Origin of the sequence: Curtobacterium sp. AB7 (assembly GCF_044909335.1) — a bacterium.
GTDB lineage: Bacteria > Actinomycetota > Actinomycetes > Actinomycetales > Microbacteriaceae > Curtobacterium.
In genome coordinates this window covers 55,360-111,915 of the sequence record NZ_JBIYED010000005.1, presented here as the reverse complement: position 1 = coordinate 111,915, position 56,556 = coordinate 55,360, and the positions used below count along the sequence as shown (strand labels likewise).

Genomic DNA, 56,556 nt, shown 5'->3' with positions numbered 1-56,556 from the left:
CCGCCGATCACGAGCGCCCCGATCGCGGGGAACAGGACGCGGGGCTGCCCGAACGTCATCGCGACGATGTCGAGCACGAACGTCATGGTGATGTTGCGCGACCGCCGCAGGAACTTCGCACCCTCGATGAGCGAGCTGAGCCCGGGGCGGAGCGCACCGTGGTCGGCGGCCATCCGCGGCAGCGTGAACACCCCGAGGAACGCGAACGTGAACAGGACGACGTCGATCGTGTAGGTCGGCGCGAACCCGACGCTCGCGATGAGGACACCGGCGACGGCCGGTCCGACTGTGACCTGGAACCCGGAGGCGATGCCGCCCAGGGCGCTCGCCGCGGGCAGCAGGTCGGTGCCGACGAGTCGCGGGACGATCGCCGAGCGCGAGGCGTTGCTGACGGTCGCGGCGACGGCGTTCACGGTCGCCAGGACGTAGAGCAGTGCGACGCTGTGCAGCCCGAGCCACGAGTGGGTGGCGATGAGGGCGACCGCGACCCAGGCGATGATCGACGACACGAGCGCGACGGTACGGCGGTCGAAGGCGTCGGCGAGCATGCCGCCGTACAGACCGGCGACCACCATCGGCAGCAGGGCGATGACCCCCACGAGCGCCACGGCGAAGGTGGAGTGCGTGATCTCGTACACCTCGAGCCCGACCGCGACCGTGGTCATCTGCGTGCCGATCCCGGCGATGGCGGTGCCCGCCCAGAGCCGCGCGAAGGCGGGGGATCGGCGGAGCGGGGTGAGGTCGGCGAGCAGGCGGCGGCGCGGCGGTGCGGGAGTGGGTCGTGTCACGGTGGAACCATTCTGCGGCCTGTGTGGCCGTTGCGTCTGCCGTTGCCGCGCTCTGGTTGACTGGATCGCATGACTGACCTCAACAGCAAGCCCGAGTTCGACGCGCCCGAGGGCCCGGCCCCCACCGATCTCGTCATCACCGACATCGTCGAGGGTGACGGCGACGTCGCGAGCGCCGGGTCGACCGTCAAGGTGCACTACGCCGGCGTCGAGTACGAGACCGGCGAGGAGTTCGACAGCTCGTGGAACCGCGGTGAGCCCATCGACTTCCCGCTCGCGGCGCTCGTGCGCGGTTGGCAGGAGGGCATCCCCGGCATGAAGGTCGGCGGTCGCCGCAAGCTCGTCGTCCCGCCGGAGCTCGCCTACGGTCCCGCCGGTGGTGGCCACTTCCTGTCCGGCAAGACCCTGATCTTCGTGATCGACCTGCTCGGGGTGCGCTGATGCAGGTCGGTGCCCCGACCATCGAGCTGAACGACGGCCACCGGTTCCCGGAGCTCGGCCTCGGCACCTACGGCCTGAACGGTGACGAGGGTGCGGCCGCGGTCGGCACCGCGATCGCGAGCGGCTACCGGCTGCTCGACACGGCGCTGAACTACGGCAACGAGGACGCCGTCGGTCGTGCCGTCCGCGAGTCCGACGTCGCGCGTGAGGACCTCGTCGTCACGTCGAAGCTCCCCGGCCGCCACCACGGCTACGACGAGGCGCACCGCTCGATCGACGAGACCCTGGGCAACCTCGGGCTCGACCACGTCGACCTGTACCTGATCCACTGGCCGAACCCGTCGGTGGACAAGTTCGTCGACACGTGGAAGGCGTTCGTCGACCTGCGCGACAGCGGCAAGGTCCGCTCGATCGGCGTCTCGAACTTCACCCCGGAGCACCTGCGTCGCATCATCGACGCGACCGGTGTCGCCCCGGCCGTGAACCAGGTCGAGCTGCACCCGTACTTCCCACAGGCGGAACTGCGGAAGGTGCACCAGGAGCTCGGCATCGTGACCGAGAGCTGGAGCCCGCTCGCGGTCCGGTCGGAGCTCCTCACCGAGCAGCCGATCACCGACGCCGCAGCGGCCCACGACGTGACCCCCGGCCAGGTCGTCCTGCGGTGGCACGTCCAGCTCGGCGCCGTGCCGGTGCCGAAGTCGGCCGACTCCTCCCGGCAGCGCGAGAACCTCGACGTGTTCGGCTTCGAGCTGACCGACGCCGAGGTGCAGGCCATCTCCGGCCTCGAGCGCGGCCGGCTCTGGGACGCGGACCCGGACACGCACGAAGAGATGTGACCGACGACCCTTCGGGAACTGCGGGGCTCCAGCGGGCAGTACACTGGATTCCCCTCTTCCCGAAGGGTTGCGTGTGTCCGAACCGACCGAGATCGACCGCGAGCGCGGCTACGTGGACGGCCTCTTCCGCCGTCTCGACGAGCTGACCGCCGAGGCCGAGCAGCGTCTCGCCGAGACCCGTCGTCAGGCGGTCGGCGGGAACCACCAGAGCCGCAGCGAGCGCGACGCGTACGCCCGACTCTACGAAGACACCGTGGCGACGCTCGAGCGCGTGGGGGACCGTCTGGTCTTCGGCCGGCTCGAGGTCTCCGAGCCCGACAGCTCCGAGGACGCCTTCCGCTACATCGGCCGGGTGGGGCTCCGCGACGCCGACCACCGCCCGCTGCTGCTCGACTGGCGTGTGCCCGGTGCCAGCGCGTTCTACCAGGCCACCGCGGCGCACCCGATGGGCATGCGCTCGCGTCGCCACCTGTCGCTCGAGGGCCGTCGGGTCGTCGGTGTCGAGGACGAGGTGTTCGACGCCTCGCTCTACGACGACGAGCGCACCCACCTGCAGGGCGAGGGGGCGCTGCTGGCCGCGGTGACCGCCGAGCGCACCGGCCGGATGACCGACATCGTCGCCACCATCCAGGGCGAGCAGGACCGGATCATCCGCTCACCGCTCGAGGGCGTCCTCATCGTGCAGGGCGGCCCCGGCACCGGCAAGACCGCCGTGGCGCTGCACCGTGCCGCGTACCTGCTGTACTCGTACCGCGAGCGGCTGCGGGGCTCCGGCGTCCTGATGGTCGGCCCGTCGCCGGCGTTCCTGACGTACATCGAACAGGTCCTGCCGTCGCTCGGTGAGACCGGCGTGGTGATGGCCTCGCTCGGTTCGCTCTACCCGGGGGTGCACGCGACGACGCACGACTCCCGCGACGTCGCCGCCGTGAAGGGCTCCGCGCAGACGGCTGCGCTCCTGCGCCGCGCCGTGCGCTCCCGCCAGGTGGTGCCGACCGAGTCGGTCACGCTCGACGTCGAGGGTGAGCGGCTCGTGGTGCCGCCGCAGCTCGTGGCCGACGCGATGAAGCGCGCACAGGACCGCGGCAAGCCCCACAACGCCGCGCGCGTGACGTTCAACAAGCTCGCGCTCGACGCGATGACCCGGCTGCTCGCCGAACAGCTGCGCGAGCGTGGGACGACGGTGGACGAGGCCGACGAGAAGGTCCTGCGCGAGGACATCCGGAGCTCGTACGACGCCCGGGTGCTGCTCAACACCGCCTGGCTGCCGCTGCCCCCGGAGAAGTTCCTCGAGGACCTGTACGCCCGTCCGAACTGGCTCGCCTCGCTGACCCCGGACTGGACCCCGGAACGCCGTGCCCTGCTGCAGCGCGCACGAGGTGGCGCCTGGACGGTCGAGGACGTCCCCCTGCTCGACGAGGCCGCCGAACTGCTCGGCCCGTTCGACCCGACCGGCGGCGCCGCCAAGCGCGCGGCGAAGGCCAGCCGGAACCGTGACATCGAGAACGCGCGGCAGGCGATCGAGAACATGGGCGTCGAGGGCATCGTCACCGCCGAACAGGTCGCCGGCTCGTTCGCCGAGGGCGGCGACCCCCGCTCGACCGCGGAGCGCGCCGCCGACGACCGCGAGTGGACCTACGGGCACATCGTGGTCGACGAAGCGCAGGAGCTCTCGCCGATGCAGTGGCGCGTGCTCGCACGCCGCAACCCGCTGCGCTCCTTCACGATCGTCGGCGACATGGCGCAGGGCTCCTCGCCCGGGGCCGCGCGCACCTGGGACGACGTGCTCGGCGCGCTCGCCCGCCGACGCCGTGGCCGGGCACCGCTCGTGCCGCTCGACCACCGCATCGAGCAGCTCACCGTGAACTACCGCACCCCGCGGTCGATCGTCGAGGCCGCCGGCGTCTTCGCCGACGGTGCTGGCCTGACCGTCACCCGCAACGAGGCCGTGCGCGACGGCGACCCCGTCGAGCGCGTGCGCGTCGCCCGCGCCGACCTGCTCGACACCGTCGTGTCGGTCGCCGACGCCGAACGGTCGCGGATCGGTGCCGGCACCATCGGCGTGATCGTCCCCGAGTCCGAGGTCGACGCGGTCCGGCAGCGCCTCGCCCGCACCGAGGCCGACGTGCGCGGGCTCGCCTCGCCGCACGCCGGGTCGCTCACGGTGCTGACCGGCGCGGACGCCAAGGGCCTCGAGTTCGACGGCGTGCTGCTCGTCGACCCCGACCGCGTCGGAGCCGACGCTGCGCGCCCGGCGGCCGCGGTCTACGTCGCGATGACCCGTCCGACGCGGCGCCTGACGGTCATCGACGTGGCCTGAGCCGGGAGGCCCGTGGCGGCTCCGGCACGTGCCTGCTGGCTCAGGACGGGTCGCCTGCAGAGCGGACGCGCGCGACGAGGTCGGCCCACGCGCCGTCGAGGCGGCGACCGGGGATCGTCACGGTCGTGCGCTCGACGGTGATCGTCCACGTGAAGTCGTCGGGGACCGGCGGCCCGGCCGTCGCCGTCGCAGGGGTACGGGGGAGCGCGTCGACGACCTCGGACCACGCCGCGGGGTCGGCGCTCGTGTCGGTGTCGACCCGCCAGTGCCGCGTGGTACCGGCGAAGCCCCCGGAACGACGGACCTCGATGTGCATGCTCCCGACCGTACGCCGGTGCGTGGCGCTCGATCGTCTCAGTCGAGGACGCCCACCGTCCGCCAGGCATCCTGCACCGCGGTGTGCTCCGCGGACTCGGCGCCGAACCGGACCCCAGCGGCGTCGATCGTCACGGCGGCGAAGCCGGCGAAGTCGATCGAGGCGGTGACGGCGTCCGAGGTCAGGGCGTCCCACCACACGGCACCGGCGCCCTGCCAGGCGTACCCGCCGATCGCGGTCGCCGCCAGGAAGAACGCGTGGTTCGGGATGCCGGAGTTCGTGTGCACCCCACCGGCGTCGTCCGTCGTGACGACGAAGTCGGCCATCGTCGCGGGCTGGGGGTCCTTGCCGAGCACCGGGTCGTCGTAGGCGGTGCCGGGTGACCGCATCGAGCGCAGGGCGTCGCCGTGCACGGCATCCGTGAAGAGCCCCTCGCCGATGAGCCAGCTCGCCTGCTCGGCGGTCTGCCCGGCCGCGTACTGGGCGACGAGGGAGCCGAACACGTCGCTGATCGACTCGTTGAGCGCCCCGGACTGCCCCTGGTAGGTCAGGTCGGCGGTGTACTGCGTGACGCCGTGCGCCAGCTCGTGCCCGATGACGTCGAGCGCGATCGTGAAGCGCCGGAAGACCTCGTCGTCGCCGTCGCCGAACACCATCCGGCTGCCGTCCCAGTAGGCGTTGTCGTAGTCCTGCCCGAAGTGGACCGTGGCGTCGAGGGGGAGTCCGGCACCGTCGATCGACACCCGGCCGAAGACGTCGAGCCAGAAGGCGTGGGTCGCGCCGAGGCCCGCGTACGCCTCGTCGACGGCCGCGTCGCCGGTGTCGGGGTCGCCTTCGCTCCGGACGACCGTGCCGGGCAGGGTCGTCGTGCCGCGGGCGTCGGCGATCGTGCGCTGGGGCGACCGGTCGACCGTGCCGCTGACACGGTGCGGGGCGACCAGGTGCTGGTGCTTCGGGCTCTGCACGAGCTCGAGCGACGCCAGTGCGGTGCGCGCGGCAGACGCCGCACGGGGGAACTCAGCCGCCTGGGCCACTGCGTGGAGCAGGTAGGGCGGGACGACGGAGCGCCGGCTGTCGGTCGGGGTCATGCGCTCATGCAACCACCGGGCACCGACACCCCGGCCGCGGGTCAGTCGCGCGTGCGGTTCTCGACCAGACCGAGCGCGTAGGACTCCCACCACTGCCCGGCGGCCGGTCCACCGTTGCACGTGCCGTCGCTGAGCCCCGGCGTCTTGACCCAGAGCAGCGCGTCGAGCCGGCTCGATCCACCGGTGACGTGCGGTGCCTGGCCGAGACCCGCACCCTCGGGGTTGCACCACGTCCCGCGCCAGCCCTGCCCGTTCCGGGAGACGTCGATGACGAAGTGCGGATCACCACCGATCGCGTCGGCGAGTTCGTCGGCGTAGGCGCGTTCCTGGTCGACGCGGTAGAAGTTCGACACGTTCGTGAAGAAGCCCTGCACCTCGTCGACACCCGCCTGGCGCAGCCAGTCGGCCATCGTCGCGATCGGGACACGGTTCTCGTTGCCGCCGTCGAGGTACACCGTCAGTCCGTGCCCGGTCAGGGCGTCCACGGCCTCGCGGAGCAGCGGGAGCCGGGAGTCGCGGAGGCGCTCGCAGTTCTGGATCTGTGCGATCGCGTCCGGTTCGACGAGCACGACGGCCTTCGAGCCAGCCATCGCGCGGACGGCGGAGCGGACCCACGGCAGGTACGCGTCGTCGGCGGTGCCGCCCTTCGAGTAGCTGCCACAGTCGCGGTCCGGCACGGTGTACAGCACGAACACCGGGGTGGCCCGCTGCTGCTCGGCGTTCCGGACGACGGTGCGGATCGTCGCGCGCGTCTCGGACCGCGAGGTGTTCGTGAGCCAGGTCGCGATCGGCTGGTCGGCGATGCGGGCGATCTGCGCCGCGGTGTCGTCGTGCCCGGCGGCGCGGGCCTGGCGCTCGCGGATGCCCGGCTGGTTGACCGCGGACGGCTGGTGCGCCAGGCCGCCGGGGAACGCCTGCTCCACGGTCTTCCGCGTCACGACGTCCCGTCCGCTCGTCGGCGGGTCGGCATCCGGCCCGCCGCCGTGCGGTACGACGACCACGAGCGTCGTGACGACGGCCGCGACGCCGACGACCGCGGCCGTGATCCACAGCCACTGACGTCGCGCGGGCGCACGCTTCCCCTGGTGCTCCGGCATCCGGCGGTCCTCCCTGTTCGCACCCATGCTGACAGGTGCGGGGGAGTCCTGACCAGGACGCCGGGGTGTTCGTCCAGGTCAGCCGACGGGTTCTGCCAGGAGCGCTCCAGCGGGCGTGCAGGGCAGTGCCGCAGACTGGCGGGATGTTCCGTCGACTCCTCCTCCTCGCCGTGACCGCGGCGTACGCCTGGGTGATCTGGCGGATGACGCTGACCCCGCAGGTGTTCACCTCGGCACAGAACTCGTTCGTGCTGCACGCGATCGCCTGGGTGCAGCAGCTGCCGCACGGTGCCTGGTTCACGTACGAGCGCACCGAGTTCCTGGCCAACATCGCGATGTTCGTGCCGGTCGGCATGCTCGCCGCACTCTGGCTGCCTCGGCGCTGGTGGATCCTCGGAGCCCTGGTCGCGGTCGCCCTGTCGACCGGCATCGAGTTCGCGCAGGCCACCTACCTGCCCTACCGCGTCGCCGACCCCCGCGACGTGCTGTCGAACGGCCTCGGCGGTCTGCTCGGCGCGACCCTCGTCGGACTCGTCCGCAGCCTGCTGCCGGCGCCGCGTCGTCGTCGCCTGCGCCCTAGGACCGCCTAGGACTCTGGTAGTCTTGCGCGGTTGCCGTCGAACGGCCGCGGACAAAGAGCGCTCGTGCATCAGGCACGGGCACCGCGCAACGGACTGAAAGGGGATCTACGCATGGCACTTGACGCGAAGGTCAAGCAGGAGATCATCGAAGAGTACGCGACCCACCCGGGCGACACCGGTTCCCCCGAGGTCCAGGTCGCCGTTCTGACGCGTCGTATCAACGACCTGAACGAGCACCTCAAGGAGCACAAGCACGACCACCACTCGCGTCGTGGTCTGCTGCTCATGGTCGGTCAGCGTCGCCGTCTCCTCGGTTACCTCTCCGACGTCGACATCGCCCGCTACCGTGCGCTCATCGAGCGCCTCGGCCTGCGCCGATAAGGTACGAGCCGCTGGTCGACGCCTCACGGCTTGACCGAACGCCCCGGTCCTCCTCGCGAGGACCGGGGCGTTCTCCGTTCTGCGGGAATGGTTGCGCGCGGCACACGGTTCGGTACGATGTTCATGCAAACGCATCGAAAGTCGGAAACCACCATGACCACCATCGCCGTCGTCTCCGCCGGACTCTCCGAGCCCAGCTCCACCCGCCTGCTCGCCGACCGCCTGGGCGAGGCCGCCGTCGCCGCGCTCGTCGCCGAGGGAACGCCCGCGCACGTCCTGCACGTCGAGCTCCGGCCGCTCGCGCACGAGATCACCGACGCGATGCTCACCGGCTTCGCGGCGCCCGCGCTGTCCGCCGCCATCGCCGCGGTGGTCGAAGCCGACGCCGTCGTGTTCGTCACGCCGATCTTCACGGCCGGCGTCAGCGGTCTCGCGAAGTCCTTCCTCGACGTCCTCGAGAAGGACGCGCTCGCCGACCTGCCCGTCCTGCTCGGCGCAACGGGCGGGACCTCGCGGCACTCGCTCGCCATCGACCACGCCCTGCGTCCGGTCTTCGCGTACCTCCGCACAGCGGTGGTGCCGACCGGCGTGTTCGCCGCGACCGACGACTGGGGGAGCGACGGCGACGCCGCGGCCCTGGACGGACGCATCCGCCGGGCCGGAGCGGACCTGGCGTGGGCGATCCGGGCCTCCCGGCGGACCCCGCAGGAAGCCGACGCGCTCCCCGCGACCGCGGACTTCGCGAGCCTGCTCGGTGGCCTCGGCCACTGATCCCGATCGCTGACCCCGTGACGCGCTCTTAGGCGGACCACAGGGTTCGTGGGGTCGGAGTGCGGCCGGCTGGCGGCTCGCTCATCGGTGAGCTCGGGAACCTCGTCATGACGACGAGGAGGACCGATGGACACCAGAGGCAACGGCAAGCGATCCGCACGGGTGACGAGTGCGCTCGTGAGCCTGGGCGGACTCGCGGTCGCGACGGTCACGGGTGCCGGGCTGTGGTTCGGGCACGAGCAGGCCAGCACGACGACGACCGACACGTCCACGAGCACGAGCACGACGACGGACTCCGGTTCGGGTACCGGGACGTCGGGCGACGCCACCACCGACTCCGGGTCCTCGTCCTCCTCGTCGTCGAACGACACGTCGACCGACAGCGGCACGAGCAGCAGTGATACCGGCGTCTCGCAGGGCACCACCGGTGGGTCGTCCGACACGACGACGACGGGGTCGTGACCGTGCGCGCCACCGCCGAGTGGGACCTCTGGACCACCACCGCCCGGGTCGTCCTCGACCACCGCGACCGCCGCCACCTCGCCGCCGCCGAGTCCTGCGTCCGCGACGTCACGGCCGCCGTCGACGCCGCGTGCAGCCGGTTCCGCGCCGATTCCGAACTCGTGGCCCGCGCCGAGGACCTGGTGCGCGGTACCGAGGTCTCGCCCCTGCTGGCGACGCTCGTGCACCAGGCCGTCGACGCCGCACGGCTGTCCGACGGGGACGTCGACCCGACGCTCGGACGGCGCATGGTCTCCCTCGGGTACGACGCCGCGTTCGCCGACGCACCACCGGTTGCGTCACCCGACGCCGTGGCCCGATCGCTCGACGACCGCCCGGCGTGGCAGCGGATCCTGCTGTCCGGCACGTTCCTGCGGGTCCCCGAGGGCGTCACGCTCGACCTCGGCGCCACGGCGAAGGCCGCCGCCGCCGACATGGCGGCCGCGAGCATCACCGCGCGGCTCGGCGTCGGTGCCCTCGTCTCGCTCGGCGGGGACGTCGCCACGGCCGGCCCGGACCCCTCCGGCGGCTGGCAGGTGCGCGTGCAGGACCTGGCGGACGATCCCGTCGACCACGTCCGCATCGCCTCCGGGTGGTCCGTCGCGACCTCGAGCACGCAGAAGCGCCGCTGGGAGCAGGACGGGACCGCGCGGCACCACATCCTCGATCCGCGGTGGGGCCTGCCCGCCGAACCGGTGTGGCGGTCGGTGACGGTCGTCGCCCCCTCGTGCACCACCGCCAACACGATGACCACCGCCGCTGTCGTCCGGGCGCACGGCGCCGTGGAGTGGCTCCGGCAGAGCGGCCGTGCGGCCCGGCTCGTCGCGGCCGACGGCTCGGTGCTGCGACTCGGCGGCTGGCCCGACGACCAGGTCGACCACGTCGACCGGGCGGACGCCGCCTGATGGACACCGCGCTCTGGGTGATCGGCCGCGGCACGGGCGTCGCCGCCGTCGTGCTCCTGACCCTGACGGTCCTGCTCGGCATCGTGACCCGCGGCGGACGACCGCTCCCCGGCCTGCCGCGGTTCGGCGTGCAGCTCGTGCACCGGGACGTCGCCCTGGCGTCCACCGTGTTCGTCGCCGTGCACGTGGTGACGCTGCTGCTCGACACCGAGGCCGAACTCCGCCTGCTGGACACCGTCGTGCCGTTCGTCGGTGCGTACCGCTGGTTCTGGCTCGGGCTCGGCACCCTCGCGGTGGACCTGCTCGTGGTGCTCGTCGTCACGGGGATGCTCCGCCGGGTGATCGGTCCGCGGGTGTTCCGCGCCGTGCACTGGGCCGCCTACGCCATGTGGCCGGTCGCGATGGCGCACGCGATCGGCACCGGGACCGACGGCACGTCCGCCTGGTTCCTGGTGGTCGCCGGGGTCTGCGCCGCCGCCGTCCTCGGCGCCGTGGCCTGGCGCTGCTCCGCACGCGTCACCGAGTTCCGTTCCCCACCGACGGGACGCCCGCGCCCGATCGAGCCGCAGCCGATGGAGGCCCTCCGATGACCCTGACCCACCCGCTCACCGTGTCACCACCGACCGGCGCGCAGCGACTCCTCGCCGCCTCCGGCCCCGGACTCGACGCCCACCTCCGCACGCACGGGCCGCTGCCGCACGTGGGACCCGGGATCATCGACGAGATCGGTCTCGCCGGCGTCGAGGGCCGCGGCGGTGCAGGGTTCCCGCTCGCCCGCAAGCTCGACGCCGTGTCCTCCCGCACGCGTCGCGGCGGCCGCGGCGCCCCGATCGTCATCGCGAACGGTGCCGAGGGGGAGCCCGCCAGCCGCAAGGACGCCGTCCTGCTCGAACGGGCACCGCACCTGGTGCTCGACGGCATCGTCGTCGCGGCGCAGGCGATCGGTGCGACCGAGGCCGTGGTCGCCACGAGCGCGCGGCTCGCCGACCGGGTCCGGCAGGCACTGGCCGAACGCACCGACGGCCGGCGCGGCACCGGCACCGACGGCCAGCGCGGCACCGGCACCGACCCGGTCGCCATCGAGGTCCGGGCCCTGCCGCACACCAGCTACGTCGCCGGGCAGGCCACGGCGCTCGCCTCGGCCGTCGTCGGAGGACGAGGCCTTCCGGAGGACCGTGTCGTGCGGCTCGCCGACCGTGGCCCGAGTGGTCGCCCGACCCTCGTGTCGAACGTCGAGACCCTCGCCCAGGCGGCCCTCGTCGCACGGTACGGGGCGGCCTGGGCGCGGAGCGTCGGCAGCGCGAGTGCCCCCGGTACCCGTCTCGTGACGGTCAGCGACGTGACCGACCCAGGTGGTGCCGTGGTGCTGGAGACCGCCGGGGGTGCGCCGACCTGGCAGCTGCTGGGGGCCTCCCGGCTGGCGGCGGCCGACCCGCGACGGACGCGAGCCGTCCTGGTCGGCGGGTGGGGTGGCACCTGGGTGCCGGCCGCGGCGCTCGATGCGACGTTCGACGTCGACGGGCTCGCACCGTGGGGTGCGGCGCCCGGGGCGGGCGTGCTGGCCGTGCTCGACGACCGGACCTGTCCGGTCGGGGTCACCGCAGGCCTTGCCACCGCGCTCGCCGGGGCCTCCGCCGGACGCTGCGGGCCGTGCGTGAACGGGTTGCCGCGGATCGCCGACGTGGTTGCCGACCTGGCCTCCGGGCGTCGGGCGGGGGACCTGGCCGGCGAGGTCCGACGGGTCGCTGCCCTGGTCGACGGACGCGGGGCCTGCCACCATCCGGACGGCGTCGCACGGATGGTGCGGACTGCGCTGGACGTGTTCCACGACGACGTGCAGGCGCACCTGCGCGGCGCGTGCCTGGTCGGGGGACGAAAGTGAGCGGCGTACAGGGCGGCGCCACGGCCGGCGGCTCCGTCGCCCTGCACGTCGACTGGACCCGCTGTCGGGGACGCGGCCTGTGCACCGAACTCTTCGCCGAGCGGCTGGCGCGCGACGAGTGGGGCTACCCGATCGCGCGGGCCGGCGGCGGCACCCGCGACGTGCCGGTGCGGCCGGACGAGCGCGCCGCCGCTGCGGACGCGGTGGCGATGTGCCCGCTGCAGGCGTTGCGGCTGGTGGCGCGGTGAGCGGGTGCGCGGCGAGCAGGGACGCGGTGAGCAGTGCTGCTCAGTACCAGTGCGGGTTGACGCTCATCTCGTGGCCCCACGCACCGCACGGCGACCCGTACGCGCTCTTGATGTAGGCGAGTCCCCAGTTGATCTGCGTGTTCGCATTCGTCCGCCAGTCCGCCCCGGCCGCCGACATCTTGTCGGCGGGCAGCGACTGCGGGATGCCGTAGGCCCCGCTCGAGGCGTTCAGCGCGTTCGCCCGCCAGCCGGACTCCTGCGTCCAGAGCGACACCAGGCAGGAGAACTGGTCGTCGCCCCAGCCGTACGACCCCAGAGCACTCCTGGCGTAGGCCTGCGCGGCCGCGGGGTCCACGGCGACCCCGCCGGTGCTCGGGTAACTGGTGCCCGAGCCGCCGCTGGCGCTGCTGCTGCTGCTGCCGCCGCTGCCGGTGTCGACGCTCGCCGAGGCTGCTGCCGCCTGGGCCGCGGCGGCCGCCGCGCGCTTGCGCTGCTGTTCGGCCTTCTGCGCCGCGACCTTCTGCCCGAGCTCGTACCCGGCGGCCTGCTTCGCGGTGGTGTCCCGGAGCGACGCCAGCTGCGCGTACAGCTCGTCGCTGTGCTGCTCGGTCGACTCGACCGCGGCGTTCGCCACGGACTCGGCGGACTTCGCCGCCGCGGATCGTTCCTCGGCCGCCTGCGCACGCGTCGCGCGCTCGGTCTCAGCGCGTTCGGCCTGCTCGTGCAGTGACGATGCCGTGCCGGCCGCGACGGACGCCTCGTCCATCACGCCGGACCACGTAGACGACAGCTGGTCGAGCGCGCCCAGCTGGTAGAGCAGCTGGTCGGGCTTCCCCGAGGTCGCGATCCGGGTGGTCATCTGGTTCGTGCTGCCGTCGCGGTACAGGTTCGCCGCCAGTTGGCCGGCACGCGCCTGGGCCCGGTCCGCCGTCTCCGTCGCGTGCTGTGCCTGGGCCTGGAGGCTCGTGGCGGCCTGGGTGGCCTCCGCCAACTCCGCCTCGGCCGTGTCCGCCTTCGACGAGGCCGTCAGCGCGGCCTGCGACTTCGCCGCCGCCTCGTCCTGCGCCGACTGCAGCGCGGCCTGCACCTTGGTGACCTCGGCGCGCTTGGCGGTCTCGTTCCCCTTGGCCTGCTGCACGTCCTGCCAGGTCGGGTACTCCGTCGCGGACGCCGGGACAGCGGTGAGGACCGGGGCGACGAGCGCGCCGACGACCACGGCGGCCGCGACGAGCACGCCCCGCGAGGGGGTGAGACGCATGGCAGCAGGCTACCGAGGCTCGCCCGGCCGTCAGCGAGCCGCGCCGCCGATTCCCTGTGGACTGGTAAAGTCCATCGTGTCCGAGGACCGTTTCCCCGGATGTTCGACACAACACTGCGCAGGCCGGGCACGGAGCTGGTCATCGGTGGTGGCTCGCGGGCCGGAACGGTTTCCCGAGTGCTTCTACTGCTGGCCAGACATGCGTCCGGAACGATCGGCGCGCACGCACCATCGAGTGCCGTCGCCACGGCCTGCCGAACACACATCAAGGAGGCACCCTTTTGGAGGGTCCCGAGATCAAGTTCGCCGAAGCCGTCATCGACAACGGCAAGTACGGCAAGCGCACCGTCCGGTTCGAGACCGGTCGGCTCGCACAGCAGGCGCAGGGCGCGGTCGCCGCGTACCTCGACGAGGAAACGATGCTCCTCTCGGCCACCAGCGCCGGCAAGCACCCGCGTGAAGGCTTCGACTTCTTCCCGCTGACCGTCGACGTCGAGGAGCGCTCCTACGCCGCCGGCAAGATCCCCGGCTCGTTCTTCCGCCGCGAAGGCCGCCCGTCGACCGAGGCCATCCTGGTCTGCCGACTCATCGACCGGCCGCTGCGCCCGTCGTTCGTCGACGGCCTGCGCAACGAGGTCCAGATCGTCATCACCGTCCTGAGCATCGCTCCGGACGAGTTCTACGACGCGCTGGCCATCAACGCCGCGTCCGCGTCGACGCAGATCTCCGGTCTGCCGTTCTCCGGCCCGATCGCCGGTGTGCGCCTCGCGCTCATCGGTGACCAGTGGGTCGCGTTCCCGAAGGCATCGCAGCTCGCCGACGCCATCTTCGACCTCACGGTCGCCGGCCGTGTCGTCACCGACGAGGCGGGCAACGAGGACGTCGCCATCATGATGGTCGAGGCCGAGGCCACCGAGCACAGCTGGGAGCTCATCCAGGGCGGCGCCACCAAGCCCGACGAGGCCGTCGTCGCGCAGGGTCTCGAGGCGGCCAAGCCGTTCCTCAAGTCCCTCGTCGACGCCCAGGCGAAGCTCGCCGCGCAGTCCGCCAAGGAGATCCAGGACTACCCGGTCTTCCCGCCGTACGCGCCCGAGGTCTACTCGGCCGTCGAGGCCCTCGCGCTCTCCGAGCTCGGCGACGTCTACAAGATCGCCGCCAAGACCGAGCGCCAGGACGCCGACGACGCACTCAAGTCGCGCGTCAAGGAGGCCATCGCGTCGAAGGTGTCGGCGGGCGAACTGCCCGAGGTCGCCAACTCGCAGGTCAGTGCCGCCTACAAGTCGGTCACGAAGAAGGTCGTCCGCGGCCGCATCCTGACCGAGCAGGTCCGCATGGACGGTCGCGGCCTCGCCGACATCCGTCCGCTCGACGCCGAGGTCGCCGTGATCCCGCGCGTCCACGGTTCGGCGATCTTCCAGCGCGGCGAGACGCAGATCCTCGGCGTCACCACGCTGAACATGCTCAAGATGGAGCAGCAGATCGACTCGCTGTCGCCCGTCACGAAGAAGCGCTACCTGCACCACTACAACTTCCCGCCCTACTCGACCGGTGAGACCGGCCGTGTGGGTTCGCCGAAGCGTCGCGAGATCGGGCACGGCTTCCTCGCCGAGCGCGCCCTCGTGCCGGTGCTGCCGACGCGCGAGGAGTTCCCGTACGCCATCCGTCAGGTCTCCGAGGCGCTCAGCTCCAACGGCTCGACCTCGATGGGTTCCGTCTGCGCCTCGACCCTCTCGCTGCTCAACGCCGGTGTGCCCCTCAAGGCCCCGGTCGCGGGCATCGCGATGGGCCTGGTGTCCGACACCGTCGACGGCCAGACCCGCTACGCGGCGCTGACCGACATCCTCGGTGCGGAAGACGCCCTCGGCGACATGGACTTCAAGGTCGCCGGTACCTCGGAGTTCGTCACCGCGATCCAGCTCGACACCAAGCTCGACGGCATCCCGTCGACGGTGCTCGACGCGGCGCTGAAGCAGGCCAAGGAGGCCCGCTCGGCCATCCTCGGTGTGCTGAACGAGGCGATCGACGCCCCCGACGAGATGGCGGACACCGCTCCTCGCGTCATCTCGGTGCAGATCCCCGTCGACAAGATCGGCGAGCTGATCGGCCCGAAGGGCAAGACGATCAACGGCATCCAGGACGAGACCGGTGCCGACATCTCGATCGAGGACAACGGCACCGTCTACATCGGTGCCGTCGACGGACCGTCGGCCGAGGCCGCCCGTGCGTCGGTCAACGCGATCGCGAACCCGACCAACCCGGAGATCGGGGACCAGTTCCTCGGCACCGTCGTGAAGATCGCCACGTTCGGCGCCTTCGTGTCGCTGCTCCCGGGCCGTGACGGTCTGCTCCACGTCTCCGAGGTGCGCAAGCTCGCCGGTGGCAAGCGTGTGGAGAACGTCGAGGACGTCCTGGGCGTCGGCCAGAAGGTCCTGGTCGAGGTCACCAAGGTGGACGACCGCGGCAAGCTGTCGCTCGCGCCGGTCGTCGCCGAGGAGTCGGACACCGACTCCAGCGGTGCCCGCGAGGAGTCGACGGACGCCACCGTCTGATCCACCCCTGGCACACGAACGGCCGTCGTCCCTTCCGGGGCGGCGGCCGTTCGTCGTTGCGGATCTAGCGCTGGCCCGAGTCTCGGCCTGAGCGACACTTCTCGGGCGCCGGAGCGCGAGAAGTGTCGCCGAGCGCGAGACTCGGACCGGCGCCGGGCGCGCGATCAGGCGGCGGCGGTCTCCTGCGTGCCGACGAGCTGCGCGCGGCCGAGCAGGTGCTCGCGCAGCACGAACCCGACGACCGCGGGGGTCGCGTCGGCCGGCGCCTCGAGCAGCGGCACGTCGAGGGCGCTCAGCGTGAAGAAGTAGCGGTGCACGCCGTGGCCGGCGGGCGGAGCGGCGCCGAGGAACGTGTCGGTGCCGAACTCGTTGCGGCGGCGGAGTGCCTCGGCCGGCAGCAGGGCGTCGTCGGTGCCGGCGCCGGCGGGCAGCGAGGTCGCCGCGCCCGGGATGTCGGTCAGGCTCCAGTGCCAGAAGCCCGAGCCGGTCGGGGCGTCGGGGTCGTACACGGTGAGGACGAAGCTCTTCGTGCCCTCGGGAGCGCCGGACCACTCGAGTGCGGGGGAGCGGTCCTCACCGCCCACGTCGGTGCCGCGCGCCGAGGTCGGCAGGGCGCCGCCGTCGGTGAAGTCGGGGCTGGTCAGGGTGAACGAGGGGACCTCGGGGAGGTTCCAGTTGGGGTCGTTGGCCATGTCCCCAGCCAACACCCGCAGCCTCGGTCTGCGCTCGGTGCGCGGAAGGTCGCGCGGGGTGCGCGGGTGCGCGGGTGCGGACGGGAGGCACGGTGCCAGGCCGGCGCGGGCCTCCCGTCCCTCAGGCGGTCGCGCCGGGCTGGCGCCGACGGCTGACGCGACGAGGTCGACGTCGTACGACGTCGAGGCTGTCGTTCGTGCGCGCCTGCAACTGTTGCGGCCGCGGTGGAGCGACAAAGCCGACGTCGTACGACAGCGGTGATGTCGTTCCGCGTCGGCGGCTCCCGTGCGTCGGCGGCAGCCGAGCGTCAGGCGGCGAGGACGCGGTCGACGACGCGACCGAGCGCGGCCGTCGCCGCGATGGCGTCGCCGGCGTAGGCACCGGCCATCGCACCGTCGCGCGCGAGCATGAGCTCGTCGGCGCCGTCGCCGGGCAGCTGGTGGCCGGACTCCTGCAGCAGGGTGGCGAGCCGGTCGGTGTACCAGTCGCGGTGGGTGGCGACCACCTCGCGCACGGGATCGCGGGGGTCGTGGTACTCGGCGGCGGCGTTGAGGAACGCGCACCCGCGGAAGTCGGGGTCGTTGACCTCGTCGGCGAGGGCGGCGACCCACGCGCGGACCGCTGCGGCGGGGGAGCCGGCGTCGGTGACGAGCTGTTCCATCCGTTCCTGCACCCGCTCGTGCTGCGTGCGGATGTAGGCGAGGATCAGGTTGTCCTTCGACCCGTAGTGCTTGTAGAACGTCGCCTTCGTGACGCTCGCCTCGGAGATGAGGCGGTCGACGCCGACGCTGTGGATGCCCTCTTCGTAGAAGAGTCGCGTGGCCGTCTCGAGGATGCGGACCTTCGCGCCGCCGGAGCGGGGAGTCGGGGGGACGCTCGACCCGTCCGGCGACGCGAGGTTCGTGCTCGGACCGAGGAGACGCTGGACGGCCGGTTGGGGGGAATCGACCGTCACAGCGTGGCTCCTTGGTTCATCGGCTCCGCGGACGAGTGGGGGGACTCGTGGCCGCGAGGACTGATGTCCCGAGCCACCGGATCGGAACTTAGGGGGGCTTTCGATCCGGTGTGAACGACTGTACCACAAGGAGGACAGACAGACGAGTCGGTCTGTCCGCAATTTCTGTACCCCTCTTCGAGTGACAGTCCGCGGGCCTGTGGAAACTGGGCGGTGGGCTCCGGAGCATCAGTAGGCTCGTATGCGATGAACCAGCCAGTGCCACTGCCGCTCGGGGCCCCGGACACGTCCTTCCTGACGTCCGGAGGAGCCTTCGTCCGCCGCACCGTGCTGCCGTCGGGTGTCCGTGTGCTGACCGAAGCCGTGCCCGGTGCCGCTTCGACGAGCATCGGGTTCTGGGTCGGCGTCGGTTCGCGCGACGAACGCGACGGCCAGTTCGGATCGACCCACTTCCTCGAGCACCTGCTGTTCAAGGGCACCGAGACCCGGTCGGCGCTCGACATCGCGATCGCGTTCGACTCGGTCGGCGGCGAGCACAACGCCGCGACGGCCAAGGAGTACACCTGCTACTACGCACGGGTGCGGGACGCCGACGTCCCGATGGCCGTGCAGGTCATCGGTGACATGGTGACCGGCTCGGTGCTCGACCCCGAGGCGTTCGCCGTCGAGCGCGGCGTCATCCTCGAAGAACTCGCGATGGCCGCCGACGACCCGGCCGACGTCGCGGGTGAAGCGTTCTTCGCCGCGGCCTTCGGCGGTCACCCGCTCGGTCGCCCGATCGGCGGGACCCCGGACAGCATCCGCGCGGTCCAACGGGACGAGGTCCTGGCGCACTACCGCGAGCACTACGCACCGAACGGCATCGTCGTGACCGCCGCCGGTGCCGTCGACCACGACCGGTTCTGCGACGCGGTCGCCGCCGTGTTCCACGACGCACCGCACGCCGAGCCGCTCGCGCGCCGCACGCCGCAGACCGTCGCCGACCCCATCGAACCCAAGCTGTCGGTGGTCCACCGTCCGACGGAGCAGGTCAGCATGCTGCGCGGCTCGCAGGGACTCGACCTGCGCGACGACCGCCGGCCGTCCCTCAGCGTCCTGAACGCCGTGCTCGGCGGGGGCATGAGCTCCCGGCTGTTCCAAGAGGTCCGCGAGCGACGCGGCCTCGCCTACGCGGTGTCGTCCTTCGCGCCCGCCTACCTCGACAACGGCGCCTTCGGCGTCTACGCGGGCTGTGCGCCCGACAACGTCCCCGGGGTCATCGAGATCATCGACGCCGAGTTCCGCCGCATGGTGGACGACGGCATCACCGACGACGAGCTCCGCCGCGCGAAGGGCCAGATCGAAGGCGCCCTGACGCTCTCGCTCGAGGACTCCGACGCCCGGATGACCCGCCTCGGCCGGTCCGAGCTCGGCACCGGGGAGTACACCGACCTGGCGACCGCACTGGAGCGTGTCGACCGGGTCACCACCGACGGCGTGCTCGAACTCGCCCGCGACCTCCTGACCCGCCCGACGATCACGTCGGTGGTCGGGGCGGTGCAGCAGGACGAGCTCGCCGCAGCGATCCGGATGGGCAGCTGAGCACGGACATGTCGCACTACCTGTACCTCGTTCGGCACGGCGAACACCAGGACGCCGAGCACGGCCTCCGCGACGGCAAGCTGTCGGAACGCGGCAAGCGCCAGGCGATGCTCGTCGCCGACCGGCTCGGCGGGCTGCCGTTCGACGGCGTGTACCACTCCCCGTTGGAGGCCCCCAGCGAGACCGCCGCGTTCCTCGCGCAGCGCCTGCCGTCGATCCAGCCCGAACCCTCGACGCTGCTGTTCGACTGCGTCCCCTCCGGTCCGACCCCGGACATGCCGCACGCCTACCAGGGCTGGTACGGCGGCGTCACGGAAGAGGAGATCATCGCCGGCCAGGCGCAGATGGGCGACGCCGTCTCCGAGTGGTTCACCCCGGCGCGCGAGGACCGGCACGACCTGCTCATCACCCACAACGCCGTGATCGGCTGGTTCGTGCGCGAGGCGTTCCAGGCGCCCGAGTGGCGCTGGATGGGCACGAACGTCGCGCACACCGCGCTCACGATCATCCGGATCCGTTCCGCGAAGCCAGCCGAGGTGGTCGCCCTGAACGACCTGGCCCACCTGCCGGTGGAGCTCCGCACCGGGCTGCCGGTCGACCAGCCCGTCTAGCGGGAGACCGGCTTGCGGTACCAGGCGGTTGCATTCGGGTTGTCGTTGAACGGCGCAACGCGCTCGTAGCCCCGGCTGCGGTACATCGCGCCCGCGGCGACGAGCGAGTCGTTCGTGTCCAGCACGATGGCCGTCGCGCCCAGCGCGGCGCCTTCCCGTTCGAGCGAGTCCATCAGCGCCGTCGCCACGCCCTTCCCCCGGCCCGCCGGGGTGACGAAGACGTGCTTGACCTCGAACCGGACGTCGTCGCCGTCGTCGGGGATCCGCCGCAGGCCGCCGCAGCCGACCGCGACCCCGCCGTCGTACGCCACCGCGAAGACCCCGTTCGGCGGCGTGAACTCGGCCGCCGGGGTGCGCTTGCGCGAGTACGCGCCCTGCGCACTGGGGAACGTCGCCTCGCGCTCGTCGAGGTACGCGTCGAGCAGGACGTCGACCTCGGGCAGATCGGCCGGCACGGTCCTGACCTCGACTGACATGCGTCGATCCTAGGATGGACCGCATGGTCACTCCCGTCGCCGTCGTCGGCGCCACCGGTCGTCTCGGGGGCCTCGTGGCCTCCGTCGTCGAGGAACTCCCGGAGTTCGAGCTCGTCGCCCGCCTGTCGTCGAAGGACGGTGCCCACGAAGCACCGCCGTCGGTGTTCGGCGGTGCCGCGCTCGTCGTGGACGTGACGGTGCCGGCGCTCAGCCCCGCGATCGTCGAGAACGCGCTGTCGAGCGGGGCGAACGTCCTCGTCGGCACGTCCGGATGGTCCGCCGAACGTCTCGCGAAGCTCCGCACCGCTCTGCAGGAGCGTCCCGACCAGGGTGTCCTCGTGGTCCCGAACTTCTCGATCGGGTCGGTGCTCGGCACCCACCTGGCCACCATCGCGGCGCCGTGGTTCCCCTCCGCCGAGATCGTCGAGACGCACCACGCCGGCAAGATCGACTCGCCGTCCGGCACCGCGGTCCGCACCGCCGAGCTCATCGCCGAGGCCCGTCGCGACGTCGGCCCGGTCGAGGCCCCGCACGTCGACCAGCGCGCCCGCGGCCAGCAGGTGGCGAGCGTACCGATCCACTCGCTCCGGCTGCCCGGGGTGAAGGCCGTGCAGGACGTCCTGCTCAGCGGCCCCGGCGAGACCCTGACGATCCGGCACGACACCAACGACGACGTCGCCTACGTCGCCGGGATCCGTGCAGCGCTGTCCGCCCTCGGATCCGCCCGCGGGCTCACCGTGGGGCTCGGCAGCGTCCTCGGCATCGGCTGACCCGGTGGGACGTGCAGCGCGGGCCGGCCGCGCGATCCGGTCGCCGTTCTGGGGCGCAGCGCTGATGACCCTGCTGTTGGCGCTCTACATCGTGCTCGTCGGGCAGCGGGCCGTGGCGTTCATCGGCACCGGCATCCCGATCGGGATCGGCATCGGCATCGCCCTGTTCGTCGTCGCGGCGATCGGGGCGCTGCTGCTCGTGCTCGAGTTCCGCTTCGGCATCCGGATCACCCGGCTCGGCTCCCGGCTCGAGGCCGAGGGTGGTGCACCGGAGGACGTCGTGCCCGTGCGTCCGTCCGGCCGTCCGACGCGCGAGGCCGCCGACGAGCTCTTCCCGCAGTACAAGGCCGCCGTCGAGCAGGACCCGGCGGACTGGCGTGCCTGGTACCGGCTCGGGGTCGTCTACGACGCAGCCGGGGACCGCAAGCGTGCTCGTGCCGCGATGCGGACGGCCCTGTCGCGGTCGAGCGCCTGAGACCTGGTCAGAGGACCGCGTCGACCGCGTCCACCGCACGCGTGTACCGGAACGCGTAGCCGGACTCGAGCAGTTTCGTCGGCACCATCCGCTGACTCGACAGCAGCATCTCGTCGGCGGCGTCCTGGAGCGCCAGGCGCAGTGCGAACTCCGGGATCCGGAACAGGTACGGCCGGTGCAGGTCCTCGGCGACGCGCTTCGTGATGCGGTCGGCGACGACGGCTTCCGGACCGGCGAGGTTCACCGGCCCGCTGACGCCGGACGCCGACGGGCTCGTCGCCAGGTGCACGATCGCACCGACCTCGTCCTCGAGCGCGATCCACGGCCAGTGCTGCCCGCCGGTGCCGAGGCGCCCGCCGAGCCCCGCCCGGGTGAGCGGGATGAGGGGTGCGAGCGCGCCGCCGCCCTCGCCGATCACGATGCCCGTGCGCAGGGTCACCACACGGACGCCGTCCGGGGCAGCGTTCGCCGCGGATTCCCACGCGGTGCAGACGTCGGCGAGGAACCCGGTGCCGGGCGCCGCGTCGTCCTGCAGGACGTCCGCCGGGCGGTCGCCGTACACGCCGGACGCCGATCCGGACAGGAACAGCGCCGGGGGAGTGCTGGCGTGCCGCATGGCCTCGACCAGGGTGTCGGTCGCGTCGATGCGGGAGCGCCGGATCTCCTCGCGGTACTTCGCGGTCCAGGGCAGCTTGCCGATGTTCGCCCCCGCCAGGTTGATCACCACGTCGGCACCGTCGACGATGGCCGGGTCGAGCGGCCGGCGACCCGGGGCCCATCGGAACTCGGTGGCCGTGTGCGGCTCGCGTCGGACGAGCGTGGTCACGTGGTGGCCCGCCTCGCGCAACGCGCGGACGAGCGGGGTGCCGATGAAACCGGACGCGCCGGCGATCAGGATCGAGAGCGGCTGTTCCGCCTTGTCTGCCATGCGTGCCACGCTACTCACCCGACGTAGGCTTCTGTGTGTGAGCGACAGCGAGACCCTGCAGCCCGACCCCACCGTGCCGACCCCGTACGAGGACCTGCTCCGCCGGGTCCTCACCGAGGGTACGCCGAAGGGTGACCGCACCGGCACCGGGACCCGCAGCCTGTTCGGCGCGCAGCTCCGCTACGACCTGTCGAAGGGCTTCCCGCTCGTGTCCACGAAGCGCGTGCACTTCAAGTCGATCGCGTACGAGCTGCTCTGGTTCCTGCGCGGCGACGGCAACGCCACCTGGCTGCAGGAGCACGGTGTCCGGATCTGGAACGAGTGGGCGGACGAGGACGGCGACCTCGGCCCCGTCTACGGCGTGCAGTGGCGCTCGTGGCCGACCCCGTCCGGCGAGCACGTCGACCAGATCGCCCAGGTCATCGACCAGATCCGCACGAACCCGGACAGCCGCCGGCTCATCGTCTCGGCGTGGAACGTCGCCGACATCCCGGACATGGCGCTCGCCCCGTGTCACGCGTTCTTCCAGTTCTACGTCAACGACGGCAAGCTCTCGTGCCAGCTCTACCAACGCAGCGCCGACATGTTCCTCGGTGTCCCGTTCAACATCGCGTCGTACGCCCTGCTGACCCACATGATCGCCGCGCAGACCGGACTCGAGGTCGGCGACTTCGTCTGGACCGGCGGCGACTGCCACGTCTACGACAACCACGTCGAGCAGGTCGAGGAGCAGCTGTCCCGCACGGCGTACGCCCTGCCGACGCTCGAGCTCGCGCCGCGCGACTCGATCGACGACTACGAGTACGAGGACTTCACCGTCGTCGGCTACCACCACCACCCGGCGATCAAGGCCGCGGTCGCCGTCTGATGATCGGCATGGTCTGGGCCCGGTCGACCGACGGGGTCATCGGGGCCGACGGCGGCATGCCCTGGCACGTGCCCGAGGACCTCGCGCACTTCAAGCAGGTCACCGGCGACGGCACGGTGCTCATGGGCCGTCGCACCTGGGAGTCCCTGCCCGAGCGCTTCCGCCCGTTGCCCGGTCGGCGCAACGTGGTGCTCACCCGTGACGCGTCCTGGACCGCCGAAGGGGCCGAGATGGTGCACGACCTCGCGACCGCGCTCGACGGTGCCGACGGTGCCGAGCGCCCCGTCTGGGTCATCGGCGGCGGCCAGGTCTACGCCGCAGCGCTGGACCGTGCCGACCGGGTGTCCGAGACCGTCATCGACGTCGACGTGCCCGGCGACACCGTCGCACCGACGCTCGGCGCGGCGGCCGGCTGGACGCTCACCGACGAGGGCCCGTGGCAGGTGTCCCGCACGGGGACCCGCTACCGCTTCCTCGAGTGGCGCCGCAGCGCGTCCTGAACGACAGCGGCTCGCGGTGCCCCGTGCTCGCGGGCGTCGCGCCTGTGCTCGCGCCCGCTCGCGGGCGTCGCGCCCCAGTGAGTCGGGGCGCGACGGCCGTGGCGGGGCGCGACGCGGGCCGGGACCCGGGCGTGAGCGGCGGGACGGACGTGATCCGGGCCTCCCGTCCGCGCCGCAGGCAGGCGACCGTCCACCCGGACGGCGGCCATCGCGCGCATCCCCGGTACGCTGGTGCCCGTGTCCCCGCGTGAGAATCCCTTCGGTCAGGTCCTCGTCGCCCTCGTGACCCCGTTCACGGCCGACGGCGAGGTCGACTGGCCCGGCGTCGAGCAGCACATCGACGACTGCATCACCGCCGGCGCCGACGGCATCGTCGTCACCGGCACCACGGGCGAGACCAGCACGCTGACCGACCCCGAGAAGCTCCGTCTGGTCGAGGTCGGCAAGTCCGTCGCCGCGGGCCGCGCGAAGATCATCACGGGTGGCGGGTCGAACGAGACCGCGCACGCGATCCACCTGTACAAGCAGAGCGAGAAGGCCGGCGCGGACGGCGTGATGATCGTCACGCCGTACTACAACAAGCCGACCCAGTCGGGCGTGCTCACCCACTTCCGGATGATCGCCGACGCCACCGACCTGCCGGTGATCCTGTACGACATCCCGGGGCGCACCGGCATCCCGATCACGTACGAGACGATCGTGCGGGCGTCGCACCACCCGAACATCCTCGCCGTGAAGGACGCCAAGGGCGACTTCGCCGAGGTGTCCCGCGTGCTCAACAACACCGACCTCATGTACTTCTCCGGCGACGACACCAACGTGCTCCCGCACCTGTCGATCGGCGCGACGGGCCTGATCGGCGTCACCGCGAACATCACGAGCACGCCGTACCGCACCATCATCGACGCCGTGAACCGCGGCGACCTGGCGACCGCCACCGCCGAGCACAAGCGCGTCGAGCCACTCGTCCGCGCCGTGATGACCCACGTGCCCGGCACCGTCGCGGCGAAGTACATCCTGCACGGGCTCGGCCGCATCGGCAGCCCGCGCGTCCGTCTGCCGCTCGTCGGCCCCGAGGACTCCGAGGCGTACGCCATCGAGACCTCGCTCGAAGCCGTGCGCGACGTGCCCGGCGCCGACTTCTCGAACTTCCGCCCCGACCGCAACGCTGCGGCCGGCGGCGCTCTGCCAAAGGTGCCAGGCACCACCCGCTAGCGAACACCGCGGCGCGCTCCTCGCGCGTCGCCTGAATCCGTAGGACCGAATGCCCACACAAGTCTCCACACCGCAGCCGCTCGAACCCGGCACCCTCCGCGTCATCCCCATCGGGGGACTCGGCGAGATCGGTCGCAACATGACCGTCTACGAGTACGAGGGCAAGCTGCTCATCGTCGACGCCGGCGTGCTCTTCCCCGAGGAGCACCAGCCCGGGGTCGACCTGATCCTGCCGGACTTCGCGCCGATCCGTGACCGTCTCGACGACGTCCTCGGTGTCGTGCTCACGCACGGCCACGAGGACCACATCGGTGCCGTCCCGTACCTGCTGAAGCTCCGCGACGACATCCCGCTGATCGGCTCCACGCTGACCCTCGCGCTCGTCGAGGCCAAGCTCAAGGAACACCGGATCAAGCCGTACACGCTCGTCGTGGCCGAGGACCAGACCGAGCAGCTCGGCCCGTTCCACCTCGAGTTCGTGGCCGTGAACCACTCCATCCCGGACGCCCTCGCCGTCTCGATCACGACCCCCGCCGGTCGTGTCCTGCACACGGGCGACTTCAAGATGGACCAGCTCCCGCTGGACGACCGCATCACCGACCTCCGTGCGTTCGCGCGTCTGGGGGAGCAGGGCGTCGACCTGTTCCTGCCGGACTCGACGAACGCCGATGTGCCGGGCTTCACCGCGCCCGAGCGCGACATCGGCCCGGTGCTCGAGAACATCATCACGCGCGCCTGCAAGAAGGTCGTCGTTGCGAGCTTCTCGTCGCACGTGCACCGTGTGCAGCAGGTCCTCGACGCCGCCGCGGCCGCGAACCGCAAGGTCGCGTTCATGGGGCGCTCGATGATCCGCAACATGACCATCGCCGCCGACCTCGGCTACCTCCGCGTGCCCGAGAACGTCCTCATCGACACCAAGAAGGCGAAGAACGTCCCCGACGACCAGATCGTCTACATGTCGACGGGGTCGCAGGGTGAGCCGATGGCCGTGCTCGCGCGCATGGCGAACCTCGAGCACCAGATCGAGATCGGCGAGGGCGACACCGTCATCCTCGCCTCGTCGCTGATCCCGGGCAACGAGAACGCCGTGTACCGCGTCATCGACGGGCTGACGAAGCTCGGCGCGAAGGTCGTGCACAAGGGCAACGCCAAGGTGCACGTCTCCGGACACGCGTCGGCCGGCGAACTGCTCTACTGCTACAACATCCTGCGTCCGCGCAACGTCCTGCCCGTGCACGGCGAGCACCGCCACCTGTACGCGAACGCCGACCTGGCGATCCAGACGGGTGTGCCGCCGCGCAACGTGATCCTCGGGCAGGACGGCATCGTCGTCGACCTGAAGGACGGCGTCGCGACGGTCGCCGGGCAGCTCGACATCGGCTACGTGTACGTCGACGGCTCGACCGTGGGCGAGATCACCGACGCCGACCTCAAGGACCGCCGCGTGCTGTCCGAAGAGGGCTTCATCTCGGTCTTCGCCGCGGTGGACTTCACCACCGGCCAGTGCGTCATCGGCCCGGAGATCCAGTCGCGCGGCTTCGCCGAGGACGACTCCGTGTTCGACGACGTCCGTCCGCAGATCGCCAAGGCGATCGCCGAGGCGGCCGCCAACGGCACGCGCGACTCGCACGCGTTCGCGCAGGTCGTCCGCCGCACGGTCGGCCGCTGGGTCAACACCAAGCACCGCCGTCGTCCGATGATCGTCCCGGTGGTCATCGAGGCGTAGCGCGTCAGTCGCGTTCATCGCGGTCGACCGGGAGGCCCGTCCAGCGTCCGTCACGGATGCTGCGGCGGGCCTCCCTTGGTTTGTCCTGGGAGGGGATTAGGGTTCTGCCCATGGCCGGAGGCACCAAGTCGACCACGCGCTCGCGCGCGTCCACGTCGTCCCGTGGGAACGGGACGCGCGGTTCGTCGCGCACCCAGGCCACGACGAAGAAGCTGCCGCAGGCGGCACCGACCCCGGTGTTCCGCGAGCAGAACCCGCTCGTGACGTTCTGGCTCGCGATGGCGCACGGCGTCGGCGCGGTGTTCCGACTGCTCGGCAAGGAGTCCCTCGAGAAGGACCAGCGGCGTGACGGGTTCCCGTTCCTGCTGTTCGTGCTGGCCATCGCCGGTGCGGTCGTCGAGTGGCTCAACCCGACGAACGGCGTGTCGGTCGCACTCGACGCGTACACGTTCGGCGGGCTGTTCGGCCGGCTGGCGTTCGCCCTGCCGGTGATCATGATCGTCTTCGCCGGATGGCTGTTCCGGCACCCGGCCTCGGTGCACGACAACACCCGGATCGGCATCGGCCTCGGGATCCTGCTCGTCGCGATCGCCTCGCTCTGCCACGTCTTCGGCGGGCAGCCGAGCGCAGCGGACGGCATGCCCGCCCTGGCTGCGGCCGGCGGTGTGCTCGGCTGGGTCGTGATCGGCTGGCTCGTCACGATCGCGACCGCGTGGGTCGCGGTCCCGGTGGCGATCGTGCTGCTCGTGCTCTCCCTCTTCATCATCACCAAGACGCCGCCGAACAAGGTCGGCCGTCGGCTGCACGAACTGTACGCGTACCTGTTCGGCGCCCCTGCCCCGGCCGCCGAACCCGAGGTCGAAGCGGCAGCAGCGGCGCCCGCCACCCGCACAAAGACGGCCAAGCGCGGCAAGAAGGGCGACACCGACTTCCAGCTGTTCGACGACCTCGGCTTCGGCGAGGAGCAGGCTGCTGTCGACGGTGACGCCGGCGGCGACGTGCCGTGGTGGCGGCGGAACAAGTCCGGGCGCGAAGAGGACCCGGCGTACGACAGTCCCGTCCTGCCCCCGGCCACAGGTGTCGCGCCGACGGCCCCGCCCGCCGCGGCGGCTGCACCCGCTGGCCCGGTGGTCAACCCCAACGTGGGCGCTGCTGCCGGTCTCGTGGACCTGACACCGGCCGAACCCGCCTCGGTCAACCTCAACGACTCCGTCGAACAGGACCTGCAGGTCGCCGAGCAGGCCCTGCGGGACTTCGGCACCGATGTCCCCGCGCGTCCGGAGCCGACCGCGGCGATCCGCCCCTCGGTGCCCGAGGTGGTCGCGGCCCCCCTCGTCGAGGACCCCGTCGTCGACGAGCCCGAGGAACTCTCCGCTGCGGCGACCGACGACGACCCCTCGAAGCCGTACCGCCTGCCGGCCGCCACCACCCTGAGTTCCGGCACCCCCTCGGTCGCCCGCAGCCAGGCGAACGACGACATCGTCGCCGCCATCACCGGTGTCCTGACGGAGTTCAAGGTCGACGCGAAGGTCACCGGGTTCTCCCGCGGCCCGACGGTCACCCGCTACGAGATCGAGCTCGGCCCGGGCGTCAAGGTCGAGCGCGTCACGGCACTGTCGAAGAACCTGTCCTACGCGGTGGCGTCCAACGAGGTCCGGATCCTCTCGCCGATCCCGGGCAAGAGCGCCATCGGCGTCGAGATCCCGAACTCCGACCGCGAGATCGTGTCCCTCGGCGACGTGCTGCGGTCGAACGCGGCGCGCAAGTCGAAGCACCCGATGACGATCGGCGTCGGCAAGGACGTCGAGGGCGGCTTCGTCGTCGCGAACCTGGCGAAGATGCCGCACCTGCTCGTCGCCGGTTCGACCGGTTCCGGCAAGTCGGTCTTCATCAACTCGATGATCACGTCGCTGCTCATGCGGGCGAAGCCGTCCGAGGTCCGCATGGTCCTCGTCGACCCGAAGCGCGTCGAGCTCTCGATCTACGCGGGTGTCCCGCACCTCATCACGCCCATCATCACGAACCCGAAGAAGGCAGCCGAAGCGCTGCAGTGGGTCGTGAAGGAGATGGACATGCGGTACGACGACCTGGCGTCGTTCGGGTTCCGCCACGTCGACGACTTCAACAAGGCGATCGAGAACAACGAGATCGTCCTGCCCGCGGGCAGCGAGCGCAAGCTCAAGCCGTACCCGTACCTGCTCGTCGTCGTCGACGAGCTCGCGGACCTCATGCTCGTCGCCCCGCGCGACGTCGAGGAGTCGATCGTCCGCATCACCCAGCTCGCCCGTGCCGCCGGTATCCACCTCGTGCTCGCGACGCAGCGCCCGTCGGTGGACGTCATCACCGGCCTGATCAAGGCGAACGTGCCGTCTCGCATCGCCTTCGCGGTGACGAGCGTGACGGACTCCCGCGTCATCCTCGACCAGCCCGGCGCGGACAAGCTCATCGGCCAGGGCGACGCGCTGTTCCTGCCGATGGGGTCGTCGAAGTCCCTGCGCGTGCAGGGAGCGTGGGTGCAGGAGGGCGAGGTCGCCGAGGTCGTCCAGCACGTCACCCGCCAGGCCCAGCCCGAGTACCGGCAGGACGTCCAGGCCGTGGTCGAGCGCAAGGAGATCGACGCCGACATCGGCGACGACCTCGAACTGCTGCTCGCGGCGGTCGAACAGGTCGTCTCGACGCAGTTCGGCTCGACCTCGATGCTGCAGCGCAAGCTCCGGGTCGGCTTCGCCAAGGCCGGTCGCCTGATGGACCTGATGGAGTCCCGCGACATCGTCGGGCCGTCCGAGGGCTCGAAGGCCCGCGACGTGCTCGTCACCACCGACCAGCTGCCCGCGGTGCTCGCGAAGCTCCGCGGCGAGGAACCACCGGCTGCTCCGGCGCCCGTGGCCCCCGTGCCCGGCCCGAGTGACGACGGCGACCGCTACGGCGCCGACCCCGTGGGCGACATGACCCGCGGGTACGATGAAGTGCACGACGAGCCCGATGAGGACGCGTGGGGACTGACGGGCAGGGAGTGAAGGCGATGACCGCCTCGGACGGCACGGACACGACACACGGCGCGAAGTTCCCCTGGCGCGGGCGACTGCTCCGCAAGGGTCCCGGCCCCGCATCGACGGCGAACGTCGCGAACATCATCACCGTGGTGCGCATCCTCATGGCGCCGCTGTTCTTCGTGCTGCTCCTCGCCGACGCCGGCGACGACGGCCCGTTGCGCATCTGGGCGGCCATCGTGTTCGTCGTCGCGATCGTGACCGACAGCGCCGACGGCATCATCGCCCGGCGGCAGAACCTGGTGACCGACTTCGGCAAGCTCGTCGACCCGATCGCCGACAAGGTCCTGATCGGCGGCGCGCTCGTCGCCCTGTCGATCCTGGCCGAGCTGCCCTGGTACGTGACCGTGCTCATCATGGTGCGCGAGATCGGCATCACGGTGTTCCGATTCGCGGTGCTGTCGGACCGGGTGATCCCGGCCAGTCGCGGTGGCAAGATCAAGACCGTGCTGCAGGCCGTCGCCCTGACGTCGGCTCTCTTCCCGTGGTGGGAGCTCGTCGGTGACTGGGCGCACTGGGTGAACGTGGTGCTGATGAGCGCCGCCTTCCTGGCGACCGTGCTCAGCGGCATCGACTACCTGTACCAGGCGTGGAAGCACAACCGGACCACCGCGTGACGCAGGCCGACGACGCGACCGGCGCCGTGCCTCCCGGCCCTGTCGACACGGTCGACGCGATCGCGCAGGACCTGGTCGCCGACCTGACGCGTCGCGGTGCGACCGTCGCCGTGGCGGAGTCGCTCACCGGCGGGTTGGTGGTGTCGACGCTCGTCGGTGTTCCGGGGGCGAGCGCCGTGGTGCGCGGGGGAGTCGTGGCCTACGCGACGCCCGTCAAGCACACCGTGCTCGGGGTGTCGTCGGCGTTGCTGGCCGCCAACGGGGCCGTCGATCCCGAGGTCGCGCGGCAGATGGCGGTCGGTGTCCGCACCGCGCTGTCCGTCGACGGTGAGCCGGCGACGTGGGGGATCAGCACGACCGGCGTGGCCGGGCCCGATCCGCAGGACGGCAAGCCGGTCGGTACCGTCTTCATCGGGATCGCATCGGCGGACGGCGCCACCGCCTGGGAACTGCACCTCGACGGGGCCCGCCAGGCAATCCGGACGGCCACCGTCTCCGAACTCCTGACACGGATGTCGTCCGTGGTCCGGGGCCGGGAATAGGTCTCGTTTCCACTGGGTTACATCTCACGCAATCTCCAGCAGGACGGCAGCCAGCCTGGTTAGCATGCTCGAACCGGCAACGCTACTGTTGCTGAACCCGAACTCGATCCTCCGGATCGGGCGGGCGCGGAGACGACAGAGAGGAGGAGTTCTCATGGTTCTCGTTCGTCAGGAAATCGGCGATGTGCTTCGGGACTTCCGCTTGCAGAAGGGCCGGACCCTCCGTCAGGTCGCGTCCAAGGCCAGTGTGGCTCTCGGGTACCTCAGTGAGGTCGAGCGTGGTCAGAAAGAGGCCAGCTCGGAGATCCTCGCGTCCGTCGCGGACGCGCTGGACACCCCCATCTCCACGATCATGCGCGAGGTGGGCGACCGCCTCGCGATCGTCGAGGGACTCACTCCCGTCCCCGACACGCTCCCGGACGACCTCGTCGCCGAGTTCGACAACGACCTCGCAGTGCGCTGAGCGCCTCGCACTGAACGCCCCCGCCGGAACCTCCCGGCGGGGGCGTTCTGCGTTCGGAGACGCTTTAGGCTTGTCGGATGCGGGTGAGTGAATTCTGGCGTGCCGTCGACCAGGTGTTCGGCGAGGCCTACGGGTCCGTGGTCAGCCGTGACGTCGTGCTCGAGGACCTCGGTGGCCGCTCGGCCGTGGACGCCCTCGCCGCCGGCATCGACGCCCGTCGGGTGTGGGATGCCCTCTGCGACTCGCAGGACGTCCCGCTCGACCGGCGGCACGGCAAGGGCTTGGCCGAGCCGCAGAACTGAGACGGCAGCGCTCCGTCGCGCCACCGCCGCCGCCCGAAACTGTGTTCGGCGTGTTGCTCGAACGGGTGTTCGATCGGTGGTACGTTCCTCCACAGCGGCGTCGCCCGGGTGTTCCATCCACAGATCGCGTGACCGTCGGCAGTGATGTCGGTGGCCAGCCATAGGTTGATGGACATCGGGAACAGCCCGAAGCCTTGTCGCAGAACCATCGGCCTTGCACCACCGGCCGGCGTGGACGCGACAGCCTACAGGCGGCCGAACACGAGCACGAAGGAGCACCCCATGCCATCACCGGCAGACCGCGAAAAGGCCCTCGAGACCGCACTCGCACAGATCGACAGGCAGTTCGGCAAGGGTGCGATCATGCGCCTCGGTTCGGACGAACGCGCACCCGTCAACGTCATCCAGACCGGGTCGGTGGCGCTCGACGTCGCGCTCGGCATCGGGGGACTGCCCCGCGGCCGCATCGTCGAGATCTACGGCCCGGAGTCCTCGGGTAAGACGACCCTCACCATCCACGCCATCGCCAACGCCCAGCGTGCCGGTGGCATCGCGGCCTTCATCGACGCCGAGCACGCGCTCGACCCGGAGTACGCCAAGAAGCTCGGTGTCGACATCGACGCCCTGCTCGTGTCGCAGCCGGACACCGCCGAGCAGGCGCTCGAGATCGCGGACATGCTCGTCCGCTCGGGCTCGATCGACCTCATCGTGATCGACTCGGTCGCAGCACTGGTGCCGCGCGCCGAGATCGAGGGCGAGATGGGTGACTCCCACGTCGGTCTGCAGGCCCGCCTCATGTCCCAGGCGCTGCGCAAGCTCGCCGGTGGGCTGAACCAGACGCAGACCACGATGATCTTCATCAACCAGCTGCGCGAGAAGATCGGTGTGTTCTTCGGTTCCCCGGAGACCACCTCGGGCGGTAAGGCACTGAAGTTCTACGCGTCCGTCCGCCTCGACATCCGTCGCATCGAGACGCTCAAGAGCGGCACCGACGCGGTGGGCAACCGCACGCGTGTCAAGGTCGTCAAGAACAAGATGGCGCCGCCCTTCAAGCAGGCCGAGTTCGACATCCTGTACGGCGTCGGCATCTCGCGCGAAGGCTCGCTGCTCGACTTCGGTGTCGACCACGGCATCGTCAAGAAGTCGGGTGCCTGGTACACCTACGACGGCGACCAGCTCGGGCAGGGCAAGGAGAACTCGCGTTCCTTCCTGATCCAGAACCCCGACACCGCGGCCGAGATCGAGGGCAAGATCCTCGCCAAGCTCGGCGTCGGTGGCGCCAAGGCGGAAGAGGCCCCGGTCGAGTCGATCGCGCCGAAGCTCGCGGAGCGCAAGGGCGCGTGAGCACCGACCACGACGACGACGGCCTCGCACCGGTGACCGACCTGTTCGGTGCGAGGTCCCGTCGTCGGGCCCCGGCAGCTGCGGAGCCCACCCCCGAGCCCGAGCCGACGGTGCCCAGCGTTCCGGAGCCCGTGCTCGAGGACGATGCGGACACGCCCGTCCCGCTGCCCATCCGCGGGCCACGCGCACAGGCCGACTGGGTCTCGCCGGTCATCGGCGACGGTTCCGGTCGGAGCACGCGGGCCGAGCAGGACGGCTACGACGACGGGGCAGACGCCACGACGGCGTCGGTCTTCTCGATCGCCGGTGGCGAAGAACTCGACCCTGCGGACGCTCCGCGTCCCCTGGACGAGCAGCGCGCCGACGCCGAGCGGCTCAGCATGCGGGCGCTCGGCCGCAAGGGCGTGAGCGAGTCCGAGATGCGGACACTGCTCGCCCAGCAGGACCTCGACCCCGACGTGGTCGAGCACGAGATCGAACGACTCACCCGTGTCGGGCTGCTCGACGACGTCGCCCTCGCCACCGACCTGGTGGACCGCTTGCACGCCCGCAAGGGTCTGGGGCGGCAGGGCGTGGTCACCGAGCTGCGTCGTCGTGGCATCGACCAGATCGCGATCGACACTGCGCTCGACGAGGCCGCCGACGACGAGGACGACGAGTTCATCCGCGCCCAGGAGCTCGCCGACAAGCGTGCGCCGCAGATGCGCGGGCTCGACCGTGCGACCGCCGAGCGTCGGCTGTCGGGGTTCCTGATGCGCAAGGGCTACGGCTCGGGCGTGGTGCGGATCGCCGTCCAGCGGGCCCTCGACGGCGGCGGACGTCGGCCTCCGACGGGCCGCGGGACCGTGCGCTTCGAGTAGTCGCTCCGACCTACACTGGGACGACCATGGCCACCGTCGCAGCGCGCCAGCGCACCTACGAAGTCCGCACCTACGGGTGCCAGATGAACGTGCACGACTCCGAGCGGCTGAGCGGGTCGCTGCAGGCGGCGGGCTACACGGCTGCGGACGGCGAGCAGGCCGACGTCGTCGTGATCAACACCTGTGCGGTGCGCGAGAACGCCGACAACCGTCTGTACGGCAACCTCGGGCAGCTGGCGGGCATCAAGCGCGACCACCCCGGCATGCAGATCGCCGTCGGTGGGTGCCTGGCGCAGAAGGACAAGAACGTCATCCTCGAGAAGGCGCCGTGGGTGGACGTGGTCTTCGGCACGCACAACATGGGCTCGTTGCCGACGCTGCTCGAACGTGCGCGGCACAATGACGAGGCGCAGATCGAGATCCTCGAAGCGCTCGACGTGTTCCCGTCGACGCTGCCGACCAAGCGGGACTCGACCCACAGCGGGTGGGTGTCGATCTCGGTCGGGTGCAACAACACGTGCACGTTCTGCATCGTCCCGTCGCTCCGCGGCAAGGAGAAGGACCGCCGCCCGGGTGACGTCCTCGCCGAGATCCAGGCGCTCGTCGACGACGGCGCGATCGAGGTCACGCTGCTCGGGCAGAACGTGAACTCGTACGGGGTCGAGTTCGGCGACCGTCAGGCGTTCGGCAAGCTGCTGCGCGCGGCAGGCACCATCGACGGCCTCGAGCGCATCCGCTTCACGAGTCCGCACCCGGCGGCGTTCACCGACGACGTCATCGACGCCATGGCCGAGACCCCGAACGTCATGCCGCAGCTGCACATGCCGTTGCAGTCCGGGTCCGACCGGGTCCTCAAGGCCATGCGTCGGAGCTACCGCAGCGAGCGGTTCCTCGGCATCCTCGACCGGGTGCGCGCCAAGATCCCGAACGCGGCGATCTCGACCGACATCATCGTCGGGTTCCCCGGCGAGACGGAAGAGGACTTCGCGGACACCCTCCGCGTCGTCGAGCAGGCGCGGTTCGCCAGCGCCTTCACGTTCCAGTACTCGATCCGCCCCGGCACCCCGGCGGCGACGATGGACGACCAGCTGCCGAAGCAGGTCGTGCAGGAGCGGTACGAGCGGCTCGTCGCCCTGCAGGAACGCATCACCGCGGAGGAGAACGCGGCGCAGGTCGGCCGGAGCGTCGAGGTCCTCGTCGCGACGGGCGAGGGGCGGAAGGACGACGCCACCCGCCGGTTGTCCGGACGCGCCGAGGACTCGCGGCTCGTGCACTTCTCGGTGCCGGACGGCTCCGCGGTCCCACGGCCCGGCGACGTCGTGACGGTCGAGATCACCCGAGCAGCCCCGCACTTCCTGATCGCCGACGACGACGCTCCACTGCGCATCCGGCGCACCCGGGCGGGCGACGCCTGGGACCGCGCCGAGGCCGAGAGCTGCGGCGTGCCGACCCCGGCGGCGCCCGGCGACGGTCCGCGTCCTGTGTCGCTCGGGCTGCCCACGCTCCGTGTCGGGCGCTGACGCCTCCCTCGGGGTGGACGAGGTGATCGCCGTCGTCGGGGCGACGGGGACGGGGAAGTCCGACCTCGGGATCGCGATCGCCGAACGCCTCCGCGCCGCCGGCCGGAACGCCGAGATCGTCAACGCCGACGCCATGCAGCTGTACCGCGGCATGGACATCGGCACCGCGAAGCTCCCGCTCGACGAACGGCACGGCATCCCGCACCTCCAACTCGACGTGCTCGACGTCACCGACGAGGCGAGCGTCGCCGCGTACCAGGTGGCCGCCCGAGCCGACGTGGACCGCATCCGTGCCGACGGCGGTGTCGCCGTGCTCGTCGGCGGCAGTGGTCTCTACGTGTCCTCCGTCCTGTTCGACCTGGCGTTCCCCGGCACCGACCCGGAACTCCGCGCGCAGCTCGAGCGCGAGCACGACGAGCTCGGTCCGGGCATCCTGCTCGAGCGGCTCCGCGGCATGGACCCGGCGGCCGCAGCGACGATCGATGCACGCAACCCACGGCGGTTGATCCGGGCACTCGAGATCGCGAGCCGATCCGAGGTCGTGACCCCGAGCCTCCCGTCCGCGCCCCGCGCTTGGCGACCGTCCCGGATCCTGCACCTGCGACGGGATCGCGAGCAGCTCGTCGCTGCGCTGCACGCGCGTGCGGCGGGCATGTTCGCCGCCGGGCTCGTCGACGAGGTCGCGGCTCTGCGCGAACGGGGCATCGAAGACGGGAAGACCGCGCGGGCCGCGATCGGGTACTCGCAGGCGCTCGACGTGCTGCGGGGGACCTCGACGACCGAGGCGGCGGTCGAGGCGACCGGCATCGCGACGCGCAAGTACGCCCGCCGGCAGGTGTCGTGGTTCCGTCGCTACGCCGACGCCGAGACCCTCGACGTCACCGGAGCCGACCGCGGGGACCTGTCGGAACTGGCCCGTAGGATCGTCCCGTGACCGAGCTGCACTTCACCAAGGGCCAGGGGACCGGCAACGACTTCGTCCTGTTCGCCGACCCCGACGCCACCGTCGACCTGACCCCCGAGCGGATCCGCGCGATCGCGGACCGACGCTTCGGTGTGGGCGGCGACGGCGTGATCCGTGCGGTGCGGTCCGAAGCGATCCCCGAAGGACGTGCCCTGGTATCCGTCGAACCCGCCGCGACGTGGTTCATGGACTACCACAACGCCGACGGCACGATCGCCGAGATGTGCGGCAACGGGATCCGGGTGTTCGCGCGGTACCTGACCGAGTCCGGCCTGGTCGAGCTCGCACCCGGCGAGACCCTGACCGTCGGCAGCCGCAAGGGCCTGGTCGACATCCAGCGGACCACGAACGGCTTCGCTGCCGACCTCGGCCGGTGGGGTCTGGGCATCGAGGGCGGCGGCTCCGACGACGTCATGGTGCGCGCCAAGAACCTCGACGGCGCCCGGCCAGGCATCGGCATCGACGTCGGCAACCCGCACGTCGTCGTCGCCGTCGCGACCGAGGACGAACTCGCCGACCTCGACCTGACCTTCCTGCCCGTGCTCGACCCGGCGCCCGAGCACGGTGCCAACGTCGAGTTCGTGCTGCCCGGTGACCCGCTCATCAACGACGGCGTCGGCGAGATCACGATGCGGGTGCACGAGCGGGGCAGTGGCGAGACGCTGTCGTGCGGCACCGGTGCGGTGGCTGCTGCCCTCGCGACGCGGTACTGGGTCGGCTCTGGTGCGCCGGACACCTGGCGCGTGCGGGTGCCGGGCGGCGTCGTGACGGTGCGGATGTTCGCGGCGGAGGACGGCGAGCACGTCTCGCTGTCCGGGCCGGCCGAGCTCGTGTTCTCCGGGGACTTGACGGTCTGACGCTGGGCGGGGCGCCGGGGGGGGCGGGGCGCCGCTGGGGCGGCGCGCGCCGCTTCGTGAGCAGAAATGGTCGGGTGCCCTGCGGCGACTCGACCATTTCTGCTCACGAAGCGGGCCCGGCGCGGCGCGGTGCGCGCCGCGGCGCGCCGCGCGCCGCCTGCCTACGCGATCCGGCGCACGCGGATGACGCGGAACCCCTTGTCGGTGGACGCCCGTGCGACGTGGAACCCGGCCCCGAGCACGCCGACGAGCCACTTCTGCAACGAGTCGCCACCGAGGTCCTTCGACACCACGAGCCAGGCGTCGCCCTCGACCTCGAGCCGGGGCAGCCACGTCAGCAGGATCTCGTGCAGTTCGTCCTTGCCGACGCGGATCGGCGGGTTCGACCAGATCGTCCGGAACCGCAGGTCGTCCGGGACGTCGTCGGGCAGGGCGATCGTGACGTTCGACGCACCCGCGGCCTCGGCGTTGGCCCGCGCGAGCCCGAGCACCCGTTCGTTGACGTCGACGCCCCACACCGAGGCGTCGGGGGAGTGCAGCGCCATCGTGATCGCGATCGGCCCCCAGCCGCAGCCGATGTCGAGCAGCGCGCCGTCGTGCGCGGGCGGCGGGACGGAACCGAGCAGCACGCGGGTGCCGCGGTCGAGGCCGTCCGGGCTGAAGACCCCTGCTGCCGTGGTCAGCGTGAGCGACCGGCCGGCGAGGGTGACGTCGATCTGGCGTTGGCTGGTGTCCGATGACGGGTTCGCGGAGAAGTAGTGGTCGTTCGCCATGGATGAACCGTAGCGGGAACCTGGTGTGTCCGAGGCCCGCCGGAGGTACCCTGTGGACAGGATGACGGATACCCATCAGCAGAACGACCAGACCAACGACGACAGCGCAGACGGTGTCGTCGAACGGGTGTTGCGCAACGCCGACCGCCGCGCAGCATCGTCCATCTTCGCCCCCGCCCAGGCGATCCAGACCCGCTCGGTCGACGAGCACGGGTGGGACGGCGACGGCGACCAGTACGACCGTGAAGACCGGGCGGCCCTGCGCCGCGTCGCCGGCCTCTCCACCGAGCTCGAGGACGTCACCGAGGTCGAGTACCGCCAGCTGCGGCTCGAGCAGGTCGTCCTGATCGGCGTGTACCCCCACGGTGACGCGCAGGACGCCGAGAACTCCCTGCGGGAGCTGTCCGCCCTGGCCGAGACGGCCGGCGCGGTGGTCCTCGACGGACTCCTCCAGCGTCGACCGAACCCCGACCCCGCGACCTACCTCGGCAAGGGCAAGGCGGAAGAGCTCGCGATGGTCGTCAAGGCCACGGGCGCCGACACGGTGATCGCGGACACCGAGCTCGCCCCGTCGCAGCGCCGTGCGCTCGAGGACGTGGTGAAGGTCAAGGTCATCGACCGCACGGCCGTGATCCTCGACATCTTCAGCCAGCACGCGAAGACCCGAGAGGGCAAGGCCCAGGTCGAGCTCGCGCAGCTCCAGTACCTGCTGCCCCGACTGCGCGGCTGGGGTGACTCGATGTCCCGGCAGGCCGGTGGTCAGGTCTCCGGCGGCGCGGGCATGGGCTCGCGTGGTCCCGGTGAGACGAAGATCGAGCTCGACCGACGTCGCATCCACACCCGCATGTCGAAGCTCCGCCGCCAGATCGCCGGGTTCCGCCCCGCGCGCGAGGCGAAGCGCGCCGACCGCCACCGCAACGAGGTGCCGAGCGTCGCGATCGCCGGCTACACGAACGCGGGCAAGTCCTCGCTCCTGAACCGTCTGACGAGCGCCGGGGTGCTGGTGCAGAACCAGCTGTTCGCGACGCTGGACGCCACGGTCCGCCGGACCGAGAGCACGAAGGGCCGCGAGTTCACCTTCGTGGACACGGTCGGCTTCGTCCGGAACCTGCCGCACCAGCTGGTCGAGGCCTTCCGCTCCACCCTCGAGGAGGTCGGCGAGGCCGACGTCATCGTGCACGTGGTCGACGGCTCGCACCCCGACCCCGGGGCGCAGCTCGCGACCGTGCGCGAGGTCATCGGCGACGTCGGCGCGCACGACATCCCCGAGATCGTCGTGTTCAACAAGGCCGACCTGATCGACGACGCACAGCGCCTGGTCCTGATCGGGCTCGCGTCGGACGCCGTCTTCGTGTCGGCCCGCACGGGCGAGGGCATCCCGGAGCTCCTCCGCACCATCGAGGAGCGCCTGCCGGAGCCCGACGTCGAGCTCACGGTGGTCGTGCCCTACGACCGCGGTGACCTCGTCTCCACGCTGCACGACGCCGGCGCGGTCGACTCCGTCGACTACGTCGAGGACGGCACCCGCCTGCGCGTGCGTGTCTTCCAGCGCCAGGTCGCGGAGCTCGATCCGTACGTGGTCGCTCCCGTCACGTCATGACGGCCAGCACCGGCTGACGGCCGGGACCGGCTGACGGCCGGGAGGCCCGACCCGCGTCCGTCGCGCGGGTGCGGTCCGGCCGCGGTTCCGTTCAACGCCGCACAACCGAAATCGGCTCGAACCACGAGATCTCGTGGTTCGAGCCGATTTCGGTAGTGCGTGGGTCAGTGCCCGGCACGGGGCAGTGCCCGTGGCGGGTCAGAGGGAGCGGAGGACCGCGACGACCTTGCCGAGCACCGACGCCGCATCGCCGAGGATCGGCTCGAACGCGGTGTTGCGGGGGAGTAGCCACGTGTGGCCGTCGCGCTGGCGGAAGACCTTGACGGTGGCTTCTTCGTCGAGCATGGCGGCGACGATGTCACCGTTCTCGGCGGTCTGCTGCGAGCGGACGACCACCCAGTCGCCGTCGCAGATCGCGGCGTCGATCATCGACTCGCCGACGACCTTGAGCATGAAGAGGTCGCCGGTACCAACGAGCTGCCGGGGGAGCGGGACGATCTCGTCGACGTGCTGCTCCGCCGTGATCGGGACACCGGCGGCGATCCGGCCGACCAGGGGCACGAGCGTGGTGGCGTCGACGTCGGGACCGGTGACGTCCGGGGTGGGCTCGTCGACCAGGACCTCGAGCGCACGCGGACGGTTCGGGTCGCGGCGGATCCAGCCGCCGAGCTCGAGCTGGCCGAGTTGGTGGGACACGCTCGACAGCGAGGAGAGCCCGGCCGCGTCGCCGATCTCACGCATGCTCGGCGGGTAGCCCCGCGAGGCGATGGACGCGCGGATGGCGTCGAGGATCGTCTGCTGCTTCGCGGTCAGCGGCTTCTGGCCCCGCAGTTCGTCCACCACGTCGTCTCGCTTTCGTCGGTGCTGAGCGGCCGTGGCGGGAATGTCGGTGGTCCCCGTTTGACTTGTCCCAGTCGATCGAAACAGTATCCGACCGGTCAACCCCGAACAAACACCTGTTCGAGCGTGTCGCAAGAAAACCCCGCAGAAATCCTCTCCCAGGACTTGTGCGTCGTCTGATTCGAAACTATGTTCGGTACACGACTTCGGTTCACCCGAACGGGAAGGCAAGAACGACATGAGCACCATCGCCATCGCTGACATCCAGCGCACCGCGGCCCCCGCCACGCGCGTCCGCCTGCGCCTGACGCGCCGCGGCCGCATCGTCTTCACGACGCTCGCCGCGCTCCCCCTCCTCATCGTCGTCGCCTTCTTCGTCCTGAACGGCGGGCAGGCGTCCGCCGGTGACGCCGCCGCTGGTGGCGCCCGGACGCAGTTCGACACGGTCACGATCCAGCCGGGCGAGACGCTCTGGCAGCTGGCCGAGGACACCGCGCCGAACGCCGACCCGCGCGACTTCGTGCAGGACGTCATCAGCCTCAACGCCCTCGACGGCTCCGGGCTGCAGGCCGGCGAGCAGATCGCCATCCCGACGAAGTACACCTCCGGCCAGTAGCTGCCGGACGTGGTCGACGGCAGTCCCGTCCGGACGGCTGGTCGTCCGGTGGTCACATCGGCCTACGATGGATCGGTGGCATTCACGCTCGAAGACCTCCCGATCCGAGACGACCTCCGCGGTCAGAGCCCGTACGGCGCTCCGCAGAAGCACGTGCGCGTCCAGCTGAACGTCAACGAGAACACGCATCCCGTGCCGGACGACGTGGCCGACGACATCGTCGCCTCGATCCGACAGGCGCTCGCGACGGTCAACCGCTACCCGGACCGCGAGTTCACGGAGCTTCGCGAGTCGCTGGCCCGGTACCTCGGGCACGGCCTGTCGGCAGAGCAGCTGTGGGCGGCGAACGGCTCGAACGAGGTCCTCCAGCAGCTGTTGCAGGCCTTCGGCGGCCCGGGGCGTTCCGTCCTCGGGTTCCCGCCCACCTACTCGATGCACTCGATCTTGGCGTCCGGCACCGGCACGGCCTGGATCCCGGCGCAGCGCGATGACGAGTACCGCATCTCGCCCGAGACCGTCGTGGCGGCGATCGAGCAACACCGGCCGGACATCGTGTTCCTGTGCGGGCCGAACAACCCCACGGGCACACCGTTGCCGATCGAGACGATCGAGGCCGCGTACGCCGCGACCAACGGCATCGTGATGGTGGACGAGGCCTACGCCGAGTTCATGCCGGCCGACGTGCCGAGCGCCCTCACGCTGCTGCCCGGGCGAGAGCGACTCGTGGTCTCCCGAACCATGAGCAAGGCGTTCGCGTTCGCCGGTGCACGGGTCGGCTACATGGCGGCACACCCCGCCGTGATCGACGCCGTCCGGCTCGTGCGGCTGCCGTACCACCTGTCCGTCCTGACGCAGGCGGCCGCGGTCGCGGCACTGCGCCACGCGCCCGAGATGCTCGCGATGGTCGACGACATCAAGCTGCAGCGTGACCGGATGGTGACCGAGCTGCAGGCCATGGGCTACCGGACGTACGAGACCTGGTCGAACTTCGTCCTGTTCGGTGGGGTCGCCGACCCGCACGCCGCGTTCGAGTCGCTGCTCGAGCGGGACGTCATCGTGCGCGACCTCGGGATCCCGAACCACCTGCGGGTGAGTGCCGGCACCGAAGAGGAGACCACCGCGTTCCTCGACGCCATGCGGCAGGTCGCCGCCGAGCAGCCGCCGGTTAGGGTTGGGGCATGACCGCCCGTACCGCCTCGATCAGCCGCAGCACGAGCGAATCGAGCGTCGAACTCGAGCTCGACCTCGACGGCACCGGCTCGTCCGACATCTCGACGAGCGTGCCGTTCTTCGACCACATGCTGACCGCGTTCAGCAAGCACTCGCTCATCGACCTGCGCGTGCGCTCGACCGGTGACACCGACATCGACGTGCACCACACGGTCGAGGACACCGGCATCGTGCTCGGACAGGCTCTCAAGCAGGCCCTCGGTGACCGCTCCGGCATCGGCCGCTACGGCGACGCCCTCGTGCCCCTCGACGAAGCGCTGGCCCAGGCGGTCGTCGACGTCTCCGGGCGTCCGTTCCTCGTGCACTCGGGTGAGCCCGAAGGGTTCGAGTTCCACCGCATCGGCGGTCACTTCACCGGGTCGATGATCCGCCACGTGTTCGAGGCGATCACGTTCAACGCGAGCATCACCGTGCACGTCCGGGTGCTCGGTGGCCGCGACCCACACCACATCGCCGAAGCCGAGTTCAAGGCGTTCGCGCGTGCGATGCGCAAGGCGGTCGAGCTCGACCCGCGCGTCGACGGCATCCCCTCCACCAAGGGCGCACTGTGACCGCGAAGCCGAACGTCGTCGTCCTCGACTACGGGTCGGGCAACGTCCACTCCGCCGCCAAGGCACTCGAGCGCGCCGGAGCCGAGGTCACGCTGACCTCCGACAAGCAGGCGGCGCTGCGTGCCGACGGCCTGCTCGTGCCCGGGGTCGGGGCGTTCGCCGCGGTCATCGACCAGCTCGAGGGCGTCCAGGGCGGCGAGATCGTCGACCACCGTCTGGCCGGCGGCCGTCCGGTGCTCGGCATCTGCGTCGGCATGCAGGTGCTGTTCTCCCGCGGCATCGAGCGCGGAGCCGACGTCGACGGGCTCGGGCAGTGGCCCGGCACCGTCGAGCAGCTCCAGGCCGAGGTCCTGCCGCACATGGGCTGGAACACCGTCCAGGCACCAGAGGACTCCGTGCTGTTCGACGGACTGCACGACGAGCGGTTCTACTTCGTGCACTCGTACGGCGTGACCGACTTCCCGCTCGACGCCTACGGTCCGTTCCGCGCTCCCGGCCTGACGTGGGCCGAACACGGGCAACGGTTCATCGCCGCGGTCGAGAACGGGCCGCTCACCGCGACCCAGTTCCACCCCGAGAAGTCCGGCGAGCCGGGCATCCGCCTGCTGACCAACTGGGTGCGCTCGCTCTGAACCCGGCCCGTGACGGGCGCGACTGCGCCGCCGGACGCGCCACGGGCCTCCAGGCCGAATCCCGCACCTCCTCCACCGCACCTTCTCCACCGTGACGAAACCGACAGGATCATGACCGACCTCACCGACACCTCGCCCCTCGTCCTGCTGCCCGCCGTCGACGTCGTCGACGGCCAGGCCGTCCGGCTGACCCAGGGCGAGGCGGGGAGCGAGACCGGCTACGGCGACCCCGTCGCCGCCGCGCGCACCTGGCGCGACCAGGGCGCGGAGTGGATCCACCTGGTGGACCTCGACGCGGCCTTCGGGCGGGGCGACAACCGCAAGGTGATCGCGCACGCGATCCGCGAGGTCGACGGCGTCTCCGTCGAGCTGTCGGGCGGCATCCGCGACGATGCCTCGCTCGAAGCCGCGCTGGCCACCGGCGCCGCCCGGGTCAACCTCGGCACGGCGGCGCTCGAGAACCCGGACTGGGCCGCTCGGGTGATCGGCGAGTACGGCGAGCAGATCGCCGTCGGGCTCGACGTGCGTGGCACGACCCTCGCCAGCCGCGGCTGGACCGAGGACGCCGGCGACCTGTGGGAGGTGCTCGACCGGCTCGAGGCCGCGGGGTGCGCCCGCTACGTCGTCACCGACGTCACGAAGGACGGCACGCTGCAGGGCCCGAACGTCGAGCTGCTGCGCCAGGTGTGCGACCGGACCGACCAGCCCGTCGTGGCCTCTGGTGGGATCTCGACGCTCGACGACCTGCGGGCGCTGCGCGAGCTCGTGCCGTTCGGGCTCGAGGGCGCGATCATCGGCAAGGCGCTGTACTCCGGGGCGTTCACGCTGCCGGCCGCACTCGACATCGCCTCGGAGTAGCGGCGTGGCGGGGATCTCCAACGGGCGCGGAACCGGTCCGGACGCGGCAACCGGTCTCGACGACGCGCACACCCCGGGTGGCGCGGCGGACTCGGCCGGCTTCACGTGGGAAGGCCGCACGTTCGACCACCACGACACCGCCTTCGCCGACGACGACGGACTGGCCGATCCCGCGCTGACCGCGGCGATCGCGGGCGTGGCCGCCGGTGGATCGCAGGCGGCGGTCGTCGAGGCACTGCGCTCCGCCCGCCTGCTCATCCCGCTCATCGCCGAGGCCGGCGACCTCGGCGAGACCGACGCCGGCAAGCTCGTGGACAAGACCCAGGAGCTCTCGATCGTGACGGTCGCCGGGCCCGACGGGCGGAGCGTGATGCCCGCGTTCACCTCGGTCGACGCGATGCACGCCTGGGACGCCGCTGCCCGGCCCGTGCCCGTGGAGTCACGCCGGGTGGCGATGGCCGCGGCGAGCGAGGAGACGCAGCTCGTCGTGCTCGACCCGAAGTCGGTCACCGAGTTCGTGCTCCGCCGTCCTGCGGTGTGGGCGCTCGGTCAGGACCTGCCGTGGACCCCGTGCTTCGAGGACCCCGAGGTCGCCCAGGCGTTCGCCGACTCGGTCGTGGGGGAGCGCAGCGTCGCCCGTGTCGAACTGACCCCCGGTGACCCGGTCGGACGTTTCGCCGGCCCGGAGCTGACCGTCGGACTGGCGTTGCACCCGGGGCTCGACCGTGAGCAGGTCGGCGAGCTCGTCGGACGCCTGCAGCAGCGGTGGTCGACGGACGCCGTCATCGCCGAACGCGTCGACAGCATGCGCGTCGCCCTGCGGGCAGCCTGAGCCGCGTCCGCCCTGCCACGCGCAACGCAGACCCGGCCGCGCGCGGCGGTGCGGCCCCGGGCCGGCCGACGTCGCCGGTACGATGGCCGGGTGAGCACGAACCCGACGACCAACCCCACCGGCGCGACCTCCATCGGTCCGACGGGTCGTCCTGTCCGGGAGTTCCCCGTGCCCGAGGAACTCGACAGCACCGGCCCCGCGCGCATCATCGCCCTCTGCAACCAGAAGGGCGGCGTCGGGAAGACCACCACGGCGATCAACCTCGGAGCAGCACTGGCGGAGTACGGCCGCAAGGTCCTGGCCGTCGACTTCGACCCGCAGGGTGCGCTCTCCGCGGGCCTCGGCGTCCGCACGCACGACATCCACACCGTCTACGACCTGCTCATGGGCGCCGTGAAGGACCCGCTCCAGGTCATCCAGCCGACGAACACCCCCGGGCTCGACGTGATCCCGGCGAACATCGACCTGTCCGCAGCCGAGGTGCACCTGGTCAACGAGGTCGCCCGTGAGCAGATCCTGGCGAGCGTGCTGCGCAAGGTCGCGAACGACTACGACGTGATCCTGGTCGACTGCCAGCCGTCGCTCGGCCTGCTCACCGTCAACGCCCTGACCGCGGCACACGGTGTGCTCATCCCGCTCGAGTGCGAGTTCTTCGCCCTGCGCGGTGTCGCCCTGCTCATCGAGACGATCGACAAGGTGCGCGACCGCCTCAACCCAGCGCTGACGCTCGACGGCATCCTGCCGACCATGTACGACTCGCGCACCCTGCACTCGCGCGAGGTCATGGAGCGCGTCGTCGACACCTTCGACGACCGGGTCCTCGACACCGTCATCGGGCGCACCGTGAAGTTCCCGGACGCCACGGTCTCCGCTCGACCGATCACCCAGACGGCGCCCGACCACGCCGCCGCCCACGCCTACCGGCAGCTCGCACGAGAGCTCGTCCAGCGTGGCGCCGTCGCCTGAGTCGGGGTTCCGGGTCCGGCTCACCAACTTCGACGGCCCGTTCGACCTCCTGCTGTCGCTCATCACGAAGCACGAGCTCGACATCACCGAGGTCTCGCTCGGCGTGGTCACGGGGGAGTTCATCCAGTACGTGCGTCAGGCCGAGTCGGCGGACGAACTCGACGAGGCGAGCGAGTTCCTCGTCGTCGCCGCGACGCTGCTCGACCTGAAGATCGTCGGGCTGCTGCCGCAGGGCGAGCTCGTCGACGCAGAGGACGTCGCCCTGCTCGAGGCCCGCGACCTGCTGTTCGCGCGGCTGCTGCAGTACCGGGCGTTCAAGCAGGCCGCCGACTGGTTCGGCGAACGCTGGGGTGTGGAGTCGCGTCGGCACGTCCGGAGCGTCCGGCTCGAGGAGCGGTTCCGCGCCCGCACGCCCGAGCTCGTGTGGACGCTCTCGGTGCAGGACTTCGCCGCGCTGGCAGCGCTGGCGTTCGCCCCGCGGGAGATCCCGACCGTCGGCCTCGACCACCTCCACGCGCCGCTCATCAGCATCCGCGAGCAGGCCGCGATCGTCGTCTCGATCCTGCGGACACGCGACGGCGAGGGCGTCTCGTTCCGCGAACTGGTCGCGGGCGTCGACCAGACGGGTATCGTGGTGGCTCGCTTCCTCGCGATCCTGGAGCTGTACCGGAACGCATCGATCTCGTTCGAACAACTCGAGCCGCTCGGGGAACTCACGCTCCGATGGACCGCCGAGGACTGGTCCGACGAGAGCCTCGCCAACCTGGGAGCCGACTATGACGGATGACGTGCACGACACGTCCAGCGCCGAACCCGGCGGCGCCGACGAGATAGCCGATGCCCGCGCGATCGAGCACGAGATCCACGCGCGTGCCGAGCACGACCACGACCACGCCCCGCAGGCGCACCCGGCGATCCCGATCGACCGCCAGCTCGAGGCGATCCTGATGATCGCGGACGAGCCCCAGTCGCTCGTCGCGCTCGGCGCCGCCGTGAACGCACCCGTCCCCGCCGTCCGCCAGGCCGTCGAACGCCTCGTCGCGGACTTCGACGGCGTCGACGGCACCACCCGCCGCGGGTTCGAACTCCGCGAGGTCGGCGGCGGCTGGCGCTTCTACGTCCGCCAGGACCTGGACGCCGTCGTCGAGCAGTTCGTCGAGGCCGAGCGTCCCTCGCGCCTGTCGCAGGCCGCGCTCGAGACCCTCGCGGTCGTCGCCTACAAGCAACCGATCACGCGATCCCAGATCGCGTCGATCCGCGCCGTCAACGTCGACGGCGTCGTCCGAACGCTGGTCGCGCGCGGTCTCATCGAGGAGTCGTTCACCGACTCCGAGACCGGCGCCATCAACTACGTCACGTCCGATCTGCTCCTGCAGCAGCTCGGCATCAACTCGCTCGACGAGCTGCCGCTCATCTCGCCCCTCCTGGACGACGGTGCGGACGGCTTCGGGCAGAACGAAGGGATCCCCGATGGCCGGGTTTGACGACCGGGGGCGCGGCGCGCCCCGAGACCGAGACGACCGCAACGGACGCTCAGGAGGCCCGGATCGCCCCGGGCGTTCGGCTCCCGGCCGCGGCGGGGCCGGCTCCAGTGCCGGTGGCCGCTCCGGCGGGTACGGTCGCGACGACCGCGGGGGCGCACGTCCGCCGCGTGACGACGACCGGCGCGGCGGCTATCCGCCGCGCGACGACCGTAGCGGCGACCGAGGTGGGTACCGGGGTCGCGATGACCGCAGCTCGGCGCCGCGTGATGACCGTGGTGGGTACCGGGGTCGCGACGACCGCAGCTCGGCGCCGCGTGATGACCGTGGTGGGTACCGGGGTCGCGATGACCGCAGCTCGGCGCCGCGTGATGACCGTGGTGGGTACCGCGGGCGTGACGACCGCGCCGGCGGCGGCGACCGTGGTGGGTACCGGGGCAGCTCGGCGCCGCGTGATGACCGTGGTGGATACCGCGGGCGCGACGACCGCAGTTCCTCGCCGCGTGATGACCGTGGCGGCTACCGGGGCACCTCCGCCCCGCGCGACGACCGCGGCAGCTACCGGGGCAACTCCGCCCCTCGCGACGACCGTGGTGGGTACCGGGGTCGCGACGACCGCAGCGCAGCTCCGCGTGACGACCGTGGCGGCTACCGGGGTCGCGATGACCGTAGCTCCGCTCCGCGCGACGACCGCGGCGGCTACCGCGGCCGCGACGATCGGAACGGCGCACAACCAAACTCTCGCGGAACCGGTGATTCGCGTGGTTCGGGAGCATCTCGGTGGGGCGGCGATGATCGGAACCGCGGTCGCGACGACCGCCGCTCGGCTCCCCGCGACGACCGCCGCTCGGCTCCCCGCGACGACCGACGCGACAGCCGTGACGACCGCCGCGGCCCCGACGGCCAGCAGAGCCGCGTGTGGCACAACGGCCGCCGCTACGTCGGCGGCACCACGAGCGTCCGCAACAGCGACCGCCCCGGCAAGAGCAGCAACGCCGCCAACGGCCGCACCACGCCGAAGCCGAGCGGTGAGCGCGACAGCCACGGCGCCCCGGTGGAGGGCACGCCCGAACGGCCGATCATCGAGGACTGGGACGCGGCGGACGGGACGACGTCTGCCGGGGCCGAACCGGGCCTCCAGGCAGAGGGGGAGCGCCTGCAGAAGGTGATCGCCGCTGCGGGCGTGGCATCTCGCCGCGTCGCCGAGAACCTGATCGTCGAGGGCCGCGTGACGGTCAACGGGCAGGTGGTGGACGCCCTCGGGCGTCGTGTCGACCCCGCGACGGACGCGATCTCGGTGGACGGTGTGCCGGTGCAGATCGACTCCTCGCGGCGGTACATCGTGCTGAACAAGCCGACCGGTGTCGTCTCGAGCCTGCAGGACGAGCGCGGTCGCCGCGACCTGACCGAGTTCGTGGACCGCTACGAGGAGCGCCTGTTCAACGTCGGCCGCCTGGACACCGAGACCTCCGGGCTGCTCGTCCTGACGAACGACGGCGACCTGGCGCACGTGCTGGCGCACCCGTCGTTCGGCGTGCAGAAGACCTACATCGCGAAGGTGCACGGCAACGTGAACCCCGCCGTGGTGCAGCGTCTGACCGAGGGCGTCGAGCTCGAGGACGGTCCGATCAAGGCCGACAAGGTGCGGTTGCTCGAGTCCTCGCGGGGTGAGTCGCTCGTCGAGATCACGCTGCACTCCGGCCGCAACCGGATCGTCCGTCGCATGCTCGAGGCCGTCGACCACCCGGTCCTCGAACTCGTGCGGCGCTCGTTCGGGCCGCTGCACCTCGGCAGCCTGCCGCCGGGCAAGATGCGTGAGCTGGGCACGGTCGAGGTCGGGAAGCTGCTCGGCACCGTCCGCGATGCGAAGCCCTCCGCTCGTGACGACCGCGACGTCGCCCTCGACCAGGGCGAGGACGACGAGTGGGACGACGAGACCGCGGACTGACCGCGACCGGCTGCGACCGGCCTGCGTCCGGCCTGCGACCGGCCTGCGACCGACCCTCGAGCCCTGACCGACACACGGGCCGTGAACGACACCCGGGCGTCGACCGACGCCCGGGTGTCGGTCGGTAGGCTTGCCCGGTGACCGACCTGACCCCGCCCGACATCGACCGCCGCGTGCGCGGCCCGGTGCGGGTCGTCGGCACCGGGCTCCTCGGCACCTCGATCGGTCTGGCGCTGCGCGAGAAGGGGGTCGACGTCGTCCTCGACGACGTCTCGCCCGGTGCGCTGGCGCTCGCCGTCGACTACGGGGCCGGCCGCCGGCCCGAACCCGGCGACCAGCCCGAACTCGTGGTGGTGGCGGTCCCGCCGGACGTCGTGGCGACGGTCGTCGCCCGCGAACTGTCCGCGTACTCGGACGCCATCGTGACCGACGTCGCGAGCGTCAAGGCCGGACCGTTGGCCGAGCTCGTGGCGGCCGGTGCCGACGTCACCCGCTACATCGGGTCGCACCCGATGGCCGGACGGGAACGCAGCGGGCCGAGCGCCGCCCGCGCGGATCTGTTCGTCGGCAGCCCCTGGGTGATCGCCGGTCACGACGCCATCAGCTACCAGCGCGCCGCCGTGGTCGAGGACCTGGCGCTCGACGTCGGCGCGACCGTCGTGCCGATGGACCCGGCGTCGCACGACCTGGCCGTGGCCTACGTCTCGCACGTGCCGCAGCTCGTGTCGACGTTGATGGCCTCGCGGCTGCGTGACGCCCCCGACGGCTCCCTCGGCATGGCGGGCGGTGGCGTCCGCGACGTCACCCGTGTCGCCGCGAGCGACCCCGGCCTGTGGGTGCAGATCATCGGCGCGAACGCGGCCAACGTCCGGCGGGTGCTGTCCGACCTGCGCGACGAGCTGAGCGGCGTGATCGGGGCGCTCGACGACCCCGCCGCCGCCGGGGCACCGCGCACCCTGGCCGAGACGATCGCCGCCGGCAACCGTGGTGTCGAACGGCTGCCCGGCAAGCACGGCACCACCAAGCGCTTCGCCCAGGTGGTCGTCCTCGTCGACGACACCCCAGGGCAGATCGCCGCGCTCCTGACGTTCATCGGGGAGATCGGCATCAACCTCGAGGACATGCGCCTCGAGCACTCACCGGGCGCGCAGATCGGCATCGTCGAGGTGTCGGTCCTGCCCGAGCAGGAACAGCGACTCGTCGAGGAACTCGAGGGTCGCGGATGGAGGATCGCAGCAGCATGGGCCTGAACGACACGAACGCAGCGACGAACGACTCCGGCGTGACCGGCGACTCCGGCGTCACCGGCGGGCCGGACGGTCCGGACTCCGGTCTGCCGACCCCGACGCCCGGTGACGGCGCTCGCGGTGGCGCGGACGGCGGCCCGCTCGGCGGTCCGGCCGGCGGCCTCGGCGAGCCCGGTGGCGAACCCGGTTCGACGAGCGCCCCCGTACCGGCCGGTCTCACCGACGGCGCCTACGTCGCGAAGATCGTCATCGCGGTCGACGGCCCCGCGGGCAGCGGCAAGTCGAGCGTCTCCCGCGCGGCCGCCCGAGCCCTCGGCTACGGCTACCAGGACACCGGTGCCGCCTACCGCGCCCTCGCCTGGCACGCCCTGCAGCAGCGGGTCGACCTCGACGACGCGGCGGCGATCCTGGCGAGCTGGGACACCTTCGACTACGCCATCGGCACCGACCCCGACGACTACTACGTGCGCGTGGGGGAGACCGACGTCACCGACGCGATCCGCACCCCGGACGTGACGGGCGCGGTGGCCCACATCGCGAAGCTCCCCGACGTCCGACACCGCCTCGTGCAGCTGTTCCGGAACGTCATGCGGAAAACCGACGCACCGGGCATCATCACCGAGGGTCGGGACATCACCACGGTGGTCGCACCCGACGCCGAGGTCCGGATCCTGCTGACGGCCGACGAGTCCGTTAGAATGGCCCGGCGCTCGGCGGAGGTCACGACCCAGTCGGCCGCAGAGACCTCCGCCGCACTCGCTCGTCGAGACGCGGCGGACGCGAAGGTCGTCGACTTCATGAACGCCGCAGACGGCGTCACGACGCTCGACTCCACCGACCTCGACTTCGACCAGACCGTGCAGGCGGTCGTCGACCTGGCCCGCGCGGCCACGCACTGACGCACGACCGGACGGCCTCGGCCGCCTGGTCACACCACGGCCGGATCTCCGGCCCGGCCGGGAACGGCCACCGACACCGCGGCTCCGGCCGCTCGCGAGGAACCCACCATGGCTCAGTTGGACAACCCGGACAACGACGACTTCCCCCAGTACGACGACGCCCTCGGCGAGCGGCTCGCCGGGCTCGACGAGGCCGAGGCCGAGCAGCGCGCGACCGCGCTCCGCGCCGGACTCGAGGAGTACGACCTCGAGGACGAGGACCTCGCCCTGCTCGAGGCGGGTCAGGTCGGCGAGGACGGCGTCCACTACCTGCCCGCCTACCCGGTGCTCGCGATCGTCGGCCGCCCGAACGTCGGCAAGTCCGCGCTCGTCAACCGCATCCTCGGTCGTCGCGAGGCCGTCGTGCAGGACGTCCCCGGCGTCACGCGTGACCGCGTCAGCTACAAGGCCGACTGGAACGACAAGCGCTTCACGCTCGTCGACACCGGCGGCTGGGAGCCCGGCGCCGAGGGCATCAACGCCTCGGTCGCCGCGCAGGCCGAGGTCGCGATCGACCTCGCCGACGCCGTGCTGTTCGTCGTCGACGTCACGGTCGGCATCACCGCCACCGACGAGCACGTCGTCAAGATGCTCCGCGGCACCGACCGCCCCGTCATCGTCGTCGCGAACAAGGCCGACGACGAGCGCCGTGAACTCGACGCCTACGAGCTCTGGAACCTGGGGCTCGGCGAGCCGCACCCGGTGTCGGCGCTGCACGGCCGTGGTGTCGCGGATCTGCTCGACCTCATCATCAAGACGCTGCCAGACACCTCGGCCGTCGCCAAGCAGGAGGTCGGTGGCCCCCGCCGCGTCGCCATCCTCGGCCGCCCGAACGTCGGCAAGAGCTCGCTGCTCAACAAGGCCGCCGGTGAAGAGCGCGTCGTCGTGAACGACATCGCCGGCACCACCCGCGACCCGGTGGACGAGCAGATCGAGCTCGGCGGCAAGGTGTGGCGGTTCGTCGACACCGCCGGCATCCGGAAGCGCGTCCACATGCAGCAGGGCGCCGACTTCTACGCCTCGCTCCGCACCACCGCGGCGCTGGAGAAGGCCGAGGTCGCCGTCGTCGTCCTCGACGTCACCGAGCCCGTCTCCGTGCAGGACCTGCGCATCATCGACCTGGTGCTCGAGTCGGGTCGTGCGCTCGTCCTGGCCTACAACAAGTGGGACCTGCTCGACGACGAACGGCGCCGCTACCTCGAGCGTGAGATCGAGCAGGACCTGGCGCACGTTGCCTGGGCCCCGCGCGTGAACATCTCCGCCCGTACCGGCCGTCACCTCGAGAAGCTCGTGCCGGCGCTCGAGACCGCCCTCGCGTCGTGGGACACCCGCATCCCCACCGGCAAGGTCAACGCCTTCATCGCCGAGCTCGTCCAGGAGCACCCCCACCCCGTGCGCGGCGGCAAGCAGCCCCGCATCCTGTTCGGGACCCAGGCGTCGAGCCAGCCGCCGACGTTCGTGCTCTTCACGTCGGCGTTCCTCGACCCGCAGTACCGACGGTTCATCACCCGTCGACTCCGCGAGGTCTGGGGCTTCTCCGGCACCCCGATCAACGTCAACATGCGGGTGCGCGAGCGCCGGAAGCGCTGAGTCGCAGCCGCACCACACACAACGCGTCCCGTCTGCACGGGGCGCGTTGTGCATTCGCATTCGCGTTCGTCCGGGAGGCCCGGATCGCGTCCGCAGGGTCGGCGCGGCATCATGGGAGCGTGCGCATCGGGCGGTGGGGAACGGATCGACGTCGGCTCGCCCTGGTGGGTGCCCTCGTCGCCGTGGTCGTCGTCGGCTCGGTGTCGCTCTGGACGGTCTCGCACGCACCGTCCGAGGACGACGCTGTCACCCGCTCCGATCGAGCTGTACCCGAACCCGCGCAGTCGCCCGCGGAGGGGCTGCGACCGTCCAACGGCCTCGGCGCACCCCTGCCCGAGGAGTCCCCGGCCGTGCAGCCCGTCGATTCGTCGCCGATCGAGCCGTGGTGGCGCCGTGTCCCGCCGGTCTCCGGGGACATCGTTGGCATCGACGGCGCCGCTGCCTCTGGACACGTCCACATCGCGGGGAACACGGGTGACGCCACGCTCGCGGTCGACATCTCGCACCTGAGGACGGGAACGACGGGGCCGGTCGACGTCGTGTTGTCCGGTGGGACGGTCACCGGTGGAAAGGACCCGGAGTGGACGCCGGCGGGGGAGTCCTTCGACGTGTTCCAGGCCGCCGGCGTCGAGGAAGGGCTGACCGTCGTGTTGAGCGATCCGTGGACGTTGCCCGACGAGGTCCGCTCCCTCGTCCTGCTCGATGCGGCGACCGGCAGCGTGCTGGGCGGCGCGGCGCTCGTGCCGAGCGACTGAGCCGTCTGGCCCTGGTAGTCCTCCGCCGATCCGGAACGACATCGTCGACGTCGTGCGACCTCGACGATGTCGTTCGGCGTCGGCGTCGGCGCGGTACGCCGACGGCCGTTCGATGCGGCACGATGTACTGGTGACGCAGCGCAACGACGGACTCGGTGGCCTCGCCGACCGTCTGTGGTGCCGGCTGCGGCTCGACCGGCTGGCCGGAGGTCGCCAGGGCGGGTACGTCATCCGCCAGGACATGCTCGAGCACCCCGACACCGTCCGGTCGTTCCGGTGGATCCGGTGGCTGCTCGTCGCCGAGACGATCGTCGGACTCGCTGCCATCGTCGTGGCCGTGCTGCTGACGCGCGCGGGGGAGACCGTGCCGTGGGCGGTGTGGTTCCGGGCGACGGTCGTGCTGCTCATCACCCTGACGCTCTACGTGTTCGCGTGGCGGGCGCAGCTCGGGTACTACTGGGCGTACCAGCGGGTGCGGCTGTTCAGCCGGATCTTCCCGATCGTGACGCTCATCGTGGCGGCGATCCCCGGGCTGTACCCGTTCTGGATGGTGATCGAGCAGATCGTGTTCTCACTGCTCATGATCGGCATCGGCGACGTGCTCACCACCGACCACATGCGCGCCACGTTCCCCAAGCCCGCCCGCCGCTAGCCCCGTCGACCGCCGGCTCCGGCGCCCGCACCACTCGTGCGACAGTCCACGCGTCGATCGACTCGTGGACTGGCGCGGAACGGGTGCGGCGGCGGGCGCAGCGCCAGGCTAGGCGACGGTGGCCAGCGCGAAGGGCAGCACGGCGGCGGCCCCGGCACGCCGGAGTTCGCGGCCCGCGACGGTCATCGTCCACCGGCTGTCGACCAGGTCGTCGACGAGCAGCACGGGGCCGTCGTGCGACTGCAGTGCTTCGGCGAGCGAGGGCCCGACCTGGAACGTGTCCCACACGCCGGACAACCGGTACGCGCTGTTCGTCGCACCGTCGCCGCGGGGTGTGCCGCCGTTCCGGTCGAGCGTGCCGAGGAACTGCAGCCGCCCGATCGTGGACAGCGCCTGGGCCAGCGACCCCACGAGCTGCGGCCGTGACCGCGAGGACATCGCCACGACCCCGGTCGGCCGGGTCTCCCACGGCCAGTCCTTGAGCGCCCGGACACAGCCGTCGACGAGCTCGCGGGAGATCGGAGCGTCGGGCGTCGACGGCGAGAACAGCGCACGGAGTGGCCCGCCCCAGCCGAGGTCGGTCAGACGAGCCACCGCGCGGCCGGGCTGCACGAGCTCGTCGGCGCCGATCTTGCCCCGCACCGAGACACCGAGCGACGACATGCCCGACGGCCACTGGGCACGCGGGGCGATCTCGACACCGACCTTGTCGAGCGCGGCAGCCGCACCGGACGAGTCCGTGTCGGAGACCGCGGTCGGGAACCACGCCCCGGCGCAGTTGTCACACCGGCCGCAGGGCTCCGCGGAGGGGTCGTCGAGGTCCTGCTGCAACAGCTGCATGCGGCACGCCGAGGTGGACTCGTAGTCGAGCATCGACGCGGCCTCGGCAGAACGTGCCGCAGCGACCCGCTCGTACCGCGGGGCGTCGTACTGCCACGGCTGCCCGGTGGAGACCCAGCCGCCGGTGACGCGTCGAACCGCTCCGTCGACGTCGAGCACCTTGAGCAGGAGTTCCAGGGTGGAGCGCTTGATGTCGACCAGGCCCTCGAGCGCGACCGTCGACATCGCGGTGTCGGTGGACAGGGCGCCGAGCACCGCGGAGGCCCGGGCCTCGGTCGGCATGGACGCGCTGGCGAAGTACCGCCAGATCTCGCGGTCCTCACGCCCGGGCAGCAGTAGCACGTCGGCGTTGTCGGTGGCACGACCCGCACGACCGATCTGCTGGTAGTAGGCGACGGGCGACGAGGGCGCGCCCACGTGCACGACGAACCCGAGGTCCGGCTTGTCGAACCCCATGCCGAGCGCACTCGTGGCGACGAGGGCCTTCAGCTCGTTGCCCTTGAGCTGCTGCTCGAGCTGCTCCCGCTCGTCGGTGTCGGTGCGCCCCGTGTAGGCCCGGACGGCGTACCCGTTGTCGCGCAGCAGTCGAGCGATGTCCTCGGCAGCCGAGACCGTGAGCGTGTAGATGATGCCGCTGCCGGGCAGGTCGCCGAGGTGCGCGAGCAGCCAGCCGAGCCGCTGCCGGGCATCCGGAAGCGTCAGCACGCCGAGCCGCAGCGATGCCCGGGCGAGCGACCCGCGGATCGTGAACACCGGGTCGGCCGGGCCGGCGGTGAGCTGCTCGGCGACGTCCTCGACCACGCGCTCGTTCGCCGTCGCCGTCGTCGCCAGGACGGGGACGCCGTGGGGGAGCGAGCGGATGAGCTCGGCCAAGCGGCGGTAGTCCGGTCGGAAGTCGTGGCCCCAGTCCGAGATGCAGTGCGCTTCGTCG

General features: G+C 71.5%; 58 protein-coding genes (2 of these 58 cut by a window edge). 46 read left to right on the top strand and 12 right to left on the bottom strand.

Annotation, left to right across the window (positions count from 1 at the left end):
• Positions 1–788 carry the 5' portion of an MFS transporter gene (locus ABH929_RS12265; protein ID WP_404561441.1) on the bottom strand. Its footprint begins 532 nt before the window's first position, so only the first 788 of its 1,320 coding nucleotides appear in the window; the start codon lies at positions 786–788; the stop codon falls past the left edge of the window.
• Positions 789–857: 69 nt separating this feature from the next.
• Between ABH929_RS12265 and ABH929_RS12260 the strand changes: the two genes are divergently transcribed.
• The 3 genes from ABH929_RS12260 (at position 858) to ABH929_RS12250 (ending at position 4,382) form a co-directional block, all read left to right on the top strand.
• Positions 858–1,229 (top strand): FKBP-type peptidyl-prolyl cis-trans isomerase, encoded by a 372-nt coding sequence (locus ABH929_RS12260; protein ID WP_111084569.1) that lies wholly within the window; start codon positions 858–860, stop codon positions 1,227–1,229.
• Positions 1,229–2,065, top strand: a complete 837-nt coding sequence (locus tag ABH929_RS12255) for an aldo/keto reductase (protein ID WP_404561440.1) — start codon at positions 1,229–1,231, stop codon at positions 2,063–2,065. The genes ABH929_RS12260 and ABH929_RS12255 overlap by 1 nt, the downstream gene beginning before the upstream one ends.
• Before the next feature lie 73 nt (positions 2,066–2,138).
• Positions 2,139–4,382 (top strand): HelD family protein, encoded by a 2,244-nt coding sequence (locus ABH929_RS12250; RefSeq protein ID WP_404561439.1) that lies wholly within the window; start codon positions 2,139–2,141, stop codon positions 4,380–4,382.
• 40 nt (positions 4,383–4,422) lie between these two features.
• Here ABH929_RS12250 and ABH929_RS12245 read toward each other — a convergent pair whose 3' ends face one another.
• From ABH929_RS12245 to ABH929_RS12235, 3 genes are read right to left on the bottom strand one after another with little or no spacing between them, the layout of a single operon-like run.
• Positions 4,423–4,698 (bottom strand): protealysin inhibitor emfourin, encoded by a 276-nt coding sequence (locus ABH929_RS12245; protein ID WP_404561438.1) that lies wholly within the window; start codon positions 4,696–4,698, stop codon positions 4,423–4,425.
• A 38-nt stretch (positions 4,699–4,736) separates the two neighbouring features.
• The gene (locus tag ABH929_RS12240; RefSeq protein WP_404561437.1) at positions 4,737–5,786 is read right to left on the bottom strand and encodes a M4 family metallopeptidase; all 1,050 of its coding nucleotides are present in this window, start codon (positions 5,784–5,786) and stop codon (positions 4,737–4,739) included.
• A 41-nt stretch (positions 5,787–5,827) separates the two neighbouring features.
• Positions 5,828–6,883: a glycoside hydrolase family 6 protein gene (locus ABH929_RS12235; RefSeq protein WP_404561436.1), complete on the bottom strand. Its 1,056-nt coding sequence runs from the start codon at positions 6,881–6,883 to the stop codon at positions 5,828–5,830.
• Between the two features lie 143 nt (positions 6,884–7,026).
• On the opposite strand from ABH929_RS12235, the gene ABH929_RS12230 reads away from it, so the two are divergent.
• The 8 genes from ABH929_RS12230 (at position 7,027) to ABH929_RS12195 (ending at position 12,152) form a co-directional block, all read left to right on the top strand.
• Positions 7,027–7,473 (top strand): VanZ family protein, encoded by a 447-nt coding sequence (locus tag ABH929_RS12230; RefSeq protein ID WP_205464257.1) that lies wholly within the window; start codon positions 7,027–7,029, stop codon positions 7,471–7,473.
• 102 nt (positions 7,474–7,575) lie between these two features.
• Complete coding sequence (gene rpsO, locus ABH929_RS12225; RefSeq protein WP_070416523.1) at positions 7,576–7,845, top strand: 30S ribosomal protein S15; 270 nt, start codon at positions 7,576–7,578, stop codon at positions 7,843–7,845.
• 153 nt (positions 7,846–7,998) lie between these two features.
• Positions 7,999–8,616 (top strand): CE1759 family FMN reductase, encoded by a 618-nt coding sequence (locus tag ABH929_RS12220; RefSeq protein WP_404561435.1) that lies wholly within the window; start codon positions 7,999–8,001, stop codon positions 8,614–8,616.
• Positions 8,617–8,742: 126 nt separating this feature from the next.
• On the top strand, positions 8,743–9,078 hold the full coding sequence (locus ABH929_RS12215) for a hypothetical protein (RefSeq protein ID WP_404561434.1): 336 nt from the start codon (positions 8,743–8,745) through the stop codon (positions 9,076–9,078).
• Positions 9,075–10,022 carry an FAD:protein FMN transferase gene (locus ABH929_RS12210; RefSeq protein WP_263090441.1) on the top strand — a complete coding sequence of 316 codons (948 nt, stop codon included), beginning with the start codon at positions 9,075–9,077 and terminating at the stop codon, positions 10,020–10,022. Before ABH929_RS12215 ends, ABH929_RS12210 begins: the two co-directional genes overlap by 4 nt.
• The gene (locus ABH929_RS12205; RefSeq protein ID WP_263090440.1) at positions 10,022–10,612 is read left to right on the top strand and encodes a ferric reductase-like transmembrane domain-containing protein; all 591 of its coding nucleotides are present in this window, start codon (positions 10,022–10,024) and stop codon (positions 10,610–10,612) included. Before ABH929_RS12210 ends, ABH929_RS12205 begins: the two co-directional genes overlap by 1 nt.
• On the top strand, positions 10,609–11,904 hold the full coding sequence (locus tag ABH929_RS12200; protein ID WP_404561433.1) for an NADH-ubiquinone oxidoreductase-F iron-sulfur binding region domain-containing protein: 1,296 nt from the start codon (positions 10,609–10,611) through the stop codon (positions 11,902–11,904). The genes ABH929_RS12205 and ABH929_RS12200 overlap by 4 nt, the downstream gene beginning before the upstream one ends.
• A complete protein-coding gene (locus ABH929_RS12195) occupies positions 11,901–12,152 on the top strand; it encodes a ferredoxin (RefSeq protein ID WP_404561432.1) in 252 nt (83 codons plus the stop codon). Before ABH929_RS12200 ends, ABH929_RS12195 begins: the two co-directional genes overlap by 4 nt.
• A gap of 40 nt (positions 12,153–12,192) precedes the next feature.
• Here ABH929_RS12195 and ABH929_RS12190 read toward each other — a convergent pair whose 3' ends face one another.
• A complete protein-coding gene (locus ABH929_RS12190; RefSeq protein WP_404561431.1) occupies positions 12,193–13,410 on the bottom strand; it encodes a coiled-coil domain-containing protein in 1,218 nt (405 codons plus the stop codon).
• Positions 13,411–13,691: 281 nt separating this feature from the next.
• On the opposite strand from ABH929_RS12190, the gene ABH929_RS12185 reads away from it, so the two are divergent.
• Positions 13,692–15,959, top strand: coding sequence for a polyribonucleotide nucleotidyltransferase (locus ABH929_RS12185; protein ID WP_404561430.1), 2,268 nt, complete (start codon positions 13,692–13,694; stop codon positions 15,957–15,959).
• Between the two features lie 164 nt (positions 15,960–16,123).
• Here ABH929_RS12185 and ABH929_RS12180 read toward each other — a convergent pair whose 3' ends face one another.
• Positions 16,124–16,651, bottom strand: a complete 528-nt coding sequence (locus ABH929_RS12180; RefSeq protein ID WP_263090430.1) for a YbhB/YbcL family Raf kinase inhibitor-like protein — start codon at positions 16,649–16,651, stop codon at positions 16,124–16,126.
• Positions 16,652–16,959: 308 nt separating this feature from the next.
• Complete coding sequence (locus ABH929_RS12175; RefSeq protein ID WP_263090428.1) at positions 16,960–17,607, bottom strand: TetR/AcrR family transcriptional regulator; 648 nt, start codon at positions 17,605–17,607, stop codon at positions 16,960–16,962.
• Positions 17,608–17,853: 246 nt separating this feature from the next.
• Between ABH929_RS12175 and ABH929_RS12170 the strand changes: the two genes are divergently transcribed.
• Both ABH929_RS12170 and ABH929_RS12165 read left to right on the top strand, forming a co-directional pair.
• Positions 17,854–19,188, top strand: coding sequence for a pitrilysin family protein (locus tag ABH929_RS12170; protein ID WP_263090426.1), 1,335 nt, complete (start codon positions 17,854–17,856; stop codon positions 19,186–19,188).
• An 8-nt stretch (positions 19,189–19,196) separates the two neighbouring features.
• Positions 19,197–19,799, top strand: a complete 603-nt coding sequence (locus ABH929_RS12165) for a histidine phosphatase family protein (protein WP_111084585.1) — start codon at positions 19,197–19,199, stop codon at positions 19,797–19,799.
• On the opposite strand, the gene ABH929_RS12160 is transcribed toward ABH929_RS12165, so the two are convergent.
• On the bottom strand, positions 19,796–20,275 hold the full coding sequence (locus tag ABH929_RS12160) for a GNAT family N-acetyltransferase (RefSeq protein ID WP_404561429.1): 480 nt from the start codon (positions 20,273–20,275) through the stop codon (positions 19,796–19,798). The two genes, ABH929_RS12165 and ABH929_RS12160, sit on opposite strands and share 4 nt — an antisense overlap.
• Before the next feature lie 23 nt (positions 20,276–20,298).
• Here ABH929_RS12160 and ABH929_RS12155 point away from each other — a divergent pair, with 23 nt between their 5' ends.
• Entirely contained in the window at positions 20,299–21,045 is a 747-nt protein-coding gene (locus ABH929_RS12155; protein WP_404561428.1) for a 4-hydroxy-tetrahydrodipicolinate reductase, read from the top strand.
• Positions 21,046–21,049: 4 nt separating this feature from the next.
• Positions 21,050–21,520, top strand: a complete 471-nt coding sequence (locus ABH929_RS12150; protein WP_404561427.1) for a tetratricopeptide repeat protein — start codon at positions 21,050–21,052, stop codon at positions 21,518–21,520.
• A gap of 7 nt (positions 21,521–21,527) precedes the next feature.
• On the opposite strand, the gene ABH929_RS12145 is transcribed toward ABH929_RS12150, so the two are convergent.
• The gene (locus ABH929_RS12145) at positions 21,528–22,448 is read right to left on the bottom strand and encodes a TIGR01777 family oxidoreductase (RefSeq protein ID WP_404561426.1); all 921 of its coding nucleotides are present in this window, start codon (positions 22,446–22,448) and stop codon (positions 21,528–21,530) included.
• 37 nt (positions 22,449–22,485) lie between these two features.
• Here ABH929_RS12145 and ABH929_RS12140 point away from each other — a divergent pair, with 37 nt between their 5' ends.
• The 14 genes from ABH929_RS12140 (at position 22,486) to dapF (ending at position 37,276) form a co-directional block, all read left to right on the top strand.
• A complete protein-coding gene (locus tag ABH929_RS12140; protein WP_404561425.1) occupies positions 22,486–23,316 on the top strand; it encodes a thymidylate synthase in 831 nt (276 codons plus the stop codon).
• A complete protein-coding gene (locus tag ABH929_RS12135; protein ID WP_404561424.1) occupies positions 23,316–23,816 on the top strand; it encodes a dihydrofolate reductase in 501 nt (166 codons plus the stop codon). Before ABH929_RS12140 ends, ABH929_RS12135 begins: the two co-directional genes overlap by 1 nt.
• 237 nt (positions 23,817–24,053) lie before the next feature.
• Positions 24,054–25,031 (top strand): 4-hydroxy-tetrahydrodipicolinate synthase, encoded by a 978-nt coding sequence (gene dapA, locus ABH929_RS12130; RefSeq protein WP_111084638.1) that lies wholly within the window; start codon positions 24,054–24,056, stop codon positions 25,029–25,031.
• Positions 25,032–25,080: 49 nt separating this feature from the next.
• Positions 25,081–26,757: a ribonuclease J gene (locus ABH929_RS12125; protein ID WP_404561423.1), complete on the top strand. Its 1,677-nt coding sequence runs from the start codon at positions 25,081–25,083 to the stop codon at positions 26,755–26,757.
• A 110-nt stretch (positions 26,758–26,867) separates the two neighbouring features.
• Complete coding sequence (locus ABH929_RS12120; protein ID WP_404561422.1) at positions 26,868–29,774, top strand: DNA translocase FtsK; 2,907 nt, start codon at positions 26,868–26,870, stop codon at positions 29,772–29,774.
• Between the two features lie 5 nt (positions 29,775–29,779).
• Complete coding sequence (gene pgsA / locus ABH929_RS12115) at positions 29,780–30,424, top strand: CDP-diacylglycerol--glycerol-3-phosphate 3-phosphatidyltransferase (protein WP_263090408.1); 645 nt, start codon at positions 29,780–29,782, stop codon at positions 30,422–30,424.
• Positions 30,421–30,966 carry a CinA family protein gene (locus ABH929_RS12110; RefSeq protein ID WP_404561421.1) on the top strand — a complete coding sequence of 182 codons (546 nt, stop codon included), beginning with the start codon at positions 30,421–30,423 and terminating at the stop codon, positions 30,964–30,966. Before pgsA ends, ABH929_RS12110 begins: the two co-directional genes overlap by 4 nt.
• A 154-nt stretch (positions 30,967–31,120) precedes the next feature.
• A complete protein-coding gene (locus tag ABH929_RS12105) occupies positions 31,121–31,429 on the top strand; it encodes a helix-turn-helix domain-containing protein (protein ID WP_027464765.1) in 309 nt (102 codons plus the stop codon).
• Between the two features lie 77 nt (positions 31,430–31,506).
• Positions 31,507–31,731: a DUF3046 domain-containing protein gene (locus ABH929_RS12100; RefSeq protein ID WP_111084594.1), complete on the top strand. Its 225-nt coding sequence runs from the start codon at positions 31,507–31,509 to the stop codon at positions 31,729–31,731.
• A 282-nt stretch (positions 31,732–32,013) separates the two neighbouring features.
• Complete coding sequence (gene recA / locus ABH929_RS12095) at positions 32,014–33,075, top strand: recombinase RecA (protein WP_111084595.1); 1,062 nt, start codon at positions 32,014–32,016, stop codon at positions 33,073–33,075.
• A complete protein-coding gene (locus ABH929_RS12090) occupies positions 33,072–33,935 on the top strand; it encodes a regulatory protein RecX (RefSeq protein ID WP_404561420.1) in 864 nt (287 codons plus the stop codon). Before recA ends, ABH929_RS12090 begins: the two co-directional genes overlap by 4 nt.
• 26 nt (positions 33,936–33,961) lie before the next feature.
• Complete coding sequence (gene miaB / locus ABH929_RS12085) at positions 33,962–35,455, top strand: tRNA (N6-isopentenyl adenosine(37)-C2)-methylthiotransferase MiaB (protein ID WP_404561419.1); 1,494 nt, start codon at positions 33,962–33,964, stop codon at positions 35,453–35,455.
• Positions 35,442–36,389, top strand: coding sequence for a tRNA (adenosine(37)-N6)-dimethylallyltransferase MiaA (miaA, locus tag ABH929_RS12080; protein ID WP_404561418.1), 948 nt, complete (start codon positions 35,442–35,444; stop codon positions 36,387–36,389). Before miaB ends, miaA begins: the two co-directional genes overlap by 14 nt.
• Positions 36,386–37,276 (top strand): diaminopimelate epimerase, encoded by an 891-nt coding sequence (gene dapF, locus ABH929_RS12075; protein WP_404561417.1) that lies wholly within the window; start codon positions 36,386–36,388, stop codon positions 37,274–37,276. The genes miaA and dapF overlap by 4 nt, the downstream gene beginning before the upstream one ends.
• Positions 37,277–37,437: 161 nt before the next feature.
• Here the strand turns inward: dapF and ABH929_RS12070 are convergent, their stop codons facing one another.
• Positions 37,438–38,049: a class I SAM-dependent methyltransferase gene (locus ABH929_RS12070; RefSeq protein WP_404561416.1), complete on the bottom strand. Its 612-nt coding sequence runs from the start codon at positions 38,047–38,049 to the stop codon at positions 37,438–37,440.
• A 61-nt stretch (positions 38,050–38,110) separates the two neighbouring features.
• Here ABH929_RS12070 and hflX point away from each other — a divergent pair, with 61 nt between their 5' ends.
• On the top strand, positions 38,111–39,649 hold the full coding sequence (hflX, locus tag ABH929_RS12065) for a GTPase HflX (RefSeq protein WP_111084601.1): 1,539 nt from the start codon (positions 38,111–38,113) through the stop codon (positions 39,647–39,649).
• Positions 39,650–39,847: 198 nt separating this feature from the next.
• Here hflX and lexA read toward each other — a convergent pair whose 3' ends face one another.
• A complete protein-coding gene (gene lexA / locus ABH929_RS12060; RefSeq protein WP_111084602.1) occupies positions 39,848–40,492 on the bottom strand; it encodes a transcriptional repressor LexA in 645 nt (214 codons plus the stop codon).
• A gap of 235 nt (positions 40,493–40,727) precedes the next feature.
• Between lexA and ABH929_RS12055 the strand changes: the two genes are divergently transcribed.
• The 15 genes from ABH929_RS12055 (at position 40,728) to ABH929_RS11985 (ending at position 54,785) form a co-directional block, all read left to right on the top strand.
• Positions 40,728–41,105 carry a LysM peptidoglycan-binding domain-containing protein gene (locus ABH929_RS12055; RefSeq protein ID WP_404561415.1) on the top strand — a complete coding sequence of 126 codons (378 nt, stop codon included), beginning with the start codon at positions 40,728–40,730 and terminating at the stop codon, positions 41,103–41,105.
• 75 nt (positions 41,106–41,180) lie between these two features.
• Positions 41,181–42,287: a histidinol-phosphate transaminase gene (locus tag ABH929_RS12050; RefSeq protein ID WP_404561414.1), complete on the top strand. Its 1,107-nt coding sequence runs from the start codon at positions 41,181–41,183 to the stop codon at positions 42,285–42,287.
• Positions 42,284–42,886: an imidazoleglycerol-phosphate dehydratase HisB gene (hisB, locus tag ABH929_RS12045; RefSeq protein WP_404561413.1), complete on the top strand. Its 603-nt coding sequence runs from the start codon at positions 42,284–42,286 to the stop codon at positions 42,884–42,886. The genes ABH929_RS12050 and hisB overlap by 4 nt, the downstream gene beginning before the upstream one ends.
• Positions 42,883–43,518: an imidazole glycerol phosphate synthase subunit HisH gene (hisH, locus tag ABH929_RS12040; RefSeq protein WP_205464276.1), complete on the top strand. Its 636-nt coding sequence runs from the start codon at positions 42,883–42,885 to the stop codon at positions 43,516–43,518. Before hisB ends, hisH begins: the two co-directional genes overlap by 4 nt.
• Before the next feature lie 111 nt (positions 43,519–43,629).
• Entirely contained in the window at positions 43,630–44,376 is a 747-nt protein-coding gene (gene priA, locus ABH929_RS12035) for a bifunctional 1-(5-phosphoribosyl)-5-((5-phosphoribosylamino)methylideneamino)imidazole-4-carboxamide isomerase/phosphoribosylanthranilate isomerase PriA (RefSeq protein WP_111084607.1), read from the top strand.
• A gap of 4 nt (positions 44,377–44,380) precedes the next feature.
• Entirely contained in the window at positions 44,381–45,208 is an 828-nt protein-coding gene (locus tag ABH929_RS12030; protein ID WP_404561412.1) for an SseB family protein, read from the top strand.
• A gap of 90 nt (positions 45,209–45,298) precedes the next feature.
• On the top strand, positions 45,299–46,174 hold the full coding sequence (locus ABH929_RS12025) for a ParA family protein (RefSeq protein ID WP_404561411.1): 876 nt from the start codon (positions 45,299–45,301) through the stop codon (positions 46,172–46,174).
• On the top strand, positions 46,158–46,961 hold the full coding sequence (locus ABH929_RS12020) for a ScpA family protein (RefSeq protein ID WP_263090356.1): 804 nt from the start codon (positions 46,158–46,160) through the stop codon (positions 46,959–46,961). Before ABH929_RS12025 ends, ABH929_RS12020 begins: the two co-directional genes overlap by 17 nt.
• On the top strand, positions 46,951–47,658 hold the full coding sequence (scpB, locus tag ABH929_RS12015; RefSeq protein ID WP_404561410.1) for an SMC-Scp complex subunit ScpB: 708 nt from the start codon (positions 46,951–46,953) through the stop codon (positions 47,656–47,658). Before ABH929_RS12020 ends, scpB begins: the two co-directional genes overlap by 11 nt.
• Positions 47,659–48,811: 1,153 nt before the next feature.
• Positions 48,812–49,603: a pseudouridine synthase gene (locus ABH929_RS12010; RefSeq protein ID WP_228510267.1), complete on the top strand. Its 792-nt coding sequence runs from the start codon at positions 48,812–48,814 to the stop codon at positions 49,601–49,603.
• 137 nt (positions 49,604–49,740) lie between these two features.
• The gene (locus tag ABH929_RS12005) at positions 49,741–50,853 is read left to right on the top strand and encodes a prephenate dehydrogenase (RefSeq protein ID WP_404561409.1); all 1,113 of its coding nucleotides are present in this window, start codon (positions 49,741–49,743) and stop codon (positions 50,851–50,853) included.
• Positions 50,854–51,092: 239 nt separating this feature from the next.
• A complete protein-coding gene (gene cmk / locus ABH929_RS12000) occupies positions 51,093–51,749 on the top strand; it encodes a (d)CMP kinase (RefSeq protein WP_111084641.1) in 657 nt (218 codons plus the stop codon).
• Positions 51,750–51,857: 108 nt separating this feature from the next.
• On the top strand, positions 51,858–53,378 hold the full coding sequence (der, locus tag ABH929_RS11995) for a ribosome biogenesis GTPase Der (RefSeq protein ID WP_111084613.1): 1,521 nt from the start codon (positions 51,858–51,860) through the stop codon (positions 53,376–53,378).
• Positions 53,379–53,497: 119 nt separating this feature from the next.
• Positions 53,498–54,133: a hypothetical protein gene (locus tag ABH929_RS11990; RefSeq protein ID WP_404561408.1), complete on the top strand. Its 636-nt coding sequence runs from the start codon at positions 53,498–53,500 to the stop codon at positions 54,131–54,133.
• Between the two features lie 130 nt (positions 54,134–54,263).
• Positions 54,264–54,785, top strand: coding sequence for a hypothetical protein (locus ABH929_RS11985; RefSeq protein WP_123293894.1), 522 nt, complete (start codon positions 54,264–54,266; stop codon positions 54,783–54,785).
• Between the two features lie 108 nt (positions 54,786–54,893).
• Here the strand turns inward: ABH929_RS11985 and ABH929_RS11980 are convergent, their stop codons facing one another.
• Positions 54,894–56,556, bottom strand: the 3' portion of a protein-coding gene (locus ABH929_RS11980; protein ID WP_404561407.1) for a RecQ family ATP-dependent DNA helicase. The gene runs 485 nt beyond the window's last position; the window shows 1,663 of its 2,148 coding nt (coding positions 486–2,148); its start codon lies off the right edge, out of view — the gene reads right to left on this strand; it ends in the stop codon at positions 54,894–54,896.

Excerpts from the sequence above, each read along its gene's own strand:
- ABH929_RS12205 (WP_263090440.1), top strand. The coding sequence starts at position 10,022 with ATGGACACCGCGCTCTGGGTGATCGGCCGCGGCACGGGCGTCGCCGCC.
- ABH929_RS12200 (WP_404561433.1), top strand. The coding sequence starts at position 10,609 with ATGACCCTGACCCACCCGCTCACCGTGTCACCACCGACCGGCGCGCAG.
- ABH929_RS12145 (WP_404561426.1), bottom strand. The coding sequence starts at position 22,448 with ATGGCAGACAAGGCGGAACAGCCGCTCTCGATCCTGATCGCCGGCGCG.
- ABH929_RS12155 (WP_404561428.1), top strand. The coding sequence starts at position 20,299 with ATGGTCACTCCCGTCGCCGTCGTCGGCGCCACCGGTCGTCTCGGGGGC.
- ABH929_RS12120 (WP_404561422.1), top strand. The coding sequence starts at position 26,868 with ATGGCCGGAGGCACCAAGTCGACCACGCGCTCGCGCGCGTCCACGTCG.
- ABH929_RS12055 (WP_404561415.1), top strand. The coding sequence starts at position 40,728 with ATGAGCACCATCGCCATCGCTGACATCCAGCGCACCGCGGCCCCCGCC.
- ABH929_RS12105 (WP_027464765.1), top strand. The coding sequence starts at position 31,121 with ATGGTTCTCGTTCGTCAGGAAATCGGCGATGTGCTTCGGGACTTCCGC.
- ABH929_RS12190 (WP_404561431.1), bottom strand. The coding sequence starts at position 13,410 with ATGCGTCTCACCCCCTCGCGGGGCGTGCTCGTCGCGGCCGCCGTGGTC.
- ABH929_RS12260 (WP_111084569.1), top strand. The coding sequence starts at position 858 with ATGACTGACCTCAACAGCAAGCCCGAGTTCGACGCGCCCGAGGGCCCG.
- pgsA (WP_263090408.1), top strand. The coding sequence starts at position 29,780 with ATGACCGCCTCGGACGGCACGGACACGACACACGGCGCGAAGTTCCCC.
- ABH929_RS12125 (WP_404561423.1), top strand. The coding sequence starts at position 25,081 with ATGCCCACACAAGTCTCCACACCGCAGCCGCTCGAACCCGGCACCCTC.
- ABH929_RS12255 (WP_404561440.1), top strand. The coding sequence starts at position 1,229 with ATGCAGGTCGGTGCCCCGACCATCGAGCTGAACGACGGCCACCGGTTC.
- ABH929_RS12070 (WP_404561416.1), bottom strand. The coding sequence starts at position 38,049 with ATGGCGAACGACCACTACTTCTCCGCGAACCCGTCATCGGACACCAGC.
- hflX (WP_111084601.1), top strand. The coding sequence starts at position 38,111 with ATGACGGATACCCATCAGCAGAACGACCAGACCAACGACGACAGCGCA.
- ABH929_RS12100 (WP_111084594.1), top strand. The coding sequence starts at position 31,507 with ATGCGGGTGAGTGAATTCTGGCGTGCCGTCGACCAGGTGTTCGGCGAG.
- ABH929_RS12240 (WP_404561437.1), bottom strand. The coding sequence starts at position 5,786 with ATGACCCCGACCGACAGCCGGCGCTCCGTCGTCCCGCCCTACCTGCTC.
- priA (WP_111084607.1), top strand. The coding sequence starts at position 43,630 with ATGACCGACCTCACCGACACCTCGCCCCTCGTCCTGCTGCCCGCCGTC.
- scpB (WP_404561410.1), top strand. The coding sequence starts at position 46,951 with ATGACGGATGACGTGCACGACACGTCCAGCGCCGAACCCGGCGGCGCC.
- hisB (WP_404561413.1), top strand. The coding sequence starts at position 42,284 with ATGACCGCCCGTACCGCCTCGATCAGCCGCAGCACGAGCGAATCGAGC.
- ABH929_RS12220 (WP_404561435.1), top strand. The coding sequence starts at position 7,999 with ATGACCACCATCGCCGTCGTCTCCGCCGGACTCTCCGAGCCCAGCTCC.
- ABH929_RS12245 (WP_404561438.1), bottom strand. The coding sequence starts at position 4,698 with ATGCACATCGAGGTCCGTCGTTCCGGGGGCTTCGCCGGTACCACGCGG.
- miaB (WP_404561419.1), top strand. The coding sequence starts at position 33,962 with ATGGCCACCGTCGCAGCGCGCCAGCGCACCTACGAAGTCCGCACCTAC.
- ABH929_RS12170 (WP_263090426.1), top strand. The coding sequence starts at position 17,854 with ATGAACCAGCCAGTGCCACTGCCGCTCGGGGCCCCGGACACGTCCTTC.
- der (WP_111084613.1), top strand. The coding sequence starts at position 51,858 with ATGGCTCAGTTGGACAACCCGGACAACGACGACTTCCCCCAGTACGAC.
- ABH929_RS12135 (WP_404561424.1), top strand. The coding sequence starts at position 23,316 with ATGATCGGCATGGTCTGGGCCCGGTCGACCGACGGGGTCATCGGGGCC.
- ABH929_RS12160 (WP_404561429.1), bottom strand. The coding sequence starts at position 20,275 with ATGTCAGTCGAGGTCAGGACCGTGCCGGCCGATCTGCCCGAGGTCGAC.
- ABH929_RS12180 (WP_263090430.1), bottom strand. The coding sequence starts at position 16,651 with ATGGCCAACGACCCCAACTGGAACCTCCCCGAGGTCCCCTCGTTCACC.
- ABH929_RS12235 (WP_404561436.1), bottom strand. The coding sequence starts at position 6,883 with ATGCCGGAGCACCAGGGGAAGCGTGCGCCCGCGCGACGTCAGTGGCTG.
- ABH929_RS12165 (WP_111084585.1), top strand. The coding sequence starts at position 19,197 with ATGTCGCACTACCTGTACCTCGTTCGGCACGGCGAACACCAGGACGCC.
- rpsO (WP_070416523.1), top strand. The coding sequence starts at position 7,576 with ATGGCACTTGACGCGAAGGTCAAGCAGGAGATCATCGAAGAGTACGCG.
- recA (WP_111084595.1), top strand. The coding sequence starts at position 32,014 with ATGCCATCACCGGCAGACCGCGAAAAGGCCCTCGAGACCGCACTCGCA.
- ABH929_RS12215 (WP_404561434.1), top strand. The coding sequence starts at position 8,743 with ATGGACACCAGAGGCAACGGCAAGCGATCCGCACGGGTGACGAGTGCG.
- ABH929_RS12230 (WP_205464257.1), top strand. The coding sequence starts at position 7,027 with ATGTTCCGTCGACTCCTCCTCCTCGCCGTGACCGCGGCGTACGCCTGG.